Here is a 57671-nt window from a genome sequence, read left to right as displayed (position 1 = left end):
GGCGGCGGCGACGTCCGCGGCGCGGACCGGACCGCCTTCGGCGATCGGGAGCCGCGCCGAATTCGCCAGCTCCCACACCGGGGGCAGCCATTTCTGGTGGCCGGGACGGCCGCCGGGGAGCGATGTCGAATGCGCGGCGAACGGGTTGGCGAGGCCGTAACCGTCGCGCAGCCGCATGTCGAGCGGGATCAGCAGGCCGAGCGCGCCCATGCTGTCCGCCGCGACGGTCACGTACGGCCGGTCCGTCGGGTACGCGTACCAGCGTCTGGTCGTGTAGTCCTGGATCAGCACCGCCGGACCTTCCACACCCCGGACGGCCGCCAGCGCCGACGGCATCAGCGGGTGGCCGGCGTAGTCCTCCGCCAGGATCGGATGCTCGTGCCCGGTCGACCGCGACCAGAACGCTCGCTCGTCCGTGACGCCCACAGCGCGCGGAGAAGCCGAATACGCCGGGCGAAGCGATGCGGCGGCCACGAACGCCCAGATCCCGACGGCGACCAGAAGCGCCACGGTCACCCTCGTCACCGGCACGGCCAGCACCGGCAGGAGCAGGCAGAACAGCGCCGGGAGCAGCATGCGCCCGTGCATGAAATCCCCGCCGACCCGGATCACGTACACCGCGAGCAACACCGCTCCGGCCACCGGAACCGCGGTGAGCACCACGAAGGTTCTGTCCATAGTGGACGAAACCGTGACGACCGCGGCCGCGAGCAGCAGCAGCGGGAGCCACAGCCAGTACGGCTGGACGAGATCGGCAAGGTAGGCCCATCCACGGGCCCAGTTCGCTTCCGACGCCTCCTTGACCAGCGCGGTGTTCGGCGTCAGCAGACCGTAGTAGCCCATCCGGAACACCTGATACGCCAACGGGAGCGCGGCCGCCACGGCCATCAGGCCCATCGCGTGGCGACGTCCCGGCCGCGCGAGGACGAGCAACGCCACCAAGGTGACAGCGCTGAAGAGGGCGAGATCGGGCCGCACCAACGGCCCCAGCCCGGCGACCAGCGCGACCGGCCAGGTACGCAGATCGTCCATTGTGGACGTACGGCGGACAAGCAGCCACCAGGTACCGCCCAGCCACAAGGTGATCAGCCCGGTCTCGAGCCCGGACGTCGCGAAGTCGCGGAACGGCGGCAGCGCGCAGACCACCAGCGCCCCGGCGGGGGCGAGTCCGTGGAACGCCAGCGGCTGATAGAGCCGCCGGGCGCCGTCCAGGCCGAAGAACAACCCAGCGACCGAGAAGACCAGCCCGGTGACCACGGAGACCCACTCCAGCGGCACCCCAGGGAGCAGCCCGAGGACGCTCAGAACAGCCGTCCACAAAGGACTCGTGTTGGTCTCGACCCGCTCGCCGACGTTGAACACCGGACCGTTGCCCGCGAGGATCTGCCGGACCGTCCGCAGCACGATCAGCCCGTCGTCGCTCATCCAGCGACGGCGCCAGGCCAGGTCGGCGTAGACCATCAGGACCAGGCCGAACCCGAACCAAGTCCAGGTCGACGGCCTCAGGTACCAGGCGCGCGAAGGCCAGCCGGGCGTGTTCTCACCCGTCGTCGTGTTCGTCTGCGTCATGGCCCCGCCCGCCTCGGTTGCGTGCGCAGGAGATCAGGTCCGCGGCCCGCGAGTCAAACCGCACGGCCGGACAGGCAGGACTGTGGCCACTTCCTCCCTTCCATGGCCAGCCGCGCGGTGACCTCGAAGCCCGCCTGCGCCAGCAGATCCGCGATCCGGCCGGGATCCAGCAGGTAGGCGTCGTAGGTGACCGGGTGGCCGTACGCCGTCTCCGGGCTCAGCCGCTCGTCTCCGACATGGAACCCGAGCAGTACTCGCCCACCAGGCACGAGGGTGCGACGGAACTCCGCGAACACCGCCGGGAGCTCCTCCGGCGGCAGGTGGAAGATCGACCACCAGGCGACGAGACCGCCCAGCTCGCCGTCCGGGAAGTCCAGGGCGGTCATCGAGCCGACCGAAAACCGCTGTTCAGGGTAATGACGACGGGCTATCTCGACCATTTTCGGCGACAAGTCGACACCGGTGACGTCGAGGCCGAGCGCCGCCAGGTGAGCGGTGACGTGGCCAGGACCGCAGCCGACGTCGGCGACCGGGCCGCGCACCTGCTCGGCGAACGCGACGAGCATCGCGCGGCTGATCGGCTCCTGGTCGAAGAGCGGTCCGATCCGCGCCGCGTAGTCCTCGGCGACGGTGTCGTAGGACGCGCGGGTGGCGTCGAGGTGGGAGGTCACGGTGGGCGACGTTAGCGGCACCCACCGACAATTCACGGCTCGATCAGCCCGGCGTCCCTGGTCAGGTCCTCCGGCGCGTTCGGCGAGGCCACCGGCGTGCAGCCGGTCGCGGGGTCCGCCGCCGAGTCGGTGCCGTCGTGGTGCGCGACTCCGGACCGGGTCAGCCGGCGCGAGCCGACGTCGAAGCACACCTGGTACGAGCCCGGAAGCACCCGTTCGAAGGCGTACCGCCCGTCCGGCCCGGTCACGGTCGAGGCCGTCTCCTTGCCGGAAGCGTCCTTCAACGTCACCTTCACATCCGGGACGCCGAGCTCGTCGCGGCGCTGGAGGCCGTCCTTGTCCTTGTCCAGCCACACGAAGTCGCCCAGCCTGCTCAGCGGCGCGACGAGACCCGCGGCGAGCGTCAGGTCGATCCGTTTGCGAGGGCCGACGGTGGTGGTCGCGGTGCAACCGGTCGCCGGGTCGGCGTCCGAATCCTTCGCGTCGTCGCCCGCGTCCTTCGCCGTGTACGTGAAGGGAAGCCCGGCGATGTCGAAGCAGACCTGGTAGATGCCGTCTTTCAGCTTGGTGAAGCGGTACTTGCCGTCGGCGCCGGTGGTGAGCGTCCCCAGCGCCGTGCCCGACGCGTCCTTCAAAGTCACCTTCACGCCCTGAACGCCCGGCTCCCCGGGGTCCTGCAGGCCGTTCCGGTCGACGTCGTCCCAGGCGAATTCGCCGATCTCGTCGATCGCGGGCGGCGGGGTGACCTTGATGGTCGTGGTCGCGGTCTTCTTCGGCAAGGTTCCGCTGGAGACGGTCACGGTGCTGACGTGGCCGTTGTCCGCTTCGGTGATGTTCTTGTGGTCGCAGGCGACGGTCGCGGACTTGCCGGCTTCGAGGGTCGCGATCGGGGTGGGGTTCACGTCGCAGTACGGGTCTTCGACCTTGATGCCGGTCAGCGTCGTGGTGCCGTCGTTGGTGACCGTGAAGCGGTAGTTCGCGGTGGTGCCCGCCTCGAGGGTGGCCGTGGCGCCCCAGGCGCCGCTCGCCGGGTCCCGCACCTCCGCCTTCGCCGAGAACGAGTCGACCCGCAGGTGGACGCAGTCCCACATGACCCAGTTGCGGTCGGTGGCGGCGAAGAACTTCACCGAACCGGCCGACGGCGGGGCGATCGACGGCGGGAAATCCTGCCGGGCCAGTTTGCCGTCGGCCTCGACGGCGTGCACGACCTTGAGCTTGTTCTCCAGGACGACCTTGCCGGACCCGTCGTAGAACCGCAGTCCGGTCTCCTGGACGGCGTCCGCGCGCCGGAGGTTGCCGTCGTTCGTGCCGGTCCAGTCGGTCAGCGTGTAGACGGCGCCGGGCACGAACTTCATCGCCGCGTAGGCGGTGCTGACCATCTTGTCCGGCGTCGAGATCAGGGCGTATTTGCCGCCGTCGGGCTGGTAGCCGCTGGCCGTCGACAGCCGGGGTTGCTTGCTCCTCGGCGTGCCGGGAGGTACCGGGGCGGCGGGGTTGAACGTGTAGCCGGCGGGCGGGCTGCCCTGCTCGAGGCTCGGGTTCGGCGCGGCGCCGCCGGTGCAACCGGACGGGACGGTCGCGGCCTGTGCGGACGGGGGAAGGATGCCCGCCACGAGTGCGCCTGCCGTCATGAACACCAGTGCCCTTTTCACAGGGCTGAAGCTAATGAGCGCGGCAGAGTTCCGTAATCACCGAACGGTGTCGTCCGGCGCCCCGATCAGGCAGAACAAGTCTCGCCGAGAGTGATCGGGGCGCCGGAGGCCACTACTTGACGCCGATACGGCCGACCTGGCCCCAGCGACCCTTCTTCCACACCGACACGATCGACGGCCGCGGCTGCGACGTGCCGCCGTCCGGCCAGTGCGACACCGGGCTGCCGGAGTTCGGCGCGTCCTCACCGGGGTGCTGGACCGCGACGAGCACCAGATGATCGGTCACGACCGGACCACAGGCCTCACCGCCGTTCGGCACGGTGAGGAACTGCTTGACCTGACCGCGCTGAGGCCCGGTGACCGGCACCGAGAACAAGCCGTCGTTCGAGCCGAGCGCGTTGCCGTCGGTGGAGATCCACAGGTTGCCGTGCCGGTCGAACGCGACGTTGTCCGGGCAGGAGATCGGGCTGACCTGGTCCTTCGGGAAGCCGCCGAAGTAGGTGTCCGCCGTCTTCGGGTCACCGCAGACGAGCAGCAGCCGCCAGGAGAACTTCGTCGACGCGGCGTCGCCGCCGTTCTCTTCCCACTCGAGGATGTGCCCGTTGCGGTTGTTCGGCCGCGGGTTCGCCTCGTCGACGTTCGCCTTGCCCGCGGGGCCGCGCTGGCTGTTGTTGGTCAGCGCGGCGTAGATCCGGCCGTTGACCGGGTTCGGCTCGATGTCCTCGGGCCGGTCCATCTTGGTCGGCTGGACCTTGTCCGCCGCCTCGCGGGTGAAGACGTAGACCTCTTCGGCGGTGAAACCATCCACAAAGGACTTGTTGCCGGAGGCCAGCGGGATCCATTCGCCGACGCCGTCGAATTCGCCGTCCGAGGGAAGTTTCCCGGTACCGTCGATCTCGGAAGCCGGGCTGTCGCCGGTGAAGCGGGCGACGTAGAGGGTGCCGTCGTCGAGCAGCGCCGAGTTGTGGCGACGCGCGTGCGCGCTCTTGCCCGGCTTGTACTTGCCCTTGGAGACGAACTTGTAGATGTACTCGAACCGCTCGTCGTCACCGGAGTAGACGGCGACCCGGCCGTCCTTGGTGATCTTGACGTTCGCGGCCTCGTGCTTGAACCGGCCGAGCGCGGTGTGCTTGATCGGCGTCGAGTTCGGGTCGTTCGGGTCGATTTCGACGACCCAGCCGAACCGGTTGGCCTCGTTGGGCTCCTGCGCGAGGTCCCAGCGCTTGTCGAACCGCTCCCACTTGCGGGTGCTTTCGGTGCCGGAGAAGCCGTACCGCTTCAGGCGTGCGGCCGCGACGGGGTCGGTGACCTTGGCCGCGTTGGCGAAGTACTGGTTGACGTTCTCCTCGCCGGAAAGCACGGTGCCCCACGGGGTCACGCCGCCGGCGCAGTTGTTCTGCGTGCCGAAGACCTTGCGGCCGGTCGGGTCCGCGGACGTCTTGAGGTACTTCGAACCGGCGGCCGGGCCGCGCACCTCGAACGAGGTGTTCAGCGTGATGCGGCGGTTGAACGGACTCGGCGTCACACGCAGGGCGCCACCGATCGGGTCGCGGAAGGCCTGGACGACCGAAAGGCCGTGCGCCGCCCACGCGATCTTGACCTGCTCCTCGGTCGGGTTCTTCGGGTCGTACTGGTCGACCGGGAACATGTGGACCTCGGTGGTGTACTCGTGGTTCACCACCATGAGGTTGCGGATACCCAGCGGGTCCTGCGGGATCAGGCCGACGAAGTCGCAGTTGTAGCCGAACTGCTTCGCCTGCGCGGCCGCGGTCTGCTTGTGGAAGTCGAACTTCGGCGCGCCCCACTCGACGGCGTCGCCCCAGCGGATGACGACGCGCTGCTCGTAACCCTCGGGGATGGTGACCGCGTCGAGCGTGTTCGGCGGCACCGCTTCGAAGTCGGTGCCCGGCACCGGACGTCCGGGGCGGCCCGGCTTGCCGTGGCCCGCGGCGGCAGCACTGGATACGTCAGCCGGGGTCTCGGCGGCGGCCGTGCCGGACAGCGCGGCGAAACCACCGGCGGCCGCGGCCATCACGGCGCCGGCCTTCAGCGCGCCACGACGGGACAGCATGTTCTTGACGACGTCGCCGAAGTATTCGTTGTCCGACGTGTTCGGCTCGGGGTGGGCGCACGCGTTGCCGCAGCGGTACTCGCAGGTGACCGCGGAGCGGCCACCGGGGTGGGAGGTGATCAACGGCAGCAGCCGCTGAGGCTCGAAGGACACAGGGCCTCCATGGTCGCGGTGGGTACACGTAGTCCAGTCGGGGGAACGCCGTGACGTTAAGCGACCAAAACGATCCGGCTCTGGCCAGAAGATGAACAGCGCGCGAACGAGCGATGGCGCGCTGCCGGACCCGGCGGCGCGCCATCGACCAAAAGTACTGCTAGATCGTTGCTTTTCGACTAAGAACCGATGTCGGCCAGGCCGTGCCTGCCCGGTTTCCACACCGCCACCACCGAGGGACGGGGCTGGCTTTCGCCGCCGTCCGGCCAATGGGAGGCCGGTTTGTCGGCGTTCGCGCCGTCCACTTCACCCGGATGCTGGACACAGACCGTGACGATCTTCCGCTCGACGATCGGGCCGCAGGTCTCCGCGCCGCGGGGCACGGTGAGGAACAGCTTCAGCTCGCCGCGGTTGCGGCCTTCCAGCGGCACCGAGTAGAGGCCGTCGTTGATGCCGAGGGCGCCCGCCGAGTCGGTGGAGATCCAGAGGTTGCCGTGCCGGTCGAAGGCCACGTTGTCAGGGCTGGAGATCGGCGAGACCTGGTCCTTGGGGAAGCCCGCGAAGTAGGTGTCCGGTGAGGCCGGATCACCGCACACCAGGAACAACCGCCAGCTGAAGGTCAGCGCGAGCGCGTCCCCGCGACGCTCTTCGAGCTCCAGCACCTGGCCGTGCTTGTTGTTCAGCCGCGGGTTGGGCTCGGTGGCGCCTTCCTTGCCGGGGTTGCCGCGCTCTACGTTGTTGCTGAGCGCGCAGTAGATCCGGCCGGTGTACGGATGGGCCTGGATGTCCTCCGGGCGGTCCATCTTGGTGGCGCCCACCTTGTCGGCCGCCTCGCGGGTGAAGACGTACACCTCTTCGGCGGTCATTCCGTCCACAAAGGACTTGTTTCCCGACGCCAACGGGATCCACTCGCCGCCGCCGTCGAATTCACCGTCGCTCGGCAGTTTCCCGGTGCCGTCGATCTCGGCGGGCGGGCTGTCGCCGGTGAACCGGCCGACGTAGAGCGTGCCGTCGTCGAGGAGGGTCATGTTGTGCCGCCGGGCATGCGCGCTGTCGCCCGGCTTCATGCGGCCCTTCGAGATGAATTTGTAGATGTACTCGAAGCGCTCGTCGTCACCGGAGTAGGCGACCACGCGGCCGTCCTTGGCGACGCGGATGTTCGCCGTCTCGTGCTTGAACCGGCCCAGATGCGTGTGCTTGACCGGGGTACTGTCCGGATCGTTCGGGTCCAGCTCGATCACCCAGCCGAAGCGGTGGGCCTCGTTCGGTTCCCTGGCGATGTCCCAGCGCGCGTCGAACCGTTCCCACTTGCGGGTGGTCGCGGTGCCCTTGATGCCGTACCGCGCGTAGCGCTTGCGCTTCACCGGATCGGCCACCGTGTCCGCGTTGCCGAAGTACTGGTTGATGTTCTCCTCGCCGGACAGGATCGTGCCCCACGGCGTGACGCCGCCCGCGCAGTTGTTCATCGTGCCCAGCACGACCGTGCCGGTGGGGTCCGCGGCGGTCTTGAGCAGGTCGCTGCCGGCCGCCGGACCCGTCACCTTGAACGGCGTGTGCAGCGTGATCCGCCGGTTGTAGCGGGACATCTTCGGCCGCAGGTGCCCGGTGTCGCGGCCGCGCGTCACCTGGACGACGGTCAACCCGTGGGCCGCCCAGGCGATCTTGACCTGTTCCTCGGTCGGGTTGTCCCGGTCGTAACCGCGGAACATGAACTCTTCCGAGGTGTACTCGTGGTTCGTGACCAGGAGCGAGGAGAGGCCCCAGTGGTCGAGCGGCAGCAGCGCGGCGAAGTCGCAGTTGTAGCCGAACTGCTTCGCCTGCGCCTCGGCGGTCTGATGGTCGAAGTCGAACTCCGGCGCGCCGGGCAGCACCGCGTCACCCCAGCGGATCACGATGCCCTGTTCGTAGCCCACGGGCACCACGACGGCGTCGAGAGTGTTCGGCTGGACCCGCTGGTAGTCGGTGCCGGGCGGTGGTTTCGGACGGCCCGCCGGTGCCGCGGAGGCGGGCGCGGCGAGCGCGAGCGGCGTCCCGGCGGCCAGCGCGACGACTGCGGTCGCCTTCAACGCGCCGCGGCGGCTCACCGCGCCGAGCACGTCGGCGAAGGTGGGGTTGTCCGACGTGTTCGGCGCGTCGTGGAAGCACGCGTCGCCACAGCGGTAGGTACAGGTCACTGACGCCCGGCTTGGTGAGTGGCCGGCCAGCAACGGAAGGAACTTCACGCGGACCTCCGGTCAGGCAGTTCGGGAGGTCGACGCTAAGGCACCGGACCGACGAGAGGAAACCCCTCGTTGGTCCGGTGTTCACCCTTTGTTCCGATTCACATCTCTTCGCCCACGAGGACCGCCCCGGCCGGAATCGTGTGCGGGTCGGCGGACTTCTCGCGGATCGTCAGCAGGGCGCCGGCCAGCACGCACAGGATCGCGGCGATCACGAACGGCGCCTGCTTGGCGCCGAACCACTCGGCCAGGTGACCTACGACGGTCGCGGCGACCGCGCCGCCGAGCCAGCGGCAGAAGTTGTACCCGGCGCTCGCGACCGGACGCGGGGCGCCGCTGATCGACATCGCCGTCCCGGTGAACAGCGTGTTGAGCAGGCCGGACACCAGACCGGACAGGATGATGCCGACGACCAGCACCGGCTTGCTCGGGATCGCCATGACCAGCAGCAACACGGCGTAACCGAAGACGGCGACCACGGTCGCGTGCCGCTCACCGAGCCTCGCGGCGAGTTTCGGCGCCAGCACCACGCCCGCGACGGCGACCGAAAGACCCCAGCCGCAGAAGATCAGGCCGACGGCGACGGCGCTCCACTCCAGCACGAACGGCGACCAGGCCAGCACCACGAAGAACGCGGCGGTGTAGAGCGCGGAACCGATCGACGTACGCAGCAGGCCACCGTGCTTGAGCGCGCGGAACGGGTCGAGCAGGCGGATCTTGGGCCGCTTTTCCTTCGCGTCACCGGTCAGGAAGATCGAGCACAGCACGAGACCGCACAGCATCAGCAGCGAGGTGCCGAGGAACGGGCCGCGCCACGAGATGCTGCCGAGCAGGGCGCCCAGCAGCGGGCCGACCGCGAGACCGACGCCGAGCGCGGCTTCGTACAGCAGGATCGCGCCCGCCTGGCCGCCGGTCGCGGCGCCGACGATGACCGAAAGCGCGGTCGCGATGAAGAAGGCGTTGCCGAGACCCCAGACCGCGCGCAGCCCGATGAGCTGCTCGATCGAGCCGGACGCGGCGCACAACGCGGTGGCGACGACGACCAGCGTCAGCCCGACGACCACGGTCCGCTTGGCCCCGAACCGGGCACTCATCGCGCCGGTCACCAGCATCGCGACCGCCTGGACGCCGAGGTAGCTGGAGAACAGCAGCGTCACTTCGGACGGCGTCGCCTTCAGGCCCTCCGCGATCGACAGCAGGATCGGGTCGACGAGCCCGATGCCCATGAACGCGATGACCGCGGCGAACGCGGTGATCCATACCTGTTTGGGCTGCCCGTGTTTTTCCCACCCCCCTGCCCTCCGGGCCCGCCCCCCGTTGACGGCGTCCAACAGGCTCGAGTGGTGCTCAGCGCTCATCGCGGATCAGTTCCTCCTTCTTGTCTTCGTGCAGCAACCTGGTGAGGGCGGGGAGCGCGGCTTCGATCGCGGCGCGGTCGGTCTCGTCGAGTTCGAGGAGCCGTTCGCGGAGGAACTCCTCCCTCGCGACGATCAATCGCCGATGGAAGCGCTGTCCCACCTCGGTGACCTCGACGAGCACCGCCCGGCCGTCGGCGGGATCGGGACGGCGGCTGACCAGGCCCAGCCGTTCGAGACGGCGGACGACGTGAGGGTGAGCCGCACCTGCGGGGTCTCCCGGCGGACGAGGTAGTACAGCCGGAAGACCAGCGGGCGGAGCCGATGGGCGAGGTCGGCGACTTTCGCGGTCACTTAGCCATGCTAACTAAAATTACTGAGCATTGCTAAGTAATCTGCCGCACAGACTTGCCGGACAGCGCCTAGGGTTGAGGGCGTGGAAGCGGTGATCTTCGATCTCGACGGTGTCCTGGTGGATTCGGAAAAGATGTGGGACGAGGTCCGCCGGGCGGTCGTCCACGAGTTCCACGGCACCTGGCGGGAGGAATCGACCAGGGCCATGCAGGGGATGAGCACCCCGGAATGGGCGGCTTACCTGGCGCACGACCTCGGCGTCCAGCTCCGGCCCGGCGACGTCGCGCAGGTGGTGATCGACCGGATGGCGCGGCGGTACGCGGAGAAGCCGCCGATCATCCCTGGCGCGCCGGAGGTCGTGCGCGAGGTCGCGAAGCACTGGCCGGTGGCGATCGCGAGCTCGTCGCCGCCGCTGCTGATCAAGGCGTTCCTCGACATCACGCGGCTGCCGGTGCCGACGGCGGTTTCGTCGGAGCAGGTCGGCGCCGGGAAGCCGGCGCCCGATGTGTACTTGAAGGCGGCCGAGCTGCTGGGCGCGGAGCCGAAGAACTGCGCGGCCGTGGAAGACACGACCAACGGGCTGCGCGCGGCGCTGGCCGCGGGGATGACGGTGTACGCGGTGCCGAATCCGCACTTCCCGCCGGATCCGGCGGTACTGGAGCAGACCACGGTGGTCGGCAAGATCACCGACCTGCCGGCGGCGCTGCAGGAGGGCTGAACAACCGCGTGATCGTCCAAGGGACTCTCACCGAGAGGACCGTGCCCGGTTCAAGTGATTCGCGCGGATTGAGGGCGGATCGTGAGTGCTGACGAGGGGTTAGAGCCGACCGTGTCTTAGGCACCTACGTGGGTTTCCGGCTGCGGTGTCCGTGAAGGCCTCCTTGCCTACCCTGAGGGTTGGCAAGGAGGCCTTCACGGACTCGGCAATCGCCACGTACGTCCCACAGGCATCAGCAGTCACGAAGTGCCCAGCTCGCACACCCGGGATACGGTCGAAGGCTCCCTTCACCGCGTCACATGCGGTGAAGGGAGCTTTCAGCCCACGTCAGGGGAGGGTCACGCCTCGCCGGCGATGAACTTCTCGACCTCGTCGCGCGCGGTGGCGTCGTCGTACTGCTCCGGCGGCGACTTCATGAAGTACGAGGAAGCCGAGAGGATCGGGCCGCCGATGCCACGATCCTTCGCGATCTTCGCGGCGCGCACGGCGTCGATGATGATGCCCGCCGAGTTCGGCGAGTCCCACACCTCGAGCTTGTACTCCAGGTTCAGCGGTACGTCGCCGAAGGCACGGCCTTCGAGCCGGACGTAGGCCCACTTGCGGTCGTCGAGCCACTGCACGTAGTCGGACGGCCCGATGTGGACGTTGCCCTTGCCGAGCTCGCGGTCGACCTGCGAGGTGACCGACTGGGTCTTCGAGATCTTCTTCGACTCGAGCCGCTCCAGCTCCTTCATGTTCAGGAAGTCCATGTTCCCGCCCACGTTGAGCTGCATCGTCCGGTCGAGCTGGACGCCGCGGTCTTCGAACAGCTTCGCCAGCACGCGGTGCGTGATGGTGGCGCCGACCTGGGACTTGATGTCGTCACCGACGATCGGGACACCGGCCGCGCGGAACTTCTCCGCCCACTCGGGGTCGGAGGCGATGAACACCGGCAGCGCGTTGACGAACGCCACACCGGCGTCGATGCAGGCCTGCGCGTAGAACTTGTCGGCTTCTTCGGAGCCCACCGGCAGGTACGAGACGAGCACGTCGACCTCGGCCTCGCGCAGCGCGGCGACGACGTCGACCGGGGTCTCGTCGGACTCCTCGATGGTCTCGCGGTAGAAGCGGCCGAGTCCGTCGTAGGTGTGCCCGCGCTGCACGGTGACACCCAGCGGCGGCACGTCGGCGATCTTGATCGTGTTGTTCTCCGAGGCGAAGATCGCCTCGGACAGGTCACGGCTGACCTTCTTGGCGTCCACGTCGAACGCGGCGACGAACTCGATGTCGCGGACGTGGTACTCGCCGAACACGACGTGCATCAAACCGGGCACGCGAGTGCTGGGATCTGCGTCACGGTAGTACTGAACGCCCTGGACCAGCGAGGCCGCACAGTTGCCGACGCCCACGATGGCCACCCGAACGCGGCGGTTCTCGCCCATGCCGGTTTCTCCTTCATTAGTCCAACAGTTGTAGGTAATGCGCAGCGCGCTCGGAGAGCGCCTCAGGTCTCCGGTCCGCGCTGCTCGGCCTGTTCGTGCGCGATCAGCTCGTTGAGCCAGCGCACCTCCCGCTCACTGGACTCCAGCCCGAGCCGGTGCAGCTCACGGGTGTAGCGGTCGATCTTCTCCTCGGCCCGCGCCATTGCCGTCCGAAGTCCTTCACGGCGTTCCTCGACCCGACGACGGCGGCCTTCCAGGATTCGCATCCTGACGTCGGCCGGTGTCCTCGAAAAGAACGCCAGGTGGACGCCGAAGCCTTCGTCGTCCCACGTCTGCGGCCCTGCGTCGCCGAGCAGTTCGGCGAACCGTTCCTTGCCCTCGGCGGTGAGCTTGTACACACGCTTGCCCCGGCGTGCCCACGCCCGATCTTCCACCTCTTCGAGCTCCTCGACGAGGTAACCGGCGCGAAGCAGCCGACGCAGGGTCGGGTACAGCGAGCCGTACGAGAACGTCCGGAACATCCCGAGCGTCTCGTGCAAACGTTTGCGCAGCACGTAACCGTGCATGGGGGTCTCGTGCAGCAGCCCCAAGATCGCGAGCTCGAGCACACCGCACCCCCTTCCGGGAACAAACCGCGACCGGTCGCGTTGGCCACCGTGACCGGCTCGGTCAACCTACCGGCCCACTATATCGCGCCGATACATCGAAGTGGTGTAGCTAACCCCGAACGAGTACCCGGAAAACCCACCGAAATTCATCGGACAGTTATCGAATCTTCGGCGTGTCCGACCGCATACGGACCGTCCCGCCGACAACGGGGCGTGGACCACACAGCAAGAGCCCGTACTCTGTTGGCGTGCGAAACCAGCGGCAGGTCGTGGACTACGCCTTACAGCGGCGCGCGCTGCTCAAGGGCGTCCACTCCGGACGGGTCGGCACATACGACGTCTGCGACGCGGGCCCGTACCTCCTCCGTGCCGCGAAATTCCACGGCCGACCAGGTGATCAAGACTGCCCGGTCTGCCATCGGGAGGAACTGACCCTGGTGTCGTGGGTGTACGGCGACGAGCTCAAGCACGCCGCCGGATCGGCCAAGACGCCGGACGAACTGGTACGGATGGACGGGCACTTCGCGGAGTTCACCGTCTACGAGGTCGAGGTCTGCGGGAGCTGTCACTGGAACCACCTGGTGCGGTCCTACGTCCTCGGAACAGGAGATCCGGGAACCACCCGGCCACGGACCCGGTCGCAGAGGACAGCGGGTCAGTGACAGGTATCGAAAACGCAGTTGACCACAGAGCGGCGTCCCCCGAAGCGCCGGTCTGGGAGGCCCATTCGTGAACGACGACCGCAATCGCTCCTGGCCTGGCCAGGAGCCTGATGCACCTCGCCGTGCCCAATGGCCGGGCGAAACCGACGATCCCGGCTGGCCGAGCGAAGAACCGCCGCGCCGCCCCCAGCGCCGGACTCCCCCGAACGGCATCCCCCGCTCGGCGAACCCGCGTCCTCCCCACCCCCGCGCCGCCAACCCGCAGTGGCCGGGCGGCGACGCCGGCGGCCCCGAGTGGCCCTCCGGTGATGAACCCCGCGAACCGCGCCGTCCCGCGGCCCCGCGCCGTCCCAACGGCATGCCCCCGCGCAGGCAGGGACCCCCGCCGCCCGGTGGCCGTGCCGCCGGTGACCAGCGTGCCCGCAACGGCGCCGCCGGGCACCGCCCGCCGCCGCCTCCGCCCGGCGACCGCCGTCCTCCCGCCCCGGCCGATCAGGCCACCGCGATGGTCCGGCCGGTCGAGCCGGAACCGTACGAGCGCGAGCCGGAACTCATCACCCACCACGCGCACAACGGCACCGAAGACCCGTACGGCTACGACCCGTACGACGACCGCTATGACGATCGTCACCCGAGCGCCGCGTTCGGCGCCGAGGGCGAAGACGCGTACGACGAGTCCGCCGAAGACGAGCAGGACGACAAGAAGAAGGTCCTCACGCCGAAGCAGCGCAAGAAGCGGCGCTGGCGCATCGTCCGCCGGGTCCTCTACGCGATGTTCGGCCTGTTCGTCGTGGTGCCCGCGATCGCGTTCGTCATCACCTACTTCCTGGTGGACGTCCCGTCGCAGGAAAGCGTCGCGAGCCTGCAGAGCCAGCCGATCACGCTGATGTACGCCGACGGCAGCCCGATGGGCAAGATCGCGCCCGCCAGCGGCGGAAGCCGGTACCTGCTGAAGCCCGGGGAAGTCCCGGACGTGGTCAAGAAGGCCGTGTACGCGGCCGAGGACTCGTCGTTCGAGACCAACTCCGGTTTCGACGTCGGCGGCATCCTGCGCGCGGTCTACAACAACGTCACCGGCGGCCAGGGCGGCGGTTCGACGATCTCCCAGCAGTACATCAAGAAGGCCACGGCCAACGAGGCGCCGACGCTCACCCGTAAATGGACCGAGCTGGCCAAATCCTTCAAGATGAACAACCAGATGTCCAAAGAGGAGATCATCACCGCCTACCTCAACACCATCTACTTCGGCCGCGGCGCGAACGGCATCGAAGCGGCCGCGCAGGCCTACTTCAAGAAGCCGGCCAAGGAGCTCAGCGCGTCCGAGGCGGCCCTGCTCGCCGGCCTGATCCAGGGGCCCAGCCGGTCGGAGAACGAGCCGTACGCGCAGCGTCGCTGGAACTTCGTGATGGACCAGCTGGTGGCGAACAAGTGGCTCGACCCCGGTCAGCGCGCCACCGCCGAGTTCCCGAAGCCCATCCCGAAGGCGCAGGCGAAGGCCGACAACGCCGGGACGATGAGCCTGCACATCCGCAACCGGGTGATCGACGAACTCGAAGCCCGCGGCTACGACCAGGACCGGCTGCACCAGGGCGGCTTCAAGATCACCACGACGATCGACCCCAAGGCGCAGAAGATGGCCGAGGAGTCCGTCGCCGAGGGGATGAAGGGCCAGACGGACGAGAACATCCTGAACGCGCTGGTCGCGATAGACCCCAAGACCGGCGGCGTGGTCGCCTACTGGGGCGGCCCGGACTGGACGAAGAACGACAAAGGCCAGGACGTCCAGGCCATCGACTGGGCGAACGTCCCGCACAACCCCGGTTCGGCGTTCAAGGCCTTCGACCTCGCCGCGTTCCTCAAGATGGGCAAGGGCCTCGGCGAAACCTTCGACGGCACCAACAACCGGAAGTTCGACGGCCGCACGGTCCGGAACGCGGGCGAGAGCGCCAGCTGCGGTCCTCAGTGCACGGTCGCCGAGGCGATGAAGGTCTCCGCGAACACCGTGTTCTACGACATGGTCCGCAACGAGACGAAGATCGACCCGGTGGCGAAGGCCGCGAAGGAAGCCGGCGTGATGGTGGAGGCCGAAGGCGGCAAGGCGAAGCTGAGCCCCGACATCAACATCGCGCTCGGCGGTGGTGGCACGGTCACCACCGCGGAGGACATGGCGGCCGGTTTCGCCACGTTCGCCGGTGAAGGCGTCCGGCAGAAGCAGCACTTCGTCGCCAAGCTGACCAACTCGCAGGACGAGGTCGAGTTCGACGAGACGACGCCCAAGGGCACGCCCGCGTTCAGTGACGACGCCGACAAGAGCAAGCAGATCGCGGGCAACGTCACGGACGCGCTCGAAGAGGTCATCCCGTACTCGAAGCTCAAGTGCCCGAAGGGTCACGAGTGCGCGGGCAAGACCGGAACGCAGCAGTACGACTTCAAGGACAGCGACCCGGCGAGCTACCGCGACCGCAACGCGCAGACCTGGATGGTGGGCTACACGCCGAGCATCTCGACGTCGGTGTGGGTCGGCGGCGACGGCAACAAGCCGCTGCACGACAAGAACGGCAAGGCGGTCTACGGCCGGACCATCGCCGGTCCGATCTGGGAAGACTTCATGGCCCGGTACATGACCGGCAAGCCGTCGGAGAAGTTCGACAGCGTCAAGCCGATCGGCAAGGACGCGCGCTACGTGCCGACGACGACGGCGCAGAAACCGCCGCCGACGACGACGACACCCGAGACGCCGACGACCACCCCGACACCGACGACGCCCACCGAGCCGACCGAGACGACGCCGACGAAACCCACCAAGCCGACGAAGCCGAGCTGGACGAGGCCGGGCCCGGGGACTTCGGATCCGTTGTTCCCGAACGCCGAAGATCCGTGACGATCGGGCTGAACAGGTGCTGAAAGGTGTGCCGGGCGAGTGCCCGGCACACCTTTTTTCTTGGCGGCGATGAACCTGAACCGCTCCGATACGTCTTAACTGGAAGGAGACCTGCGACCGCAGGACCGCGCTCACCACGAAAGGTTCGGAGGACGTCCCAGTGAACGACGATCCCCACGGCGGATGGCCAGGTCAGGACCCTGACCCCGCACGTCGTCCGCAACGCCCGGCCGGACCGCCCCGCCGCCCCGCCGGCCCGCCCCCCGGGTACGGGCAGCGGCCGGGTCCCGGATCGCAGGGCCCGGGGCAGGCACCGTGGCAACGGCAGGGCACGCCTCAGCAGCCGCCACCGCGGCGTCCGCAGCGGCCACCGGTCGCGCCGCAGCACGAGCCGGACCTCATCACGCACCACGAGCACAACGGCACCACCGACCGCGGCTACGACGAGCCGTACGACGATGAGCCGTACCGCCCGGAGACCGACGAGAACGGGAAGCCGATCCTCACCCCCGCGCAGCGCAAGAAGCGCAGGTGGAGACGGATCCGGCGGGTTCTGCTCGCGTTGTTCTGCCTCTTCGTCGTCATCCCGGCGATCGCGTTCGTGATCACCTATTTCGCCGTCGACGTGCCGTCGCCGCAGTCCGTCGCGGCCACACAGGGCCAGGCGGTGACGTACTACTACGCCGACAACACCGAGATGGGCAAGGACGTCCCCAAGGGCGGCAACCGGCAGATCCTGACGCCGGAGCAGATCCCGGACATCGTCAAGAAGGCCGTCATCGCCACCGAGGACGCCTCCTTCGAGACCAACTCCGGTTTCGACATCGGCGGCATCCTGCGCGCGGTCTACAACCAGGTGACCGCGGGCAAGGGCGGTGGTTCGACCATCTCCCAGCAGTACATCAAGGTCGCCAGCGGGGACGACGAGTCGACCCTCACCCGTAAGTGGACCGAGCTCGCCAAGTCCTTCAAGATGAACCAGACGTACGAGAAGAAGGACATCATCTCGGCGTACCTGAACATCATCTACTTCGGACGTGGCGCGTACGGGATCGAGTCGGCCGCGCAGGCGTTCTTCGCCAAGCCCGCCGGTGAGCTCAACGCGTCCGAGGCGGCGCTGCTCGCGGGCCTCATCCAGCAGCCGGGCCGCTCGGAGAACCCGAAGGTCGCGAACGAACGCTGGAACGTCGCGCTGAACCGGATGGTGCAGAACGGTTTCCTCCCCGCCGCGGAGCGGGCGAACATGCAGTTCCCGACTCCGGTACCGCAGGAGGACAAGGAGCAGGCGGGTGTCGTCAACAGCTTCATCCGTGACAAGGTCAAGGAAGAGCTCGCCGCGAACGGCATCACCGACGACGTCTACTACACGGGCGGCTACAAGATCTACACGACCATCGACCCGAAGGCGCAAGCCGCCGCCGAGAAGGCGATCGCCGACGGAATGAAGGGCCAGACCGACGAGAACCTGCTCAACGCGCTCGTCGCCATCGACCCGAAGACCGGCGGCGTGAAGGCGTACTACGGCGGGCCGTCCATCGTGAAGGGACCCAACGGCCAGGACCTCAAGGGCCGTGACTGGGCGAACACGCCGCAGAACCCCGGGTCCTCCATGAAGCCGTTCGACCTCACCGCGTACATGCAGCTCGGCAAGGGCGGCATCAACTCGACGTTCGACGGATCCAACAACCGGCAGTTCGGGAAGCAGACGATCCGGAACGCCGGCCCCGGCAGCACCTGTTCGCAGCAGTGCACGGTGGCCGAGGCGATGCAGCGGTCGGCCAACACGGTGTTCTACGACATGGTCGTGAACGTGACCAAGCCGGGGCCGGTGGCACAGGCAGCCAAGGACGCCGGGGTCAAACCCGCCCCCGAGGGCGCCTCCGAGCTGTTCGCCGACAACAACATCGCGCTCGGCGGTGGCAAGACGGTCATCAGCCCGGAGGACATGGCCGCCGCGTACGCGACCTTCGCGGCCGAAGGCCAGCGGCGGGACAAGCACTTCGTCGTCAAGGTGACCAACTCGCAGGACGAAGCCGCGTACTCCGCTCCCGAAGAGGCGAAACCGGCGTTCGCCGACGACGCCGCCAAGAGCAAGCAGATCGCCGGGAACGTCACCGAGTCGCTCAAGGGTGTCATCCCGTTCTCGAAGCTCAAGTGTCCCAACAACCACGAGTGCGCGGGCAAGACCGGAACCCAGCAGCACACCTACCGTCCTGGCGAACCCGCGTCGGCGAAGGACGCCAACTCGCAGACCTGGATGGTCGGCTACACGCCGTCGATCTCGGCCGCGGTGTGGGTCGGCGGCGACGGCGACAAGGCGCTGAAGGGCAAGAACGGCAAGTCGATCTTCGGTTCGACGATCGCCGGCCCGATCTGGCAGAAGTTCCTTTCCCTGTACCTGAACGGGAAGCCGGGGGAGCGCTTCGAGAAGGTCAAGATCATCGGCGGGGACGACAGCAACACCGTCCCGTCGACGCAGACCCCGCCGGGCGAGGACGAAGGCTCGACCGAGACCGGCACGCCGTCGACGGGCCCGTCGACCGGGTCTTCGTCTTCGCGGAACGAGGATGACGAAGAGACGTCCAGCTCGAAGAACCCGCCGACCTCCAGCCAGAACAACGAAGAGGGCAGCAACGGGAGTCCCGGCCGGGGCGGCAGAGGCGATACCGAATAGCTAGAGGGTGACGACGCGCCGTTCGGCACCCGCGAGGTGAGCGGCTTCGATGACCCGGAGCGCCTCGACGGCGGAGGCGGGATCGACCGGAAAGTCGCCCTTGCCGAGCAGCGCGTCGCGCACCTGCGCGTAGAAGTCCTCGTACCGGCCGACCTCGGTGGGCACCGTTTCGACGTCGTCGTTCACGCCGAGCACGCCCGCGTCCGACGGCGGCTCGACCGCCCAGCCGGGGTCGCCGGGCCGCAATCCGTCCTTGATCTGCGGCTCCTGGACGTCGAGGCCGTACTTCGTGAAGGTCGCCTTGTCGCCGAGCACGCGGAATCGCGGGTTCCGGGTGCCCGCGAGCGCGGACGCCCACAAGTGCGAACGCACCCCGTTGGTGTGCCGGAGGGCGACGAAGGCGTCGTCGTCGACGGACACCCCGGCGCGGCGCCTGTCGACCTCCGCGTAGACCTCGGCGACCGGGCCGAACAGCTGCAGCGCCTGGTCGACGATGTGCGCGCCGAGGTCGTAGAGGAGGCCGCCCGCCTCGGCGGGGTCGCCGAACTCGCGCCAGTTGTCCCGCGGCTTCGGCACCCAGCGGTCATAGCGTGATTCGAAGCGGAAGACGTCGCCGAGCCTGCCGGTCTCGAGGACTTTCCGGACGGTGAGGAAATCCGAGTCGAAACGGCGGTTCTGGAACACCGTGAGTCCGACTCCCTTGGCCTTCGCCGCTTCGACGACCTTCGCCGCTTCGGCCGCTGTCGGCGCGAAGGGCTTGTCGACGACGACGGGCAAGCCCGCCTCGATCGCCCGAAGCGCGAGAGGAACGTGCGTTCGGTTCGGCGTGCTGACGACGACCAAGTCCAGCTCGCCGGCCTTCGCGAACAACGCGTCCGCGTCCGGCAGCACGTCGGCGGCCGGATAGTCGGCGCTCGCCTGTCCGGCCCGGTCCGGATTCGAGGTGACGACGGCGGCCGGGGTCAGCCCCGGTGTCGCGTCGACCAGCGGCGCGTGGAAGACGCGTCCGCCGGTGCCGTATCCGAAGATCCCCACTCGCAAGTCAGCCATGACCCCATTAAACAACAGTGTTGCGTAATTAGCCAGCCATGGCAGGATGCGCGCTATGCCGGAGACCGGGGTCAATCTGCGCGGCCTGCGCCAGCACAATCGGACACTGCTGCTCACGCACATCCTGCGCGCGGGCGGCCTCAGCCGCGTCGAACTCGCCGAACGCACCCGGCTCACCCAGCAGGCCGTCTCGAAGATCGTCCCCGAACTCCTCGAAGCCGGCCTGCTGGACGAGGAACGCCAGCCCGCGTCCGGAGTCGGCAAGCCGCGCACCCTGCTGCGCGTCCGCGCGGACGCCCGTTACGCGCTCGGCGCCCAGCTCGACCGGGACTCGTTCCGCGTGCTCAGGACCGACCTGACCGGGAAGATCATCGCGTCGCGCGGCGGGCCCCTGTCGCCCGGATTCACCCCTGACCAGGCCGTTTCCGCCCTCGGCGAAGCGACCGAAGCACTACTCGACGGCGTCGAGCGCGAACGTGTCCTCGGCCTCGGCGTCGGCAGCGTCGGCCCTCTCGACCACCGCGAAGGAGTCGTCCGGGACGCCACGAACATGCCGGGCTGGCACCACGTCCCCCTGCGCGACCTGCTCGCGAAACGCACCGGGCTGCCCGTGCGGCTCGACAAGAACACCAACGCCGCCGCCTTCGCCCAGCACTGGCCGGAGGGCGACCAGGCCGCGACCGCCGTCGTGCTCGTCGGCACCGGGATCGGCGTCGGCCTGCTGATCGACGGCAGGCTGTATCGCGGGCCGCGGACCAACGCGGGCGAATTCGGGCACACCACGCTCGCCTTCGACGGACCGCGGTGCGCATGCGGCCGGCGCGGCTGCGTCGAAGTGCTGCACAACGCGGCGGCGACCACGGAAGAGGCGGCGGGCCTGCTGGGGATCGGTCTCGCCGACCTCGTCCAGGTCCTCGACCTCGAACGTGTCGTGCTGACCGGGCGTTCGGTCCGCGCGGAGCCCGAGGTCTACCGCGACACCGTCGCGGCGCGGCTGCGGGAACTGCTGCCTTTGCCGCACTGGCAACGGATCAAGGTCGATCTCGACGAGATGGGCGACGACGTCGTCGCGTTCGGCGCGGCGGCGGAGGTGCTGGCCGGGTTCTACGACAGCGGCGACATCACCGGGTGGTCACCCGGATAGGCGCTAACATCCGCCAGGTGTCCGACCAGACGACCCAGCCCGAGGCTCCGCTCTCCCTCACCCCCGGCGAGCGGGTCATCCCGAGCTGGAACGAACCGCTCGTGGCCGCGGCCACGAGACCGATCGGCGGCCCGCTCGGCGAGCACGCGGCCGTGGGGCGGCACTGGTTCTGGTCGCCGCAACGGGTCGGGCTGCTGCTGGCCTGCCTCGCGCTGGTGCTCTCGTGGTTCGGCAAGGCGTCGTGCATCCAGCAGTACACCGACGATTCCGGGACCCACCAGCTCGACTGGCGGGCGGGCCGCCCGTTCGTCGCGATGTGCTACTCGGACATCATCCCGCTCTACAGTTCCGAGCGCCTGAACGATCCGGACACCTTCCCGTACGTGACTTCGTGGACCGAAAACGCGGGAACGGCGAAGGAGACCACTCGGTACATGGAGTACCCGGTCGCGACCGGGTTGTTCCAGTGGATCAACGCGAAGCTCACCGAAGCGTGGCTTTCGGTCGCGGAATCGGGCTGGCTGCCCGGCGCGCTCCCGGTGGCCGTGTACTTCGACATCTCGGCGCTCTGGCTCGCGCTGGCCTGGCTCGTCACGGTGTGGGCGACCGGCCGATCGCTGAAACGCCGTCCGTGGGACGCCGTGCTGGTCGCGATCTCGCCGCTGGTGCTGGTGCACGTCTTCACCAACTTCGACGCCATCGCGACCGCGTTCACCGCGACCGCGCTGCTCGCGTGGGCCCGGCGCCGTCCCGAGGTGGCGGGCTTCCTGCTCGGGCTCGGCGCGGCGGCGAAGCTGTATCCGCTGCTGCTGCTCATCCCGTTGTTCTTCCTGTGCCTGCGCGCGGGCAAGGTCAAACACTGGGCGCTCACCGCCGGGCTCGCCGCGGCGACGTTCGTGGTGGTCAACGTCCCGTTCGCGCTCGCCGCGCCGACCGGCTGGTGGGAGTTCTTCCGGCTCAACACGGCGCGCCCGATGGATCCCGACTCGCTCTACAACGTGGTCTCCCACCTTTCCGGCTGGGCCGGTTTCGACGGGAAACTCGCCACGGGGCAGACACCGGTCGTGCTCAACGCCGTCGTCGCGGTGCTGTTCCTCGCCGCCTGCGCCGGCATCGGGTACGTCGCGATGAAGGCGCCGCGCCGTCCACGGCTGGGCCAGCTGGCCTTCCTCGTGGTGGCCGCGTTCCTGCTGACCAACAAGGTGTGGAGCCCGCAGTATTCGCTGTGGCTGGTCCCGCTGGCGGTGCTCGCGATCCCGCGCTGGCGACTGCTGCTCGGCTGGATGGTCCTCGACGCGCTGGTCTGGGCGCCGCGGATGATGTACTACCTCGGCGTCGACAACAAAGGGCTGCCCGAAGACTGGTTCCTCGGCACCGTCGTCGTCCGCGACCTCGCGGTGGTCGGCCTCTGCGCGCTGGTGATCCGGGAGATCCACCAGCCGCGCAAAGACCCCGTCCGCGCCGCCGGGGACGACGATCCGATCGGCGGTTTCCTCGACGGCGCACCCGATTCGCGCACCGTCAAACGCGCTTCAACACCTCAGGCCCAGGACGTTCCAGCCTGACGTGCTTGCCGAAGTCCTCGGCCCCGAAGTCGTCGATCTGCACGACGACGGCTTCGGGCGACGTTTCGATCAGACGGCAGCTGAACCAGTCGTCGCCTTGCTTGACCGACCAGCGCTCGGCGAGGACGGCCAGCCCCTCGGCCTCCAGCAACGCGACGGAGTCGTCGAAGGCGGCGGGCCCGCCGAGCGGGTAGCCGAAAACGGTCAGTGCCTGCCAACGGGTTTCCGGCGCGGGGACGACGTAGCCGACATGCTCGCCGTCCTCCGCCCGGTACACGGTCCGATTCTTCATGCGGCACAGGTTCGACCCTCCCGTGGCGTGAGGGTCAAGCCGATTCAGCGCACGACGTAGCCGCCCGTGCTCGTCGCGAAGAACGGCACCGGCCCGGTGCAGGGCAGGACGTCCTGTTCGAAACCGCCGTACGCCCAGCTCCAGCCGATCCGGTCGTGGCCGCGCGGCACGTCCCGCACCGAGAAGCCGACGCGGAGGCCGACCACGTTCACCGGGAAACCGGGAATGTCGGCGCGTTCGATCACGCCGGTCAAGACGGCGAGGTCGCCTTCACGCGAGACGCAGTCGACCTTGCCCTCGAAATCGGCGACGAGCTTCCCGTCCTCGGTCAGATGGTTCACGTGGAACCGGCCCGACGATTTCCCCGGTTCCCCGTACGCGGCGAAATCGAATCGGACCGGGTCAGCCCCGTATCCGGGGAACGTCAGCGGTCCGCCCGCCGATCCGATCACGACCGAACCGGACGACGGAGCCGCCGTCGCCTGCGTCGCCCCCAGCGTTCCCGCCGCGACGGCGAGCACGGCGACCGCGGCGATCTTCGACCTGATGTTCATGGCTTCCCTCCAGCACCGGGTGTTTCCCGGTCGAGGTCGAGCCTTTCGCGATCGGCGTGCCCGGCCCTCCCGCCGGAGAGGGAACGGTCTCCCGCGCGAGTACGGCGCGAGACCGGACCTCAGGCGGAGGCGACGCGCTCCCGGACGTAGGCGATGTCCGCGGCCTGCCCGTCGGGCGGGGTCTCGACGACCACCGGGGCACCCGCCTCGGCCGCGACCGCGACCAGCACTTCGGGATCGATCGTGCCGTCACCGCCGACGACGTTGGCGTGCCGGTCCCGGGTGGAACCGAACTCGTCGCGCGAGTTGTTGAGGTGCACCAGGTCGATCCGGCCGGTGATGGCCTTGACCTTCTTGACCGCCTCGGTCAGGTCCCAGCCCGCCGCGTACGCGTGGCAGGTGTCGAAACAGAACCCCGCGCCGAATTCGCCGACCTTGTCCCAGAGCCGGGCGATCGTCTCGAGGTCGCGCGTCATCGCGTTGTCACCGCCCGCGGTGTTCTCGATCAGGATCGGCACGGCGAAACCGCCCTTTTCCTGTTCACGCTCGAAAAGCTTGCGCCAGTTGACGAGGCCTTCTTCGACGTCCTCCGCCGCACCGACGTGGCCGCCGTGCACGACGAGCCCTTTCGCGCCGATCGCGGCGGCACCGTTCGCGTGCTGCGTGACGTTCTTCCGCGACGGGATGCGGATGCGGTTGTTCATCGACGCCACATTGATCAGGTACGGCGAATGGATGAACACCTCGACCGGCGATTCCTTGATCGCCTCACCGTGCGGGTGGGGTTTGGGAGCTTTCCAGCCCTGCGGGTCGGAAAGGAAGAATTGGAGGACTTCGGCTTCGCGCTCGGCGACCGCGGCCAGCGGGTCGTCGTCGCGGACATGCGCACCGATTTTCATGGTGGCAACTTACCCTCGCGGGTTTTTCGCCGTCGCGAACCGGATGGTCACGCTCGTGGGGTAGCGTGAGCGCGTTCCGTTAAACCGCGTGGGTCCTGAGGGGCGGAGGACGAACTCGATGGGGAAGACTGCCGGGCGGATCACGGCTTGGGGATTCGCGCTTTCGGTCACGGCCGGATTAGCGTTCCCGATGACCGCGACGGCCGCCGAGGAACCGAATCCGACCCTTTCCGGCGACTGCGCCGCCACGCTGCAGAACGGGAAGTCCGCCGAGGGACTCGTTCTCGACGCCGGCGCTCCGCTGAATTCGCCCGAGGCGCTGACGGTCGGCCTGGACTCGAAGGCCAAGACCGCCGAAGGACGAAAGCCGCTGCTTTCGCTGCCGGTCGGCGATCTGGTCAAGACCACCGGCCTCACCGACAACGCGGTGGGCGACCTCGCCGCGCAGGGCGTCTGCAAGCCCGCGCAGGGCACGGTGAACGCGGTCGGGAACCTGACGCAGGGCGTCGCGGACGAGCTGCCGATTCCAGACCCCGAACCCGAACCCGAGCCGCCTACCCCGGAGCCCACACCCCCGACGCCGGGGCCGGGTCAGCCCGGCGGTCCGGGCAGCGAACTCCCGGTGCGGACCGGTCCGGGTTCCTCCACCGGTATCGGCGGCGACTCGATCGCCGGCGTGATCAGCAACGCGGCGCTGCTCCCCGGCAGCTTCGTCCAGGCGCCGGTGATCACCGAGATCATCCCCGGCGAGGTGCCGCCGCCGACCGTCGACGAGAAGGACGCCGGCAACGCGCAGGCCATCCAGGCGCCGGTCGCCCCGGCCAGGCTGCCGCTGCTGCTCGCGGTGCTGGCGCTGGCCGTCGTCGCCGCCGCTCTGGTCCGTGCTTGGCTCCGGGGTAAGCCCGCCTGATTCACCCTCCGTGACGCCCGCTTCCACTCGAATGCCTGACTTCTTCGAGTGAGCGGGCGTTACTCGTCTCCATTAGCGTCGTTGTGCAGGTAGGTGACCCCGACGACGGAGGAGTCGAAGGCATGCGCGAACGGACACGGAGGGCGACCGCCCTGGGTGCGTCGGCCTTCATTCTCGCGGGCTCGGCCGCCCTCGCCATGCCCGGCACGGCCGCCGCCGCCGAGACCAAGACCGCGACCTGCGGGGGATCGGTGACCGCCAAGACCGGCGACACGATCCTCGGCAAGACCCCGTTGCTCGGCATTCCGCTCAACCTCGGCCAGGCCGGTCCGGTCTCGGGGGTGCTCACGGGCACGATCGACGCGCTGCTCGGCACCCTCTGCAAGGTGACGGTGACCGTGGTGAACACCGTCGTCGCGCCGGTCCCGGTCGTCGGCGAACCCGCGGCGGAGGCGCTGAACGGCGCCGTCACCGGCACCCACGAAGCCCTGACCGGCGGTGGCAAGCCCGCTCCCGGAACCCAGCCCCAGCCAGGGAAACCCGCTCCCGGCACGCCCGGCAGCGGCGGCCCGCAGACGGGCGGACCGGGTGCTCCCGCGCAGGGCGGCGGCCCGGCGGGCGGCATCCCGGCGGCGAACAGCCCGCTGCTGCCCGGCACCTTCACCCCGAACTTCGGCAACCTGCCGTGGGGCATCAGCACGGGCTACGCCCCGATGCGCGACTACAGCTCCATCCCGATGGCGACGGCCGGTCTCTTCAGCCCGTCGCCCGGCCTCCGGTACGGCGGTCAGATCCCGGGTTACGCGCCCCAGTTCGGCATCGCGACCGAGAACCAGGCCGGGAACCCGGACGTCCAGAACGCGGGACAGGCCGAAGCGCTACCGAACGTGAGCGACGGATTCACTCAAGACGGGAAACTGCCGCTGCTGATCGCCGTTTTGGCACTCTCCGGAGTCAGCGCGGGCCTTGTCCGCACCTGGGTCCTCCGCCGAATGGCCGCTTCAAGTTAGTCCTACCGCCTAGTATCTTTCGGGTCACTCCCTCGTTATCCCCGTTGCAGTGATTCCTCATGCACTGCCACACGCCCCCACCGACCCGGAGGATCGCCCCCGTGCGGAAGACCACCATCTGGCAGACCACCCGCAAGGCGCTCACCGTCACCGCACTCGCGACCATGGTCACCGGGGGCGCGCTCCTGACCGCGGGCACCGCCTCGGCGGCGACCACGCTGGCGAACGCGTGCAGCGGGACCGTCAACGGCGGGATGGGCGACACCGTCGCGATCACCGGCACCTCGGTCAAGGAACTGGTGCGGGCGGGCGCGCGGGAAGCCGGCACGCTGGCCCTCTACGACGTCGCCGCGAACGACATCGCCAAGGTCAACACCATCAACGTCGGCGCGGTCCCGAACGCCGCGGGCGGTTCGGTCGACGGCAAGGCGATCGGCGCGGCCGTGCGCCAGGCGGTCAAGGACACCAAGTCCTGGGGCCTCGGGCTGAACCCCGAAAAGACGCTGAACTCCATCGAGCACAAGGTCGCCGGCAGCTGCGGCCTGACGACGGTCGCGACGAACTACGTCGCCCCCGCCCTGCCGACTCCGGGCACCACGGCCCCGCAGCAGGGCGGCACCGGCGGCGGCACCAACGGCCTCCCGTCCTCGCCGAGCCTGCTGCCCGGCGGCAGCAACGGCACCGGCTACGCCCCGCCGCGCGACTACGGCAACCTGCCGGTCGCGCAGCCGGGTGTCGCGGTGGCGCCGGGCGTGCGCTACCCGGCCAACAGCCCGCTCCCCGGCGAGGGCGCCCCGCAGTACGGCACCGACGGCCAGGCCGGGCAAGGTGGCCCCGACGTCCGCAACGCGGGCAACGCCGAAGCGCTCGCGACGGACGGCATGCCCGGCGGCGACGTCCAGCTGCCGATGCTGCTCGCGGTGCTCGTGCTCGCCGGCGTGACCGCCGCGCTGGTCCGCACCTGGGTCCTGCGCCGCGTCGCCTGACCGCCAGGTACCCTTACCTGGACAAACCCTCCTGCCACGGACAGTCCGTGGCCGCGAGCCCATAGGAGGTGAGTGGTTGTGTCACGCCATTACGAGGTAATGGTCATCCTGGACCCCACGCTCGACGAGCGTACGGTGGCCCCGACCCTGGACAACTTCCTCAACGTGATCCGCACTTCGGGCGGAAGCGTCGAGAAGGTCGACGTCTGGGGCCGTCGCCGGCTGTCCTACGAGATCAAGAAGCACGCCGAGGGCATCTACGCGCTCCTCGACCTGAACTCGACTTCGGAAGCGGTCAAGGAGCTGGACCGTCAGCTCTCGCTGCAGGAGACCGTGCTCCGCACCAAGGTCATGCGCCGCGAGATCAAGCGCGCCGCGACCGCCGCCGCCAAGGCCTGAGCCGAAGGACTTTCCCGATGGCTGGAGACACCGTCATCACGGTGATCGGCAACCTCACGTCCGACCCGGAGCTTCGCTTCACCCCTTCCGGTGCGGCGGTCGCGAACTTCACGGTCGCGTCCACCCCGCGCACGCTGGACCGTCAGTCCGGTGAGTGGAAGGACGGCGAGGCCCTGTTCCTGCGCTGCAACATCTGGCGTCAGGCGGCCGAGAACGTCGCCGAGTCGCTGACGCGTGGCGCGCGTGTCGTCGTGCAGGGGCGCCTCAAGCAGCGGTCTTTCGAGACCAAGGAAGGCGAGAAGCGCACCGTCGTCGAGCTCGAGGTCGATGAGATCGGCCCGTCGCTGCGTTACGCCACCGCCAAGGTGAACAAGGTCAGCCGTGGCACCGGTGGCGGTGGAGGCGGCGGCTTCGGTGGCGGCGGCGGTGGCGGCCAGTCCGGCCCGCCCGCCGACGACCCGTGGGGTTCCGCCCCGCCCGCCGGTGGCGGCGGTGGCGGTGGCTTCTCCGACGAGCCGCCCTTCTGATCAGGCGCTCCGCCGCGGGCGAAAGCTCCGCGAGACGCCTCGAGACAACCACTACGTAGAAATCCAGGAGAAATACCGTGGCCAAGCCACCCATCCGCAAGCCCAAGAAGAAGGTCTGCGTGTTCTGCAAGGCCGAGAAGAAGGGCCGCCCGGAGAACATCGACTACAAGGACACCAACCTGCTTCGGAAGTACATCTCCGACCGCGGGAAGATCCGTGCCCGTCGCGTGACCGGCAACTGCAGCCAGCACCAGCGTGACATCGCCATCGCGGTCAAGAACTCCCGCGAGATGGCGCTGCTGCCCTACACCTCGACCGCACGCTAAGGAGGCACGTCAATGGCGAAGATCATTCTCACCACCGACGTCGCCAACCTCGGTGGGCCCGGCGACATCGTCGAGGTCAAGGACGGCTACGCACGCAACTACCTGCTCCCCCGCGGCTACGCCATCGTGGCCACCAAGGGCGCGGAGAAGAACGTGCGCACGATCAAGCGGGCGCAGGAGAGCCGTCGCATCCGCGACCTCGACCACGCCAAGGAGATCAAGGCGACCCTGGAAGGCCTCGGCGCCATCCAGCTGAGCGGCAAGGCGGCCGAGGGCTCGAAGAAGCTCTTCGGTTCGATCACCACCGCCGAGATCGTGGACGCGATCAAGGCCGCGGGTGGCCCGCTGCTCGACAAGCGCGTCATCGAGCTGAAGGACCACATCAAGACCGTGGGCAAGCACTCGGTCGGCGCCCGTCTGCACCCCGACGTCCGCGTCGACGTGCGGCTCGAGGTCAAGGCCAAGTAACACCGCTTCGGCAAAGGGCGGGACGTCTCCAGCGCGGAGACGTCCCGCCCTTTGCTTTACGCGGAACCCCACTGGGCCGGGTCACGTCTTAGGATTGACTCGACGTCGAGGCACGGGGACGCAAAAGGGGATCTGGAACCAATGGCTTACGACAGCAACGCCGAGGAGAACCGGCAGCAGAAGGTCACGGTGTCCGCGCCGGCCAATCCCGACAAACCGGCGGCGTCGGGCGGGGGTGGCGGCGGGTTCACCTTCGACAAGGACAAGATCGACGGCATCATCAAGAAGTGGACGGATCTGCAGGCCGAGCTCAAGAAGGATTACCGCGACGCGAACCTGATGGCGAACGTCAAGGCACCGGGCAAGGAGTTCGCGAGCGGTGACTGGGAGAAGCTGGCGAACCCGTCGGGCAAGGCGTTCCTGGAGCAGAACCAGAAGATGCAGGACTACGTCAAGAACTACATCGACCAGCTGACCGCCGCGAAGCAGAAGATCGCCACCAACGAGGCCGAAACGCAGGCTTCGCTCAACAAGCACAAGGCCGTGTGATGCGACGTTCCCTCGTTCTCCTCCTGGCCGCGGGCGCGCTGGTCGCCGGCTGTTCGGGCACCAAGAACGGCACGGCCTCGTCCGAGCCGTCCTTCACGACCGGGGCCGATTCCTCCAGTGCGTCGAGCGGCTCGTCCGGCTCCGCACCCAAGGTGTCGAATCCTCTGAAGACCTCGGCGATCGAGAGCGACGCCTGCTCCGCGCTTTCCGCCGCGAAGCGATCCGAGCTCGGGCTCGGCGAAGGTGAGCGTGGGACCACGAGCGTGGGGCAAGGCTGCACGCTCTTCGCCGCCGACGACCGGCTGAACCAGATCGACATCAGCCCGGTGCTCGCGAACAAGAACGGCCTGAGCGACGTCTACGACACGAAGGCCAACAACGAGTACTTCGAGCCGACCGAGGTCGGCGGCTACCCGGCGGTGTACGCCGCTTCGCTCGACGCCCGCAACAAGGGCAAGTGCGGCCTCTTCGTCGGCGTGACCGATCAGCTGGCCGTGAACATCCTGGTGCAGTACGACAACGGACCGGGCGCGAGCGAGCCGTGCCCCGTCGCGCTCAAAGTGGGGGAAGCGATGATCGAGACGTTGAAGGAGGGCTGACGCGTGTTCCTGCTGCCGATCATCGCCGGGTACTCGGCCTACAACCTGGCGACCACGAGATCCGGCGACTTCGAAGCGTCGGGCGGTGATCGCAAGATCGACTGCTACCACATCTGGGAGAAGATCGTCACCGGTCCGGGCACCGGGTCGATCCAGGAGGGCCAGGCCGCGGCGACCCGGCTCAAGGCCGGTTACCAGGAACGGCTGACCACCATCGACAACCTGTCGAAGGAGATGGACGCCGCCTGGACCGGTAAGAGCGCCGAAGCCGCGCAACAGTCCGGCGCGCATCCGCTGCGGGCATGGATGGAGGACTCCGGCAAGAAGCTGGTGGACTCCGACAAGTACCTCGGCGAGCAGAACACCGCTTTCACCACGGTGAAGGCGAAGGTGCAGCAGGTCCCGAAGGACCCGCCGAAGAACAACCTGCTCAACTCCATCACCCCGTGGACCACCGATACCGACCGCGCGATCCGGGACTACAACGACAAGGGTCAAGCGAACGTCGACGCGTTCAACGAGTACTTCAAGGCCAGTTCCGAGAACGGCAAGAAGCTGCCCACCTACAGCAAGATGGAGGGGCAGAACACGAACGTCGACGTCAACGGCGGCGGCAAAGGGGACAAGGACGGCAACGGCAACGGTCAGGGCGACCGGAACGGGCACAACGGCATGCCGGGCATCTCGACGCCGCCCGGTTCGATGCCGCCCGGCGGGATGCCGAGCGTCCCCGGTTCGAACATGCCGGGTATCGGCACACCGGGCTCGAACCTGCCAGGGTCGAACCTGCCGGGCAGCAACCTGCCGGGCTCGAATTTCCCCGGGTCGAACCTGCCGGGCTCGAACCTGCCCGGCGGGCAGTACAACCCGAACATCCCCGGCAGCAACTACAAGCCGCCGTCCTGGGACGACGGGACGAACGCCTCCGGCTACACCCCGCCGAAGATCCCCGGTGCGAGCGGCTTCGGCCCGGGTGGTGGCGGAGGAGGCGCCGGCTTCGGCGGCACCGACATCCCGGGTGCGGGCGGCTTCGGCCCGGACGGCGGCTTCGGCCCCGGGTTCGGTCCCGGTGGCGGGAGCGGCGCGGCCTTGCCCGGCAACGCGGGTGCGATGGGCGGCGCCGGCATGGGTGGCGGCGCGGCCGGTTCCGGTGCCGGAGCGGGCCGTGGTGCCGGCGGAATGATGGGCGGCATGGGCGGTATGGGAGCCGGTGGCGCCAGGGGCAAGGGCGGCGAAGACGAGGAGCGCAGCTCCAAATTCCTCGTCGGTGACGATCCCAACGAGATCTTCGGAACCGACGAACTCACCGCACCGCCGGTGATCGGCGAGTAGTCGTCACGAGCGGGCCGGGCGCGTGCCAAGATTGGGGCGCGCCCGGCTTGTCTTGTTCCGGGCTGGACGAACAAGAACGACTAGGGGGCAGTTCCGGTGCTGGACAAGCAGGTCACGATCACGACCGGCACCCTCATCACGCTGATCCGCCGCCGCGGCGGCGAACCGCACACGATCCTGTCGGAAACGCCGACCTGGTACGACGAGGACGCGCAGCGGGCCGAGGACGAGCGGACCAACGAGGAGCTGGCGAGCCAGGGCCTCTTCGGCGCGCGGGGGTTGCACCCCGGGTTCAAGGCGACGCTCGAAGCGATCGCCAGGCCGTCGCTGGAGTACTACGGCTGGATCGACGGCGGATTCGAGGGCAAGGCGCTGAGCTTCACCCTGCTCGCGGGGAGCGCCGGCGGAGAGGGCTTCGTCCTCGCCCGGCACAGCGAGCACGATGGCATCGCGCTCGCGTCGGTGCGGCCGGAAGAACTGCTCACCGAGTTCCTCGACCAGATCCCGAAGCTCGCGCCGGGACGCGGACGGCCGATCGCCGTCCCGAAGAGCCAGGTCGAGGCGCCGCGCTCGTCGTCGACGGCGCAGGACGAGGGCTTCGAGGTGCTTCGCAGCGGACGGCAGAGCGCCGGCAGCCAGGAGGCCGACGAGCTTCGCCGCATCCTCGCGTTACGCCGTTTGGGGAGCGGAAGCCTCTACGTCGCGGCCCGCGGCCGGAGCGGCGCGCGGCAGCGGATCGAACGCCCGGTGAACTACATCGATACGTCCGAGGGCCGGTGGCTGACCGAAGAGGTACCGGGGAGTGGCGAACCGAGGATCGCCTTCACACCCGCCGACCAGCAGATTCTCGGAGAACGACTACGGAGCGCACAGGGCAGGTTGTTCGCGTCCTGAATTCCGCGCCCGTGAGCCGGGCGGATGGCCCCTCTGCTCACCGTGGCATTCATCCACAGGGCACCCCTGTGCGCCCGCGTGCGACACGCCGAACGACGAGTTTTGCCCGACACGCCGTGGCGAGTTGAATAAAGTTCTCCACAGTGTCTCCACAGGCCCTGACCAGCACTTTTGTCAGACCATCCCACCGTTGCCCACAAGTTGTACACAGGCTTCGGGCCACCTGTGAAGGGTTGCCCCCAGTCATCCCCAGGTTATCCACAGGGCGGTCCCCAGGCGAAATTGCGCTCGTCCTTTCGGGGGGCCTACCGTGCCCGCCGGGCCGGTACGCACCGTGGTGGTCGTCCGGCCGAGAAGGGGAGCACAAGGGAGCGCCGGACGCCGCGGGAGGGGCCGGCGGGCACGGGCGGACCGACCGGGGAAATTCTGGCATAATCGAACGCGTGTTCGATGTCTTGAGGAGGTGGCAGCAGCGGTGGCGCTGACCGACGACCGCAATCCGATGTACGCGGAGTCCGACCCGGGTCCCGGCGACCCCGGTCCGCGTGGCGGCGAGTACGACCGCCAGCCCCCGCAGGACATCGCGGCCGAGCAGTCCGTGCTCGGCGGCATGCTGCTGTCGAAGGACGCCGTCGCCGACGTCATCGAAGCCCTCGGTCCCGACGACTTCTACCGCCCCGCGCACCAGGCGATCTACGACGTCATCCTCGACCTCTACGGCCGCGGCGAACCGGCCGACCCGATCACCGTCTCCGCCGAACTGGAGCGTCGAGGCGAGCTGGGCCGCGTCGGCGGCGCCCCCTATCTGCACACCCTGATCGCGACGGTGCCGACGGCGGCGAACGCCGGGTACTACGCCGAGATCGTCTCCGAGAAGGCGGTGCTGCGGCGCCTGGTCGAGGCGGGCACGCGGATCGTGCAGTACGGCTACGGCGCGGCCGCGGCCGACGGCGCGAACATCGACGAGGTCGTCGACCGCGCGCAGGCCGCGATCTACGACGTCACCGAGCGGCGCACCAGCGAGGACTACGTCGCGCTGGAAGAGCTGCTCCAGCCGACCATGGACGAGATCGACGCGATCGCGTCGCGCGGCGGGCAGTCGCAGGGCATCCCGACCGGGTTCGCGGACTTCGACGATCTGACCAACGGCCTGCACCCCGGCCAGATGATCATCGTCGCGGCGCGGCCCGGTGTCGGGAAGGCACTCGCGCTGGACACTCCACTGGCCACACCCGACGGCTGGACGACCATGGGCGAGGTCCAGCCCGGGGACCGGCTGCTCGGTGCGAACGGGCGCCCCACGACCGTGGTCGCGGCGACCGAGGTCATGACGGGCCGCCCCTGCTACGAAGTCGAGTTCTCGGACGGCACGGTGATCCTCGCGGACGCCGAACACCAATGGCTGACCGACACCAGGTCGTCCCGCCGTTCGTGTCGGTCAGCGCCCGCGGTGCGGACGACGGAAGAGCTGGCGGCCACGCTGCACTGCGAGACGGCGGATCGGCGTGTCAACCACTCGATCGTGACCACGGCCCCGCTGCAGCTGCCCGAACGTGATCTCCCTCTGCATCCCTACGCGCTCGGAGCCTGGCTGGGCGACGGCCACTCGGCCAGCGCACGCTTCACCACGGCGGACCCGGAGATCATCTGCTACCTGGAGGGGGAAGCCGGGCTCCTGGTGGAACGCCACGGGGAGCTGTCGTACACCCTGCGGCTGGTTCCGCCGGATCCGGTGGAATACCGGCGTTGCGAGGTATGCGGCGAACCGTTCCTTCCCCAGACCTCGCAAGTACGGGCGTGTGGCCGTTCGTGCGGCGGCAAAGTGCGTTTCCAGAGTCCTCCGGTGCCGTCGCCGACGTGCCCCGACTGCGGGCGTCCGTCGTCGGGCATGCGGCTTTGCCAAGCCTGCCGCAACGAACACGGCAGTGTGCAGGCGGTTCTCCGCACGATGGGCGTACTCGGCGACAAGCACATCCCAGTGGACTACCTGCGAGCGTCGGTCGAACAACGCCGCGCGCTGCTGGCCGGGCTGCTGGACACCGACGGCACCGTCAACCATTCCGGCGCGGTGCAGTTCACCGTGACCAACAGGGTGCTCGCCGAGCAGACCCGGGAACTGATCGTCAGTCTCGGCTACCGCTGCTCGCTGACGACCAAGAAGGTCAAGGGTCGCAGTGAGTCCTCCTCGACGGCGTACACCCTCGGCTTCACCACCCAGGACCGGGTGTTCTGGCTGCAGCGTAAGCACCTGCTGCAGAAGGAACGGCTCACCAACGTCCGCGTCCGACCCCACCTTCGCTACATCGTGGACGTCCGTCCCATGCCGTCCGTCCCGGTGCGGTGCGTGGAAGTCGACGCGCCGGACCATCTGTATCTGGCCGGGCGTTCGATGGTCCCCACCCACAACTCGACGCTGGGACTGGATTTCGCGCGTTCGGCGTCCATCAAACACGGTCTGACCAGCGTCATCTTCTCGCTGGAAATGAGCAGGACCGAGATCGTCATGCGCATGCTCTCGGCCGAGGCCAGGATCCGCCTGGCGGATATGCGCGGTGGCAAGATGTCCGACGACGACTGGACGCGGCTCGCGCGCCGGATGAGCGAAGTCTCCGAGGCGCCGCTGTTCGTCGACGACTCGCCGAACATGACGATGATGGAGATCCGCGCGAAGGCCCGGCGGCTCAAGCAGCGCAACGACCTCAAGCTCGTCGTCCTCGACTATCTCCAGCTGATGACCTCGGGTAAACGCGTCGAGTCGCGGCAGCAGGAGGTCTCGGAGTTCTCGCGGCAGATGAAGCTGCTGGCCAAGGAGATCGAGGTCCCGGTGATCGCGATCAGCCAGCTGAACCGTGGTCCCGAGCAGCGGACGGACAAACGTCCGATGCTGTCCGACCTTCGTGAGTCCGGCTCGCTGGAGCAGGACGCGGACCTCGTCATCCTGGTCAACCGCCCCGACGCCTGGGAGCGGGATGACCCGCGCGCCGGCGAGGCGGACCTGATCATCGCGAAGCACCGTGCCGGGCCGACGGCGACGATCACCGTCGCGCACCAGCTGCACTACAGCCGCTTCGTCGACCTGTCACACGACTAGCGGCGGGAAAGACAAGGGCCCCCACGCGAACGCAGGGGCCCTTCGGACCTGGCCCGGCTCGAACGGGCGGCCTCCCCCTCCGACTGCGGACGCACCCTTACCGGGTAGGCGCGCCTAGGGCAGGTTCGCCTCAAGGCTAGGCGATGGAACACCGCGAGTCAGAGCAGGAATTCGAAGACGTCCTTGGTGAAGCGGCGATCGCTCATCACGGTGTGGTGCCGTCGTCCCGGATAGACCTTGAGATCGCCGCGGCGGGTCTTGTCGGCTATTCGCTCGGCGAGTTCGAGCGGGTAGAGAGGATCCTGCGAACCGGCGATCACCAGGGTGGGCGCGGTGATCTCGCCGAGCCGGTCTTCGATGTCGAACGCGTCCTCGGCCCGCAGCATGGCCACCATGCCGTCCGGGTCCGCCGGGCGGCCGGAGGCCAGGCCCAGCAGCCCGGCCAGCAGAGCCCGTCCTGGCCGGGAGTCCGCGACGGTGGGCGCCAGCGCCATGGCCGCGGCCCGGTGCCGCCCGGCGGCCAGCAGATCCGCGTACCGGCGCTGGACGCGACGGCCTTCCGCGCCGAGCCGGGTGCCCGCGGCGCCGACCACCAGCCGTCGCACCAGGCCGGGATGGTCGGCGGCGAACTGCAGCGCGAGGCAACCGGCCGTGGACAGGCCGAGCACGTCCACCGGACGGTCGAACCGCTGCCGCAGCTCCTCGGCGTGGTGGGCGGCGAGCTCGGCCATGGTGACGCCGGGCCGGAGCCCCGGCCGACGGCCGACCGTCAGCACGGTGAACCGCTCGGCCAGCGGTTTGAGAGACCGCACCTCCGCCCAGCGGGCGAACCCGGTGGGGTTCGCCGAGTCCGGCAGCACCGTCCGGAAGACCACGAGCGGGCTTCCCGTCCCGAACTCGAGGTACGGGGCACCACCTGCCAGCACACCTTCGCGCATGGTCACTCCTTGGTCAGTCCCGCCGCGACGATGTCGATCAGCCGGTCGAGCGCGGCGGGATAGCGCTGCTCGCCGATGTCCTGCCGGTGCATGGGCAGGACCAGCACAGCCCGGAGCACGCCGATCAACTCGTCGTCGTCGGTGTCGACGAGCCGCCCTTTCGCTCTGGCCGCCTCCAGGAATCCGGACAGCGGCAGCACCTGCTCCGTCCGTGCCCTCTCGCCGGGGCCCATCCGCCTGGCCACCGCCCGCATCTCCTCGGGATGGGTGATCAGCCGGTGGTAGAGCGGGTTCTCCTCGAGGATCCGCACGGTGGCGCGCAGGAAACCGCCGAGGGCGGCACGCGCGCTGTCGGCCTCGTTCACCACCGCGGCCAGCCGTTCGTGCAGTATCGGGGCCTGCCGCAGCATCAGCTCCAGGTACAACGCCTCCTTGGAGTCGAAGAAGGCGTAGAAGCTGCTTTTGGCGATCCCGGCGGGGCCGACGAGGTCGTCCAAGGAGGTCTTGCGCAGGCCCTGTGCGGCGAAGAGGTCGCGTGCGGCGGCCAGGAGCCGTTCGGTGATCCGGGCGCGATCCTCGGCGCTGAACGGGGTCGGCAATCCTGCTCCTGTTCGGCTATGAACGAAGTGGCTTTTCGTTCATAGCACCTTAGCCTCAGGCCGGTTGGAAGAACGCGAGCATTTTCCGGGCGGCGTCCGGCGCGGTCAGGAGTTCGTGGACCCGGGCGGACATCCGGGCGGCGGTTTCGGCGCGGTCGAACATCTCGCGTTCGTAGTCTTCGACGGCGGCGGCGAAGTCGCCCGGATGCGCGGCCAGCGCGAGGCCGAGCAGGGCGCCGTCGAGCAGGGCCATGTTGGCGCCTTCCCCCACCGGCGGCATCAGGTGCGCGGCGTCGCCGACCAGGGTGACGTCCGGTGCCGACGGCCAGGTCAGGCCGACCGGGAGAGCCGCGATCGACCGTGGCACCACCGCGTCGTCACAGGCCGCGATCAGCGCGGTGAACCGCGCGTCCCAGCCGTCGAGTTCCCCGATCAGCCATGCCCGGGCGGCGACCGGATCGTCGAGCGGCATCCCGCAGGTGGCGAACCAGTTCTCGCCGGTGCCGTGGAAGCTGAGGCCGACGCGCACGGTGCCGTCGCCGTTGCGCTGGGCCGCCAGGGACTTGCCGTCGCCGAGCGCCCAGTAGGTGCCGCGGCCGACCATCGCGGCGAGGTCGGGATGGGTGCGGTCGATGTCGGGAATGCGGAGCTCGACGAAGTTGTGGCCGAGATGCGCCGGACGGGCGTCGGTGAGCAGCGGGCGGACCCGGGAATGCGCGCCGTCGGCGCCGACCAGCAGGTCGTACGTCGCGGTGCGCCCATCGGCGAAGTTCACGACGCCGTCTTCGGCGGATCCGAAGGCGTGTCCCCAGCGCACCGTGTGTTCGGGGAGGGAGTCCAGCAGCAGATCACGCAGGTCGGCGCGGTCGACCTCGGGGCGCTCGAATGGCGCGTCGTCGGGCGTGTCCTCCTGCAGCAACAGGGTGCCGTCCGGCTCCAGGAGCCGCATGTCCTGGCCCTCGTTGCGGGCGATCGCGGAGAACCGGTCGAACAGGCCGGCTTCGCGCAGCGCGCGCTGGCCGGTGTCGGCGTGGATGTCGAGCATGCCGCCTTGACCGCGGGCGTCGCGCGACGATTCACGCTCGTACACGACGGCGTCGATGCCGTTGACGTGCAGAACACGGGCGAGAGCCAGGCCGCCGAGGCCCGCTCCGACGATGGCGAGGGTCATGATCCACTCCTTCGATACACCGTATTGACCAATACACTGTATCGATCGATGCGGTGTATTGTCTCCGCATGGTGGTGTGGGAGCGGCCGGAGCCGCCGAGTCGTCCGGCTCTGGCCCCGCTGAGCCGGGAGCTGATCGTGCGGGCCGCGATCCGGCTCGCCGACGCGGACGGCCTGGACGCGGTGTCGCTGCGCAAGGTCGCCACCGCGCTGGACGTCGGCCCGATGCGGCTGTACGGCTACATCGAGAGCAAGGAAGAGCTGCTCGACCTGATGGTCGACGCCGTCCACGCCGAGATCCGGCCCACCGGGGAAGGCTGGCGGGAGGTACTCCGATCACTCGCCGACGCCATGCGGCAGGCGGTTCACCGGCACGAATGGCTCGCCGACCTGCTCGGCGGCAGGCCCCAGCTCGGCCCGCACGCGCTGGCCACTTCGGAGGCGGTGATGGCGGCGCTGGGCGACGTCGGCATCGACTCCGCGATGCCGGTGGTCTCGGCGGTCAACGCGTACACGATCGGCGCGGTGCGCCGGGAGATCGCCGAGCGTCGAGCGGAACGGGCCACCGGGCTGGACGAGAAGCGCTGGCAGGCCACGCTCGGCCCCTATCTGACCCGGGCCTTCGCCACCGGCAAGCTCCCCGCGCTGGCCACGGTGGTGCGCGACGCCGTCCACCTGGACGCCGACGAGACCTTCCGGATCGGCCTCGACTTCCTTCTCGACGGCATCGAGGCCCGGCTCTCAAGCTGACGCGCGTTCAAGCGCCGCCCGGCCGGCCGGTTCCCAGGTCGGTTTGCCGCCGGGCAGGCCGAGCCTGCCGGTGCGGCCGATGCCGATCAGGTTCAGCGCGCGCAGAACCGCCCAGCCGCGAGCCCGCACGACCGTGGCCTCGTCGACGGTCCCGTACGCGTCGAAGAACCGGCCCACCGTGCCCTCGGGCAAGAGGATCCAGGCCGCCGACAGGTCGGTCGCGGGATCGCCGGCGCACATGTCGCCGAAATCGATCACCCCGGAGAGCGTTCCTTCCCGCACGATCACGTTCGCGGGATGCAGATCGCCGTGCAGCCAGATCGGTGGCCCGTGCCACGCGGGCGCCGCGACCGCCTTCTCCCAAATCTCCCTGGCGCTCCCGGCGCCCGCCTCACCGGCGATGACCTCCAGCGATTCGGTGAACCCCTCCCGCAACGCGGCGAGCGGGACGCCGCGCGTCGCGCTTTCCGGCGCCTCCGCGGGCGCCTCCTGATGCAGCGCACTGAGGAAACCCGCGAGGATTTCGGCCGCGTCCGGACGGGTGATCGGCGTTCGATCCGCTGGCTGGCCCTCGACCCAGCGGGTGATCGTCCACGGGTGCCCGAACAGGGCCGAAGGTTCGCCGACGCGCACCGGCACGGGAATCGGCAGCGGCAGGCGTTCGGCCAGCGAGGGCAGCCACTTCTGCTCGTTCCGCAGCAGACCGGGAGCACGCGCGCTGCGCGGCAGTCGCACGGCCAGCTCCGGCCCGAGTCGCCACTGCCGGCTGTCCCAGCCACCGTCGACGTCGCGGAGTTCCAGTTCCGCGAGATCCGGATGCTGTTCCCGCAGCAAAGCCCGTACCGAATCCTGTTCGCACCCGAAATCGTCCATGATCGAGGCTCCCATGTCAGCGCCGTGACCGTCCCGTGTCAGCGCGGCCCGCGAACGTGGTCACCATGAACAAGACACTGAAGACCTTCCGCCGCATCGGCCTCACCGCACTGGCCGCCGCACTGCTGACGGGGGTCGCCGTGCCGACGGCCTCCGCCGGGCAGGACCGTCCGGAACTGCGACAGGCCGTCCAGGAATTCGTCGACGCCGGGTTCGGCGGCATACAGCTTCGCGTCCGCGACGAGCGAGGCGAGTGGACCGGCAGCGCCGGGGTGCGCGAGCTGGGCGGGACCGCGAAACCGCCGACCAACGGCCATTTCCGCGTCGGCAGCACGTCGAAGAGCTTCACCGCGACCCTGGTGCTGCAGCTCGTGGCCGAGGGCAGGATCGGGCTCGACACCCCCGTCGCCGGTCTCCTTCCCGGGCTCGGGCTGGACTCGCGGATCACTGTGCGGATGCTGCTGCAGCACACCAGCGGGCTGTTCAACCACACCGGCCAGTACCACCCGGACGGGACGGTCACGCCGGGAATCCCGTGGGCGGGCAAGGAATGGGTGGACAAGCGATTCCACACCTACCGGCCGGAGGAACTGGTCCGGCTGGCGGTGTCCAAGCCCCCGGTCTTCGAGCCGGGCGCGGGCTGGAGCTACTCCAACACCAACACCGTGGTCGCCAGGCTGATGGTCGAGAAGCTCTCCGGCCGTCCCTTCGCCGACGAGCTGGACCGGCGGATCCTGCGGCCGCTCAAGCTGCGTGACACCTTGTCGCCGGGCGCGTGGGCCGGAATGCCCAAGCCGTACGCCCACGCCTACTACCGCTACGAAGACGCCGGGCAGTGGAAGACGATCGACGTCACCCACCAGAACCCGTCCTGGATCTCCAGCGCCGGCGACATGATCTCGACGACCAAGGATCTCCAGACGTACTTCTCCGCACTGCAGAGCGGAAAGCTCCTCCCGGCGTGGCTGATGGCCGAGATGCGCGAGACACACCCCGGCAGCCAGAGCCTCTACGGCTTCTACGGTCTCGGGCAGTACTCGCAGGACTTGGGCCCGGGCTGCGTCGGCACCGTTCTCAACCACAACGGTGGTCTCAACGGCTACGGGTCTCTGATGTACAGCACGCCCGACGGCAGCCAAACGCTGACCGCGTCGATCACCGGGGGCGACGCCGAGAACGACCCGGCGCAGGCCTTCCCGGCGGCGCTGAACAAGCTCGTCCGGACGGTGTTCTGCGGCAAGTGAGCGAGACCGGTCAGCGCGCCCGCTCGGCCAGCCGGGCCGCCAGCGCGCCGACCAGGTCGCGGAGTTCGGCCGGCCGCTCGATGACGAACGGCCGGTCGAGCGCGGCGAGCCGCGAGGGGATCCAGTCGAGCCGTTGGGCCCGGATCCGGGCGCGGACCCGGTCGCCGTCCGTTTCGAGGGTCGCCACGGACGGCGGGAAGACGGCGCGGATCTCCTCGGGCGGCGCCTGGATCCGCACGGAGACGTCGTGCCGGTACGGTGTCTCGGCCAACGCCGTCAGCACCCGCTCGGCCGGGTCGAAGTCGTCGGGGGCCTCGAAGGTTCCCGGCCGCGGCTCCGCCGACTTGATCCGGTCGACACGGAAGGTCCGCACCTCGCCGCCTGCCGAGTCGAACCCGGTCAGGTACCAGCGTCCGGAATGCGCCACGACGCCGTACGGATGGACGACGCGTTCGCTGGCACCGCCGTGCCCGGCGACATACGCGAGCCCGACCGGATGCCGGTCCCGGACCGCCTCCGCGACGGTGAGCAGGACCTCGGCCTCGGCCGACAAGGCTTTCCTTGCCGGTGCGGTGAAGTCGGCGGTCTCCAGCAGCGCGTCCAGCCGTCGGCCCAGTGGTTCGGGAAGGACCCGGCGGACTTTCGCGACCGCGCTCTCGACGGCCGCGACCGACGTGGTGATCAGCCCGGCACGCCGCCCCGCGACCAGGCCGAGCAGGACGGCCAGCGCCTCTTCGTCGGTGAGCATCAGCGGCGGCATGCGGTAGCCGGGGGCCAGCCGGTAGCCGCCGTACCGGCCGCGCACCGAGCGGACCGGGATGTCCAGGTCGACGAGGTGTTCGGCATAGCGGCGGACGGTGTGTTCGTCCACGTCGAGCCGTCCCGCGAGCTCGGCGACGGTGCGCGTCCCGCCGCCCTGGAGGATCTCCAGCAACGCGAGCACGCGGGCGATGGGCCTGGTCACAGCCGGGAGAATACCGGGCGGCTCCTGCCCGGTATCGCTTCTAACGTGGCCGGTGTCCCGCTTTCCGGCCCCGAAAGGATCCACCGTGCAGTTCGTTTCCGTCCGTGTGATCACCCAGGACGTCGCCCGTCTCGCCGGGTTCTACGAGAAGGCGACCGGACTCGCCGCGCGATGGCGTTCCGAGCAGTTCGCCGAACTCGTCGGGCCGTCGTGCACCTTGGCGATCGGCAGCGCCGAGACCATGACGCTGTTCGGCGCGGGCGCCGCGGTGCCCGAGTCGAACCGCACCGCGATCCTCGAGTTCCGCGTCGAGGACGTCGACCGGGAATACGAGCGGCTGGCAGGCCTGGCCGAAATCGTGCAGGAGCCGACCACGATGCCGTGGGGGAACCGGTCGCTGCTGTTCCGCGACCCCGACGGCAACCTGGTCAACTACTTCACGCCGAGTGCCCCGTAGTTCCGGACGAACGCGGTCAGCAGCCGCGCGAACTCGCGGCGGTCGTCGTCCGTCCAGTCCGCCATCGCCTCGGCGAACACCGAACGGCGGAATTCGTGCATACGCGTCACTTCGGCGCGGCCGGTCCCGGTGAGCACGAGGACGGCACGGCGGCCGTCGCGCTGATCGGCTTCGCGGCGGAGAAAACCGTCCTCGACCGCGCGGGCGACGAGACGGCTCGCTCGCGGCTGGTCGATGGTCAGCGCCGCCGCGAGACTGGTGACGGTTCCCGGCTCGCCGCTCTCCTCGGCCGCCTCGACGGCGTCGAGAAGTCCCTGAATCGCCTGGTCCGGCATCGTTTCTGCGCGGTCGCGAGCGAGTTTCGACAGCGATCGCCTCGCCTGGCTCCGCCGGATGGCGATCATCGCGCGTTCCACGTCGGCCACGGCGTCCGTCATTGCTCAACCTCACCAAGTGCATGTACTTTTGCATATAGTTGCCGCCTGCATGAAGGAGTATCCATGAAACCCATCGGCTTCTGGTTCGCCCACCTTCACCAGGCGCTCGAATCCTCCCTGGAGCGGCTCCTCGACAGTGAAGGACTGACCCGTCGCCACTGGCAGGTCCTGAATACCGTCGGCAGCGAAGCACTGCAGCCGTTTGGAGACCTCCGGAAAACCATCTCCGACCTGCGCGTTCGCGGCTGGATCGACGAGGGCGGCCTGACCGAAGCCGGCCGGGCGGCACATCTCCGGCTGAAAGCCAAGGTCGGCGCGTTCCGTTCGCGCGTAACCGAAGGCATCAGCAATGACGACTACCGGACGACGGTCGCCGTCCTGGAACGGATGGCGGCCAACCTCGCGCGGGAATAAGGCGGAGCCGGGCGACGTCGTCTATCCTGGTAGTTGAAAGTTCAAACACCTGGAGCTGACATGACGCCGGTGCTCTATCTCAGCCACGGCGCGCCGCCGCTCGCCGACGACGCCACCTGGACCCGCCAGCTCGCCGGCTGGTCGGCGGACCTCGAGAAACCGAAGGCGATCCTCGTCGTCTCGGCGCACTGGGAAGAGGCACCGCTGACCCTCGGCGCCACCACCACGGTGCCGCTGGTCTACGACTTCTGGGGCTTCCCGGATCGCTACTACCAGGTGAAATACGCCGCGCCCGGCGCTCCCGAGCTGGCGGACAAGGTGCGTAAACTCCTGCGCTCGTCCCAGACGCCGATCCACGACGCGCCCGACCGCGGCCTCGATCACGGCGCGTACGTCCCGCTCGTGGAGATGTACCCCGACGCCGACATCCCGGTGCTGCAGGTGTCGATGCCGTCGCTGGACCCGCGGGGGCTGTTCGACCTCGGCCGGAAGCTCGCGCCGCTGCGCGACGAAGGCGTGCTGCTCATCGGCAGCGGCTTCTTCACCCACAACCTGAGCGCGATGAGCCAGACCGACGGCACCGACGGGACGCCGCCGTCGTGGTCGAGCGAATTCGACCACTGGGGTGCGGAAACTCTGCGCGAGGGCGACCTCGACGCGCTGCTGGACTTCCAGCGCAAGGCGCCCGCCGTGGCCATCGCGCACCCCAGGATCGAACACTTCGCACCGCTGTTCGTCTCGCTCGGCGCGAGTTCTTCGGAAGGAAAAGGCGAGACCGTCATTGACGGCTACTGGCACGGCCTCGCCAAGCGTTCCCTCCAGTTCGGCTAGCGGGATCGAAGGACGCCGGCGCCCGCCACCAGGCCGAGCGCCAGCAGCGTGACCACCGCGAACGACACCGTCAGCGACGTCAGGTCGGCGATCCCGCCGATCAGCGACGGCGCCACGAGACCCGACGAATAGGTGATGGTCGCGACGCCCGCGATCGACTGGCTCGGCGTCGGCCCGCTGCGTCCGGCCGCCGCGAAGGCGAGCGGCACGACGACGGAGACGCCGAGCCCGATCAGCGCGAAACCGGCCATCGCCATCACCGGATGCGCGGCGAAGACGACCAGCAACCCGCCCGCGGTCGCGAAGGCGCCACCCGCGCGGACGGTGTTGACAGAGCCGAAACGCCGCACCAGCGCGTCGCCCGAGAGGCGGGCGACCGCCATCGTGCAGGTGAACGCGGTGGTCGACGCCGCCGCGATCCCCGGCGAGGTGCCGAGGACGTCGCGCAGGTAGACGGCGGACCAGTCGAGGCTCGCCCCTTCGGCGAAGACGGCGCAGAACGCGACAGCGCCGATGATCACGGCCGACTTCGGCGGGAGCGCGAACCTCGGGGGCGGATTCTCGTCCGGCGCGCTGCGGACGTCGAAGACGCCCTGGCAGATGAGCGCGCCGGCGACGGTGAGCACGGCCGACGCGATCGCGAAGTGGATCCGGGCGTCCAGCCCGGCATGCGCGGCGAGCGTGCCCGCGGCGGAGCCGACGAGCGCCCCCGTGGTCCACATGCCGTGCAGTCCCGACATGACCGACTTGCCCATCCTCTCCTCGACGTCGACGCCGAGGGCGTTCATCAGCACGTCGGAGGTACCCGCCGCGGTGCCCATGACGAACAACGCGAGGCACAGGGTGAAGAGGTTCCCCGCGAGGGAGGGGAGGATCAGCGCCAGCGTCCAGTACGCGAGCAGCAGGCGGAGCCCGAGCCTGCTGCCGAGCCGGTGCCCGATCCGCGCGGCGAGCGGCATGGTGAGCGAAGCCCCGATGGCGGGGAAGGCGAGCGCGAGGCCGAGCTGGCCCGCGCTGATCCCCGCGTGCTCCTGGATCCACGGGATCCGGGTGGCGAAACTGCCGGTCACCGCGCCGTGCACGGCGAAGACGGCGGCGGTGGCGATCCGCGCCTGCCGCACCCGCCGCGTCGGCCCGCCGACGGTTTCCACTGTGTTGGTCACTGGGCCCCCAAGGTCCATGAGACGACTCGACGGGCGTCAGCGTAAACTATCAGGAAGGAAACCTGATAATTAATTCTGGGAGGATCTGCCGGTGAGTGTCATCCGGATGCCGTCCGCCTCCCCGAGCACGGCACGTGCCATCAACGACCGCCTCGCCCTCGACCTCCTCCACCGCGAAGGCTCACTGACGGCCGCCCAGCTCAAGACGTTGACCGGGCTTTCCCGGCCGACGGTCGCGGACCTCGTCGAACGCCTCCAGGACGCCGGGCTGATCGAGATCGTCGGCGAGGCGGGCGCGGAACGCCGCGGCCCGAACGCGAAGCTGTACGGCATCGTCGCCGAACGCGCGTACCTCGCCGGCCTCGACGTCCGCACCCACGGCGTGGCCGTTTCGGTCGCGGACCTGCTGGGCCGGACCCGAGCGGAGTCCTCGCTGCCGTTCGACCTGGACGTCGACACCGACGTAGCCGTCGAGCGGGCGATCGCCCTGCTGGAGGCCACCACCGCCGAGGCGGGCGCGGCCGAGCTGCACACGATCGCCGTCGGCGCTCCCGGTCTCGTCGACCCGGCGACCGGCGGCCTGCGGCACGCCGGCGGATTGCCCGCGTGGCACGGGAAACTCGTCGACGAGCTCCGGCGTCGGCTCGGTGTCCCGGTGCTGCTGGAGAACGAGGTCAACCTCGCGGCCGCCGCCGAACAGCGGCTCGGCGCCGCCCGCGACCGGGACACGTTCGTCCTGCTGTGGCTGGGTTTCGGCGTCGGCGCGGCGGTCGTCCTCGACGGTTCGCTGCGGCGGGGCGCGTCGGGCGGCGCGGGGGAGATCGGGTTCCTGCCGATGCTGGGCCCCGGACGGCTGCCGACGGCGACCGACTGCGACGGCGGCTTCCACACCCTCGCGGGCAGCGCCGCGATCTGCGAACTCGCCCGCGCGCACGGCATCCCGGCTTCGTCGGCCGACAACGCCGAAGCGGCCGAGGCGGCCGTCGGATACGCGATCGACTCGAACGCCGACGAATTCCTGAAGATCGTCGCGGAGCGGATCGCGATCGGTGCCGCCGCGGTCACCGCGGTCCTGGACCCGGGCTGTCTCGTGCTGGGCGGGGAGATCGGGCGCGCCGGCGGCGACGCGCTGGCGGCCAGGGTGAGCCGTCGGCTCTCGGAGATCTCACCGCTGCGGACCGAGGTGCGGGCGGGCACCGTCGGCGGGAGCGCGGTACTGGAGGGTGCGGTGCTGACCGCGGTGGGCGCCGCCCAGGACGTGCTCTTCACCCCGGGCGGCTGAAGCGAACACAAAGCGGGCCCGGGAGTGTCTCCCGGGCCCGCTTCGGTTCATTCAGTGGCGCTAGCCGACTGGCAGGTTCACATGGTGTGGAACTTCTTGCCGGTCAGGGTGCCGAGGAAACGCTGGAACATGCTCAGCGGCGACGAGTCGACGCCCGCCAGAGCCGGGACCTGCGCGGTCGGCATCGCCGGGGTGTTGTTCACGACCGGCAGGGTGCCCGTCGTGGGCAGCTGCACCGGCAGGGCGCCCGCGGTCGGCAGCGCACCCGCGGTGGGCAGGTTGCCGGCGGTGGGCAGGTTGCCCGCGGTGGGCAGCCCGTTCAGCGCCGGGAGGGCCGGCAGCTGGGCGAGCTTGGGGGCGTCCGCACGAGCGGCGTCACCGGGCAGACCCGGGGTCTTCGGCAGGGCCGGGACACCGGGCAGGGCCGGGGTGCCGGGCAGCTCGGGCAGGTCCGACTTCGGCAGCTGCGTCGGGATGGCTCCCAGCTGCTTCAGCGCGGTCAGTCCGGCCACCTGCACCGGGAGGGTCGCCACCTGGGGACCGTCGGCACGGGCGCCACCGATCGCCGGGGTGGTCGGCAGAGCGCCGGCACCGTTCATCGACGGCAGGGCCGGAGCACCGAAGGGCAGCGCGGGCAGCGCGTCGATCGGCATCTCCGAACCGACCGAGTCGGTGAAGGCGCGGGAGAACTCCTCACCGTTGATCTCGGTGAAGTCCTCCGAGTTCTCGTCCGCGATCGCGAGGACCGGGATCTCGAACTCGTTCAGCGGCACCACGAAGACGAGCGGGTGGTGGAAGTTGAAGCCCGAGAGGGCCTCTCCGCTGCCGTCGGTGATGCTGTCGCCCCCGGCCTGGCCGGTGATCATGCTGGTCGCCTCGGTCTCGGACACGCCGCCGACCGCCGCGATGGCGTTGCCGAACACCTCGGGGTCGGCCGCGGCCGGGATGTCGAGGATGTTGCCCGAGAGCGATCCGTCGAGACCCGAGGTCTCCACGTCCCCACCCGAGATGGCGTCGACGGTGTTGGCGCCCTCGGCGTCGGCCAGCCCGGCGACCGCGACCGCGTCGTGGGTGACCGGCACGATCGGCAGCGCCTGCGCGCCGATGATGTTGCCCGAAACCGCGCCCTCGTCACCGGTGGTGGTGGCGTCGCCGCCCGCCTCCGAAAGGACGTCGCTGACGCTCTCGCCCTCGGCGATGCCCGCACCGGCGATGCCGTGCCCGGTCACCGGGACCGCGCCACCGATCGGCGTCTGGACGATGTTGCCCGCCAGCGCGCCTTCTTCACCGTTGGCGGTGGCGTCGCCGCCCGCGCTCGAGTCGGTGAGGTTCGTGCCCTTGCCCGAGGCGATCCCGCCGAGCACCGCGGCGAAGTTATGCGCCTGGACCGGCAGGGAGACCGGGCCGTAGACCAGGTTGCCCGAGCCCGCGCCACCGTCACCGGTCGCGTGGACGTCGCCACCCGCGTTGGAGGTGGTGTCGCCGTCGGCGCCACCGTGGCCCTGGCCGATGAACGCGCCACCGATCCCGAACGCCTGCACCGGCAGCGAAACCGGCACGGTGCCCAGGTTGGAGCTGAGGAAGCCGTTGTCGTCGGCGGTGTTCCCGCCGCCGCCGCCGGAGACGACCTTGGTCTCCTCGGCCGAAGCGGTGCTCTGACCGATGAACGAGCCACCGACGCCGAAGACCTCGGCCGGAACCGCGGCCGGGACCTGGACGATGTTGCCCGAGCCGGACGAGTCGTTGCCCGTGGTGCCGTCGTACGCACCCGCGGTCACGGTCTTCGTCTCGGACGCGTCGGCGGTCGCCTGTCCGATGTGCGAGCCGGCGACGCCGAACACCTCGGGGGCCAGCGCGGCCTGGGTGTTGACGACGTTGCCCGCCAGGGTGGAGTTGTCACCCGTGGTGTGGGTGCCGTTCCCGGCGTTCGCGTCGACGGTGTTCTCGCACGAGGCGACGTTGGCGCTGCCGATGTAGGTGCCCGCGATGCAGGTCACCTCGACGGGAGCGGCCACGGCCGGGTCGACGATGTTGCCGCCACCGGCGGAGCCTTCGCCCTCGCTGCTGATGAACCCACCGGCGTCGACGGTGCTGGACTGGCTGGTCCCGCCTTCCGTGCCGGTGTTCGCGAGGCCGATCCAGCTGGCGGCCACGCCGCCGACGTTCGCGACGTCCGCGGTCTGCGGCACGATCGCGTTACCCGCGACGGCCGAGTCCTCGCCGGAGGTCTGCACGTAGCTGGGGACGTTGCTCCAGCCCGGGGTGGTGTCACCGGCGGTGGCGTCCGCGGAGGAGCTGCTGTTGGAGTTCGCGAGCGAACCCCACGCGGCGGCCGCGTTGTCGTTGAACTTCACCGGGAGGGCGATCGGCACCGCGCCGACGTTGCCGCCGAGGGCGGAGTCGTCACCGTCGGTCTCGATCCAGCCGCCGGAGGTGGCCTCGGTCTCGGCCTCGTAGCCGGAGCTGTTGGCGTTGCCGATGATCCAGGAGGCGGCGTTGCCGGTGACCTGGACCGGGGTGGCGAACTGGCCGGCCACCACGTTGCCGGACAGGGCGGAGCCCTCGCCGTCGGTGGTGATGTTGCCGGTCTCGGTGGTGCTCTGGCTGGCGGAACCGCCGACCACGCGGCCGGTGCCGCCGGCGAGCCCGCCGCCGTTGCCGGCGATCTGCACGGGCAGCGCCCAGTCGAGGGACACGACGTTCCCGGCGAGGCTGGAGTCCGCACCGGTGGTCTCGACGTCCTGGTTGTGCGACCAGGTCTGGTCGTGGGTGCCACCCTCGACCTCGGCGTCGCCGATCACGCCGATGGCGTTGTCGACGATCTGGATCGGGACGACGACGTCACCGACGACCTTGTTGCCCTTGAGGATGTCGTCCGTGGTGGTGAACCCACCACCGGTCAGCCCACCGCTGACCTGACGGGCCGAGTCCTTGGCGGCCAGCGGAGCGGGAACGGCGTTCTTGCCGGAAAGGCTCGGGAGCCCTCCGCCGATGCCGTCGGTGCTGCCGCCGGGCGACGAAGCCGAGTCCAGCGCGTCCGAGACGGGCTTGGTGACGGCCTTGGTGCTGATCTCGCCCTTGTAACCGGGGAGGTCGGCCTGGCCGAGGGGCGTGCCAACGGCGTTGTTGTCGATCTCGACCGGAACGGTGACGTTCGCGTCGAGCGGGGAGGCCGGGGTGTCGGGGTTGACGTGTTCGTCAGCCGAGGCGATGCCGGTGCCCAGCATCAACAACCCACCCGTGACCAACGCGGTCTGGAGTCCGCGCTTTGCCCAGGATTGCATGGGGTTTTTCTCCTTCATTTCGGGTTCCCTTTCGGGTTCAGGGGGTGCCGTTCGAAAGGCACCAGAGGGGGGTGGAGCGATTGCGGGCGCGACAAAGCGCACCGCCGTTTCGCGGGGATCAGGAGCGGACGCGAAGCCATGCCCGGAATCGGGAGGCGTGAGGCGCGTCGGCTACCCCGCGGAGGGAGGTGTTCAGTCGGGAGTGACGCCGGGCTGCGAGCCCGGGGTGAGCGGCATGTACCGCGTGCCTGCCAGCGCGTAGCCGGTCAGGGAACGCTCGACGGCGGCGGCGACCCAGGCGGGAACGCCGTGGGTCAGGCCGTCGAGGTGACCACCGGGGGCGGAGCCGCCGGGGACAGTCGGGAAGGAAGGCGCGGCGGGAAGCGGCGCCGGGGTGATCGGACGCGGGAAGTCACCGCGGTGACCGTCACGTGCCGGGGCGTCCTCGACCTGATCGAAGGCGCCGTGCTGCTGCACGAGGGCCGGCATCGGGAGGACGGTTTCGAGGGAAGCGGGGAACTGGGTCGTCGCCAGCTGCGCGAAGTCGGTGACCTGCGCACCGACGCCGATGGTGTCCAACGGGGACTCGGGGTTCACCGGGGTTCCGCCGACCGGGAGCTCCGGGACGAGGTCGCCGTGTCCGTTCGGGTCGAGGAGGTCCCAGACCCCGCGGCCGAAGTCGGGCGACGGGGTGAACGTCTCGTCCAGCACCTGGCGGGTGTCCTGGGGCTCGCGCACGATGTGCTCGACCGCGCCGAGGGTCCGCTTGACCGGGGTGATCACCGAGTTGTCCGCGAAGTCGGTGACCGCGTCGCTGACGCGCGTCGAGACCTCGTGCCGGTCGGCGCGGATGTCGCCGCAGTGGTGCTTCGCGGAAGCGGACTCGTTCTCGGCGGGCATCGACCACGTGGTGGCGTCCTGCTGGCTGTCGCCGCACATCGCACCGGCGACGTCACCCGCGAACTTCGACGCGCCTTGGGAAACGTCGGTCAAACCCGCCGCGGTGGCGTCGGTGACCGGGGTGACGCTGGTTTCGGGAGTGGAGACCACCGGGGTGATGTCCGCGGAAGCGGAAGAGCCCGAAACGACCCACGCGACGGCGGAACCGGCGACGGCGCCGCCGAGCACGAACAGCGCACGCGAAGCGAGACGGCCGAAGCGCGCCGCGCCCCGCCCCTCGTTCTTCGCCGCGTTCGTCACTCGGTCTCCTGTCACGTCGGTATGCCGTTCGTGGTTGCGGGACCGAGGTAAGCAAAGTGCGGAAGGCCCGCGCGACTTTGAACCACCTTGATGGCACGATCGTGTGAAGAACACACGGTGTAGCCCAAAATCACGATGTGTGATCACGGCTGGCGGAGCGCGGTTACTCCAGAGTTGATCCGCAGGTGGTGTGTCAAGCGTCGCATCGGGCGAATTCGCCCCGTGCGCGTCGCCCGGAATGGTCGGGAAACGTCGCCTCGGACCGATACGGTGAGCGCGTGAGCGAGCCCCAGCGCAAACAGCCGGAATTCGACCCGGCGAACCCGTTCCTCTCCGAGTCGACCGAAGACGTCACCAACCTGGTGCCCCGCGGCCTGCGGATCGGTGCGGCGTTGTCGTGGCGTTTCATCGTGGTGATCGCCGCGCTCTACGTCATCGTGTTCCTCATCGGCTATCTGTCGGTGGTCGTGATCCCGTTGTCGATCGCGCTGCTGCTCGCGGCGCTGCTCGCGCCGGCGGTCTCCAAGCTGACGATGTTGAGATTCCCTCGCGGGCTCGCGGCCGGGATAGTGCTGATCGCCGGGCTCGCGGTCCTCGGCGGGTTGCTGACGTTCGTCGTCGCGCAGTTCTCCTCCGGCCTGCCCGAACTGCAGAAGCAGCTGACGGAGAGCCTCAACCAGATCAAGGTCTGGCTCATCGACGGGCCGCTGCACCTGCGCCAGGAGCAGATCCAGGAGTTCATCAACCAGGCGATCAGCTTCCTGCAGAACAACCAGGCGTCGATCACCACGACCGCGCTCACCACCGCGGGCACGGTCGGCGAGATCGTCACCGGCTTCATCCTGACGCTGTTCATCCTCATCTTCTTCCTCTCCGGCGGCGACCAGATCTGGAAGTTCCTGGTCCGCGGTGTGCCGGGCCGCGTGCGGAACCGGGTCGACGTCGCCGGGCGGCGCGGCTTCGCGTCGCTGGTCAGCTACGTGCGCGCGACGGCGGCGGTGGCCGTGGTCGACGCGGTCGGCATCGGCATCGGGCTGGCGATCGTCGGCGTGCCGCTGGTGATCCCGCTGGCGACGCTGGTGTTCCTCGGCGCCTTCATCCCGATCATCGGCGCCGTGATCGCGGGCGCGGTCGCGGTGCTGATCGCGCTGGTGACGAAGGGCATCGTCGGCGCGCTGGTCGTGCTGGCCATCGTCATCGGCGTCATGCAGCTGGAAAGCCACGTGCTGCAGCCGATCCTGCTCGGCCGCGCGGTGAAACTGCACCCGCTCGCCGTGGTGCTCGCGATCACCGCCGGTCTCGTCGCCGCCGGGATCGCCGGCGCGCTGCTCTCGGTGCCGCTGCTCGCGGTGCTCAACGCGGGGATCCGGTCGCTGCTGCATGAACACGATCCCGATCCGGCCGAGATCGACGTCCTGCGGGATCAGGCGGCGCAACCGAATGATCCCGGGGAAGAGTCCGAAGCCAAGTCATGACCGAGACCCCGCTCTGGCGCGCCGTCTCGGCGCTCGGCACGCGGGACCCGGCCACTCCGCTGTGGCGCGGGGTGATCGTGCTTCGCGTGACGACGCTGCTCTTCGCGCTCGGCTCGTTCGTCGTCCATTACGACGGCTACGCGAACAAGTGGCTGGCGTGGACGTCGTTCGGCTTGATGACGGTGTGGACGATCGTCAGCAGCGTGTTCTACGCGCGGCCGTCGAGCCGCTGGCCGTGGCTGGTCGGCGTCGATCTCGCGCTCACCGTCGCCCTCATGTTCACGTCGGCGTGGATCCTGACCACCGCGCAGTTCGACGCCAACATCCCGCTCATCACGACGGTGTGGGCGGCGGTCCCGCCCGCGGTCGCCGGCACGCGGTTCGGCGCGGTCGGCGGGGTGCTCGCCGGGCTGGTGGTCTCGGTGGTCACCGGGCTGGTGCGCTGGCGGTTCGACGTCGACGTCGCCAGGGACGGCTTCCTGCTGACCGCGAGCGGGTTCGTGATCGGGCTGGCCGCCACGATGGCTCGCCGGTCGGCGGACGCGCTGACCAGGGCGTTGCGGATGGAAGCCGCGACGGCCGAACGCGAGCGGCTCGCCCGCTCGATCCACGACAGCGTCCTCCAGGTCCTCGCCAGGGTGCGCAAACGCGGCGCCGAATTCGGCGGGGAGGCCGCCGAGCTGGCGAAACTGGCCGGTGAGCAGGAGATCGCACTGCGCGCGCTGGTCACCACCGAGCCGACGCATCCGAGCGAGAACGGGACCACCGACCTCCGTGCCGCGCTGCAGCTGCTCGCGACGCCGTCGGTGCAGGTCTCGACGCCCGCGGGCGAGGTCCAGCTGCCCGAGCACGTGACCTCGGAGCTGGTGGCCGTGGCGCGCGAGGCGCTGTCGAACGTCGAGAAACACGCGGGGGAAGACGCGCACGCCTGGGTGCTGCTGGAGGACCTCGGCACCGAGGTCGTCGTCAGCGTTCGCGACGACGGGCCGGGAATCGCGCCCGGCATTTTGGAACGCGCGGCGGCCGAGGGACATCTAGGTATCGCGGAGTCCATCAAGGGGCGCGTGCGGGATCTGGGCGGAAGTGTCGCCCTGGACACCGCGCCCGGCCAGGGCACGGAATGGGAAGTCAAGGTGCCAGTCGCGGCGAGGGGAAAGCGATGACCGGTGAGGCTCAGGTCTCGGTGATGGTGGTCGACGATCATCCGATGTGGCGGGACGGGGTCGCGCGCGACCTGGCCGAACACGGTTTCGACGTGCGGGCCACCGCGCCGGACGCGCCCGCCGCGGTGCGGATCGCGCGCACGGTCCAGCCCGACGTCGTCCTGATGGACCTCAATCTCGGCGAGACTTCGGGGGTCGACGCCACCCGCGAGATCACCTCGGAACTGCCGTCGACCAAGGTCCTGGTGCTCTCCGCGAGCGGCGAGCACAGCGACGTCCTCGAGGCGGTCAAGGCCGGGGCGTCCGGCTACCTGGTGAAATCGGCTTCGGCGAGCGAGCTCGTGGACGCGGTCAAGCGGACCGCCGCGGGCGACCCGGTGTTCACCGCCGGACTCGCCGGGCTCGTCCTCGGCGAGTACCGCCGCATGGCCGACGCGCCGGACGACGGGCCCGCGCCGCCGCGGCTGACCGAACGCGAGACCGACGTCCTGCGCCTGGTCGCGAAGGGGATGACGGCGCGGCAGATCGCCGAGAAGCTCGTGCTGTCGCATCGGACGGTGGAGAACCATGTCCAGTCGACGCTGCGGAAACTCCAGCTGCACAACCGTGTCGAACTGGCCCGGTACGCCATCGAGCACGGGCTGGACGCTGAATAGTCACCCCTGGCCGATCGTCACCACCGACCGGTTCCGCTCGGCGGGCAACGCGGTCTTGACGACCGTCCACTGTGGCCGGTCGAGCCGCCAGCTCGCGACGACGTCCGTGGCGAGCACCAGGCTGTCGTCTTCGGTCCATTCGACCGCGACCCGCTTGAGCTCGGTGGCGATCGGTGTCGAGGGCGCGTGTGTCCAGGTCAGCGTGTCGAGGGCGAGCACCCAGACGTCGGCGGTCTGCGTGGCCGTCCCGGCCCAGGCCGGGTCGCCGAACAGCACGGCGACCTTGTAGCCGTCGCGGCTCGGCACCGCTGGGCCCGGTTTGCCGTTGGTCACCGGCCGCTTGACCGGCGTGCGCTGGTTGTTCCGCAGGTCGAGCACGGAGAACTCGGTCAGCTCGGCCAGCAGCATCCGATCCTTGGTGATCGCCAGTACCCGGGGGAACTGGTGCACGGCGCGGCCGGTGGCGGGGTCGATCAGCACGTCCTCGGCGGTGGCCGTCCCGGTGTTCACCGTGATCAGCAGGCCCTGCGGCACCTCCGTGCGCACCGCCATCGTGCAGCTCGCCGGACGGCCGCGCCCGCGCTCGACGCCGAGCAAGGAGACGTATTGGAGGCGGCACAGGTCATTGCCGTCGTCGCGGATCAGCCAGACACCGCTCTCGTCGGCGGCCGGGGCGACACTGCGGGCCTTGCCGAGCTTCCACGGCTGGTTCTTGGGATCGCCGTAGACGAGCACCTCGGACGGCTCCAGGCACGACGGCCCGCAGCGGCCGGCCGACAGCACGACCGGGAACTTGCCGACCCGGACGACGTCGTTGACCCGGTCACCGGCCGGGGCGCCGGGCAGCGGGGTGGTGACGCCGGTGGCGGGATCGAGCATCGACGGCGGCGATGTCGCCATGACGAGCCGGAAACCGCTGTAGTCCACCGGGATGCCTTCGAGCTTCGACGGTGGCGGCGATGTCGGCCCGGGAGCCGGCGCCGGCTGCGAGGTGACGTCGGTGCATCCGGCCAGCAGCAGGACAGCCGCCAGCAGGGCGGCACAGGGGAGAAATACGGGTCTGTTCAGGGTATTTCCCCGATCTCGCGCGTGAGAATCGGTTCTACCATTCCTGGCATGGGCGAGGAAGAGCAGCCGGCGACCGAAACCAAGCCGTTGACCGGACGGGACATCCGGGTCTCCGACGCGGAACGGGAACACGTCGTCGAGGTCCTGCAGAAGGCGATCGGCCTCGGGATGCTGAACCTCGACGAGTTCACCGAACGGACCGACCGCGCACTCGCCTCGAAGACCCGCGGTGAGCTGAACGCGGTGCTCACGGATCTGCCCGGCCTGGTGCACCCCGAGGCGGGAATGGTGCCGCGGCAGCAGCAGAACCCGTGGGCACCGCCGAGGCAGCATGCCTACGCGCAGCCGTCCGGGCAGGTCATGGAGCTCAACGGCAAGTACTCGGCGTTGCAGCGCAACGGGAACTGGCTGGTCCCCGAGTCGATGGTGATCCGGAACAAGTACGGCGCCACGAAGCTGGACTTCTCCCAGGCCGAGATCCGGCATCCGGTGGTGCATATCGAACTGCAGGCCAAATGGGGTCCGGTGGAGATCACCATCCCGGAGAACGGCGCCGTCGACACCAACTCGATCACCGACATCAAGTTCGGCAACCTCGACGACCGGACGCGGTCGAACGGCCGCCCCGGCACGCCCCGGTTCGTCATCACCGGGCGCGTGCACGGGGGGTCGCTGATCATCAAGTACCCGCGGCGGGGTTTCTTCGGTTAGAGCCTGTTGGCGAAGCTGCGACGTGTCTCGCGAAAGGGACATAACGCGTGAACCCGCCCCGGCCGAAGGCCCCGCTATCGCGGTGGCAGGGCGCCTCTGTCGCGAACGTGAGAGGTAAGACCAGGTCGCGCCCTGCCGACGCGATCGCGGACGCGGGTTCACCAACAGACACTCAGGCGCCGACCGGACGCACGTGGCGGAGGTGCCGGAGTACGAAGTACGCGACCGCGGCCAGCACCAGCGCGGCCAGTCCGGACACCGCGTGCATCCCGCTGGCGAACGCGTCGTGCGCGGGGACGGCGTCGGCGAGCCGGGACCGGGTGACCGCGTTGCCCAGGGTCCCGACGGTCGCGATGCCCAGCGCGTAGCCGAATTCGTTGCCGGTCTGCGAAAGCGAGGCCGCCGAACCGGCCTTCTCCGGCGGCACGGAGCCGACGACCAGATCCGTGCCCAAGGTGACCAGCGGACCACCGCACAGGCAGGTGATGGCGAAGGCGATCGACGGCACCACCGGACCGGCGCCCGCCTCGACCTGCGTCAGCAGCAGGAATCCGGCGATCGCGCCCGCCAGGCCGGCGGCGATCAGCGTCGCGGGGCGAACACGGCGGGCGAGGACCGGCGCGGCCAGGAAGCTGACGGTCGACGCGAGCATGCCCGGCAGCAACGCCAGCGCGGCGCCGACCGGCGAAAGCTGCAGCACGATCTGGAAGAACTGCGCGACGAAGAGCATGGTCGTACCGCCCAGCATGGTGAACGCGCACATCCCGCCGATCGCCGTGGTGAACGCGCGGGCGCGGAACAGCGTCAGGTCGATCAGCGGGTCCTGGAGGATTCGCTGGCGCCGCACGAACACCACACCGAAGGCCAGGCCGATCAGCAGCGAGGCCACCGGGACCACGTGCACACCCTCGCGGGCGAGTTCCTTGATGCCGTAGACCGCGGGCAGGATCGTGACCAGCGAAAGCGCGACGCTCGCCAGATCGAGGCGGCCGGCGTTCTCGTTGCGGTACTCGGGCAGGAGCTTTGGGCCGACGACGAGCAGCAGGACCATCGCGGGCACGCCGAGCAGGAACACCGACCCCCACCAGAAGTGCTCCAGCAGCACGCCGCCGACCATCGGCCCGACGATCGCGCCGACGGTGAAGCAGCCCGCCCAGATGCCGATCGCGAGCGAACGCTGGCGGCTGTCGGAGAACAGGTTGCTGATCAGGGCGAGCGTCGACGGCGCCAGCGTCGCGCCGGCGATCCCGAGGAGCGCGCGGGCGGCGATGAGCATCAGCGCGGAGGTCGAGAACGCGGCCAGCACGGAGGCGAGCCCGAACGCCGTGGCGCCGATGAGCAGCAGTTTCCGGCGTCCGATGCGGTCGCCGAGGGTGCCCATGGTGACCA

General features: G+C 69.4%; 51 protein-coding genes and 1 pseudogene (2 of these 52 running past the window's edge). 28 read left to right on the top strand and 24 right to left on the bottom strand.

Translation table 11 applies throughout. The annotated features are described in order from the left end of the window. From AC069I_RS06715 to AC069I_RS06685, 7 genes and pseudogenes are all read right to left on the bottom strand, one after another. Nucleotides 1-1569: the 5' portion of an arabinofuranosyltransferase AftB family protein gene (locus AC069I_RS06715; RefSeq protein WP_478264970.1), read on the bottom strand. 159 nt of this gene lie to the left of the window's left edge; only the first 1569 of its 1728 coding nucleotides appear in the window; the start codon lies at nucleotides 1567-1569; its stop codon lies beyond the left edge, outside the window. Nucleotides 1570-1622: 53 nt separating this feature from the next. Continuing rightward, a complete protein-coding gene (locus AC069I_RS06710) occupies nucleotides 1623-2240 on the bottom strand; it encodes a class I SAM-dependent DNA methyltransferase (protein ID WP_478223989.1) in 618 nt (205 codons plus the stop codon). 32 nt (nucleotides 2241-2272) lie between these two features. Beyond that, nucleotides 2273-3892, bottom strand: a complete 1620-nt coding sequence (locus AC069I_RS06705; RefSeq protein ID WP_478223988.1) for a DUF7850 domain-containing protein — start codon at nucleotides 3890-3892, stop codon at nucleotides 2273-2275. A gap of 112 nt (nucleotides 3893-4004) precedes the next feature. Continuing rightward, on the bottom strand, nucleotides 4005-6116 hold the full coding sequence (locus AC069I_RS06700) for a PhoX family protein (RefSeq protein ID WP_478223987.1): 2112 nt from the start codon (nucleotides 6114-6116) through the stop codon (nucleotides 4005-4007). A 179-nt stretch (nucleotides 6117-6295) separates the two neighbouring features. After that, complete coding sequence (locus AC069I_RS06695; RefSeq protein ID WP_478264969.1) at nucleotides 6296-8338, bottom strand: PhoX family protein; 2043 nt, start codon at nucleotides 8336-8338, stop codon at nucleotides 6296-6298. A gap of 98 nt (nucleotides 8339-8436) precedes the next feature. Beyond that, on the bottom strand, nucleotides 8437-9693 hold the full coding sequence (locus AC069I_RS06690; RefSeq protein ID WP_478264968.1) for an MFS transporter: 1257 nt from the start codon (nucleotides 9691-9693) through the stop codon (nucleotides 8437-8439). Further along, nucleotides 9683-10044 (bottom strand): annotated as a pseudogene (locus tag AC069I_RS06685) (MarR family winged helix-turn-helix transcriptional regulator). Before AC069I_RS06685 ends, AC069I_RS06690 begins: the two are co-directional and overlap by 11 nt. 82 nt (nucleotides 10045-10126) lie before the next feature. Here AC069I_RS06685 and AC069I_RS06680 point away from each other — a divergent pair. Then, nucleotides 10127-10762 (top strand): HAD family hydrolase, encoded by a 636-nt coding sequence (locus tag AC069I_RS06680; protein ID WP_478223984.1) that lies wholly within the window; start codon nucleotides 10127-10129, stop codon nucleotides 10760-10762. A gap of 338 nt (nucleotides 10763-11100) precedes the next feature. Here AC069I_RS06680 and AC069I_RS06675 read toward each other — a convergent pair whose 3' ends face one another. Both AC069I_RS06675 and AC069I_RS06670 read right to left on the bottom strand, forming a co-directional pair. Beyond that, nucleotides 11101-12183 carry an inositol-3-phosphate synthase gene (locus tag AC069I_RS06675; protein ID WP_191255714.1) on the bottom strand — a complete coding sequence of 361 codons (1083 nt, stop codon included), beginning with the start codon at nucleotides 12181-12183 and terminating at the stop codon, nucleotides 11101-11103. 62 nt (nucleotides 12184-12245) lie between these two features. Continuing rightward, nucleotides 12246-12791: a PadR family transcriptional regulator gene (locus tag AC069I_RS06670; RefSeq protein ID WP_005168208.1), complete on the bottom strand. Its 546-nt coding sequence runs from the start codon at nucleotides 12789-12791 to the stop codon at nucleotides 12246-12248. A gap of 248 nt (nucleotides 12792-13039) precedes the next feature. On the opposite strand from AC069I_RS06670, the gene AC069I_RS06665 reads away from it, so the two are divergent. The 3 genes from AC069I_RS06665 to AC069I_RS06655 all read left to right on the top strand — a co-directional run bounded on the left by AC069I_RS06665 (nucleotide 13040) and on the right by AC069I_RS06655 (nucleotide 19008). After that, nucleotides 13040-13453 (top strand): DUF5318 domain-containing protein, encoded by a 414-nt coding sequence (locus AC069I_RS06665; protein WP_125679417.1) that lies wholly within the window; start codon nucleotides 13040-13042, stop codon nucleotides 13451-13453. 505 nt (nucleotides 13454-13958) lie between these two features. After that, nucleotides 13959-16334 carry a transglycosylase domain-containing protein gene (locus AC069I_RS06660; protein WP_478224448.1) on the top strand — a complete coding sequence of 792 codons (2376 nt, stop codon included), beginning with the start codon at nucleotides 13959-13961 and terminating at the stop codon, nucleotides 16332-16334. Nucleotides 16335-16494: 160 nt separating this feature from the next. Continuing rightward, entirely contained in the window at nucleotides 16495-19008 is a 2514-nt protein-coding gene (locus AC069I_RS06655) for a transglycosylase domain-containing protein (RefSeq protein ID WP_478264967.1), read from the top strand. On the opposite strand, the gene AC069I_RS06650 is transcribed toward AC069I_RS06655, so the two are convergent. Then, a complete protein-coding gene (locus tag AC069I_RS06650) occupies nucleotides 19009-20058 on the bottom strand; it encodes a Gfo/Idh/MocA family oxidoreductase (protein WP_478223982.1) in 1050 nt (349 codons plus the stop codon). Between the two features lie 55 nt (nucleotides 20059-20113). On the opposite strand from AC069I_RS06650, the gene AC069I_RS06645 reads away from it, so the two are divergent. After that, entirely contained in the window at nucleotides 20114-21202 is a 1089-nt protein-coding gene (locus AC069I_RS06645; protein WP_478264966.1) for an ROK family transcriptional regulator, read from the top strand. 17 nt (nucleotides 21203-21219) lie between these two features. Continuing rightward, a complete protein-coding gene (locus AC069I_RS06640; protein WP_478223980.1) occupies nucleotides 21220-22767 on the top strand; it encodes a glycosyltransferase family 87 protein in 1548 nt (515 codons plus the stop codon). Here the strand turns inward: AC069I_RS06640 and AC069I_RS06635 are convergent. From AC069I_RS06635 to AC069I_RS06625, 3 genes are all read right to left on the bottom strand, one after another. After that, complete coding sequence (locus AC069I_RS06635; RefSeq protein ID WP_478223979.1) at nucleotides 22724-23059, bottom strand: hypothetical protein; 336 nt, start codon at nucleotides 23057-23059, stop codon at nucleotides 22724-22726. The two genes, AC069I_RS06640 and AC069I_RS06635, sit on opposite strands and share 44 nt — an antisense overlap. A gap of 44 nt (nucleotides 23060-23103) precedes the next feature. After that, entirely contained in the window at nucleotides 23104-23613 is a 510-nt protein-coding gene (locus tag AC069I_RS06630; protein ID WP_478223978.1) for a hypothetical protein, read from the bottom strand. A gap of 119 nt (nucleotides 23614-23732) precedes the next feature. Beyond that, the gene (locus AC069I_RS06625; protein WP_478223977.1) at nucleotides 23733-24512 is read right to left on the bottom strand and encodes a deoxyribonuclease IV; all 780 of its coding nucleotides are present in this window, start codon (nucleotides 24510-24512) and stop codon (nucleotides 23733-23735) included. 118 nt (nucleotides 24513-24630) lie between these two features. Between AC069I_RS06625 and AC069I_RS06620 the strand changes: the two genes are divergently transcribed. From AC069I_RS06620 to dnaB, 12 genes are all read left to right on the top strand, one after another. Beyond that, on the top strand, nucleotides 24631-25422 hold the full coding sequence (locus AC069I_RS06620) for a hypothetical protein (RefSeq protein ID WP_478264965.1): 792 nt from the start codon (nucleotides 24631-24633) through the stop codon (nucleotides 25420-25422). A 122-nt stretch (nucleotides 25423-25544) separates the two neighbouring features. Continuing rightward, nucleotides 25545-26432: a hypothetical protein gene (locus AC069I_RS06615; RefSeq protein ID WP_478264964.1), complete on the top strand. Its 888-nt coding sequence runs from the start codon at nucleotides 25545-25547 to the stop codon at nucleotides 26430-26432. A 101-nt stretch (nucleotides 26433-26533) separates the two neighbouring features. Next, nucleotides 26534-27418, top strand: a complete 885-nt coding sequence (locus tag AC069I_RS06610) for a hypothetical protein (protein ID WP_478264963.1) — start codon at nucleotides 26534-26536, stop codon at nucleotides 27416-27418. A gap of 78 nt (nucleotides 27419-27496) precedes the next feature. After that, entirely contained in the window at nucleotides 27497-27817 is a 321-nt protein-coding gene (gene rpsF / locus AC069I_RS06605) for a 30S ribosomal protein S6 (protein WP_016338288.1), read from the top strand. Between the two features lie 17 nt (nucleotides 27818-27834). Beyond that, nucleotides 27835-28344: a single-stranded DNA-binding protein gene (locus AC069I_RS06600; protein ID WP_020632569.1), complete on the top strand. Its 510-nt coding sequence runs from the start codon at nucleotides 27835-27837 to the stop codon at nucleotides 28342-28344. A gap of 77 nt (nucleotides 28345-28421) precedes the next feature. Next, nucleotides 28422-28670 (top strand): 30S ribosomal protein S18, encoded by a 249-nt coding sequence (gene rpsR, locus AC069I_RS06595; protein ID WP_005168122.1) that lies wholly within the window; start codon nucleotides 28422-28424, stop codon nucleotides 28668-28670. Nucleotides 28671-28682: 12 nt separating this feature from the next. Next, on the top strand, nucleotides 28683-29138 hold the full coding sequence (gene rplI / locus AC069I_RS06590; RefSeq protein WP_005168124.1) for a 50S ribosomal protein L9: 456 nt from the start codon (nucleotides 28683-28685) through the stop codon (nucleotides 29136-29138). A 141-nt stretch (nucleotides 29139-29279) separates the two neighbouring features. Then, nucleotides 29280-29687, top strand: coding sequence for a hypothetical protein (locus tag AC069I_RS06585; protein WP_478223974.1), 408 nt, complete (start codon nucleotides 29280-29282; stop codon nucleotides 29685-29687). Next, nucleotides 29687-30286 (top strand): DUF3558 domain-containing protein, encoded by a 600-nt coding sequence (locus AC069I_RS06580; protein WP_478223973.1) that lies wholly within the window; start codon nucleotides 29687-29689, stop codon nucleotides 30284-30286. The genes AC069I_RS06585 and AC069I_RS06580 overlap by 1 nt, the downstream gene beginning before the upstream one ends. 3 nt (nucleotides 30287-30289) lie before the next feature. After that, a complete protein-coding gene (locus AC069I_RS06575; RefSeq protein WP_478264962.1) occupies nucleotides 30290-31618 on the top strand; it encodes a PPE domain-containing protein in 1329 nt (442 codons plus the stop codon). A gap of 96 nt (nucleotides 31619-31714) precedes the next feature. Further along, nucleotides 31715-32512: an ESX secretion-associated protein EspG gene (locus AC069I_RS06570; RefSeq protein ID WP_219146938.1), complete on the top strand. Its 798-nt coding sequence runs from the start codon at nucleotides 31715-31717 to the stop codon at nucleotides 32510-32512. A gap of 475 nt (nucleotides 32513-32987) precedes the next feature. Continuing rightward, nucleotides 32988-35603 (top strand): replicative DNA helicase, encoded by a 2616-nt coding sequence (dnaB, locus tag AC069I_RS06565; protein ID WP_478224447.1) that lies wholly within the window; start codon nucleotides 32988-32990, stop codon nucleotides 35601-35603. 158 nt (nucleotides 35604-35761) lie between these two features. Here dnaB and AC069I_RS06560 read toward each other — a convergent pair whose 3' ends face one another. Genes AC069I_RS06560 through AC069I_RS06550 form a run of 3 tightly spaced genes read right to left on the bottom strand, consistent with a single transcriptional unit; the run spans nucleotide 35762 to nucleotide 38311 of the window. Beyond that, nucleotides 35762-36541 (bottom strand): alpha/beta fold hydrolase, encoded by a 780-nt coding sequence (locus AC069I_RS06560; RefSeq protein ID WP_478223971.1) that lies wholly within the window; start codon nucleotides 36539-36541, stop codon nucleotides 35762-35764. Between the two features lie 2 nt (nucleotides 36542-36543). Further along, on the bottom strand, nucleotides 36544-37140 hold the full coding sequence (locus tag AC069I_RS06555) for a TetR/AcrR family transcriptional regulator (protein WP_478223970.1): 597 nt from the start codon (nucleotides 37138-37140) through the stop codon (nucleotides 36544-36546). A gap of 55 nt (nucleotides 37141-37195) precedes the next feature. Further along, the gene (locus tag AC069I_RS06550) at nucleotides 37196-38311 is read right to left on the bottom strand and encodes an FAD-dependent oxidoreductase (protein ID WP_478264961.1); all 1116 of its coding nucleotides are present in this window, start codon (nucleotides 38309-38311) and stop codon (nucleotides 37196-37198) included. A 68-nt stretch (nucleotides 38312-38379) separates the two neighbouring features. Between AC069I_RS06550 and AC069I_RS06545 the strand changes: the two genes are divergently transcribed. Then, entirely contained in the window at nucleotides 38380-39060 is a 681-nt protein-coding gene (locus tag AC069I_RS06545; protein ID WP_478223968.1) for a TetR/AcrR family transcriptional regulator, read from the top strand. On the opposite strand, the gene AC069I_RS06540 is transcribed toward AC069I_RS06545, so the two are convergent. Further along, complete coding sequence (locus AC069I_RS06540) at nucleotides 39052-39933, bottom strand: aminoglycoside phosphotransferase family protein (protein WP_478223967.1); 882 nt, start codon at nucleotides 39931-39933, stop codon at nucleotides 39052-39054. The two genes, AC069I_RS06545 and AC069I_RS06540, sit on opposite strands and share 9 nt — an antisense overlap. A 65-nt stretch (nucleotides 39934-39998) precedes the next feature. On the opposite strand from AC069I_RS06540, the gene AC069I_RS06535 reads away from it, so the two are divergent. Further along, nucleotides 39999-41177: a serine hydrolase domain-containing protein gene (locus tag AC069I_RS06535; RefSeq protein ID WP_478223966.1), complete on the top strand. Its 1179-nt coding sequence runs from the start codon at nucleotides 39999-40001 to the stop codon at nucleotides 41175-41177. A 10-nt stretch (nucleotides 41178-41187) separates the two neighbouring features. On the opposite strand, the gene AC069I_RS06530 is transcribed toward AC069I_RS06535, so the two are convergent. After that, the gene (locus AC069I_RS06530) at nucleotides 41188-42141 is read right to left on the bottom strand and encodes a helix-turn-helix transcriptional regulator (protein ID WP_478264960.1); all 954 of its coding nucleotides are present in this window, start codon (nucleotides 42139-42141) and stop codon (nucleotides 41188-41190) included. 85 nt (nucleotides 42142-42226) lie between these two features. Between AC069I_RS06530 and AC069I_RS06525 the strand changes: the two genes are divergently transcribed. After that, nucleotides 42227-42598 (top strand): VOC family protein, encoded by a 372-nt coding sequence (locus AC069I_RS06525; RefSeq protein WP_478223964.1) that lies wholly within the window; start codon nucleotides 42227-42229, stop codon nucleotides 42596-42598. Here AC069I_RS06525 and AC069I_RS06520 read toward each other — a convergent pair. Next, a complete protein-coding gene (locus tag AC069I_RS06520; protein ID WP_219146930.1) occupies nucleotides 42574-43035 on the bottom strand; it encodes a MarR family winged helix-turn-helix transcriptional regulator in 462 nt (153 codons plus the stop codon). The genes AC069I_RS06525 and AC069I_RS06520 overlap by 25 nt on opposite strands. Nucleotides 43036-43098: 63 nt before the next feature. On the opposite strand from AC069I_RS06520, the gene AC069I_RS06515 reads away from it, so the two are divergent. Next, nucleotides 43099-43449: a MarR family transcriptional regulator gene (locus AC069I_RS06515; RefSeq protein ID WP_478264959.1), complete on the top strand. Its 351-nt coding sequence runs from the start codon at nucleotides 43099-43101 to the stop codon at nucleotides 43447-43449. A gap of 60 nt (nucleotides 43450-43509) precedes the next feature. Continuing rightward, the gene (locus AC069I_RS06510; RefSeq protein ID WP_478264958.1) at nucleotides 43510-44280 is read left to right on the top strand and encodes a dioxygenase family protein; all 771 of its coding nucleotides are present in this window, start codon (nucleotides 43510-43512) and stop codon (nucleotides 44278-44280) included. Here AC069I_RS06510 and AC069I_RS06505 read toward each other — a convergent pair. Continuing rightward, nucleotides 44277-45443: an MFS transporter gene (locus tag AC069I_RS06505; protein ID WP_478223961.1), complete on the bottom strand. Its 1167-nt coding sequence runs from the start codon at nucleotides 45441-45443 to the stop codon at nucleotides 44277-44279. The two genes, AC069I_RS06510 and AC069I_RS06505, sit on opposite strands and share 4 nt — an antisense overlap. Nucleotides 45444-45534: 91 nt before the next feature. Here AC069I_RS06505 and AC069I_RS06500 point away from each other — a divergent pair, with 91 nt between their 5' ends. Beyond that, complete coding sequence (locus AC069I_RS06500; RefSeq protein WP_478223960.1) at nucleotides 45535-46725, top strand: ROK family transcriptional regulator; 1191 nt, start codon at nucleotides 45535-45537, stop codon at nucleotides 46723-46725. Between the two features lie 77 nt (nucleotides 46726-46802). Here AC069I_RS06500 and AC069I_RS06495 read toward each other — a convergent pair whose 3' ends face one another. Continuing rightward, a complete protein-coding gene (locus AC069I_RS06495; protein ID WP_478223959.1) occupies nucleotides 46803-50009 on the bottom strand; it encodes a beta strand repeat-containing protein in 3207 nt (1068 codons plus the stop codon). Between the two features lie 192 nt (nucleotides 50010-50201). Beyond that, on the bottom strand, nucleotides 50202-51209 hold the full coding sequence (locus AC069I_RS06490) for a hypothetical protein (RefSeq protein ID WP_478264957.1): 1008 nt from the start codon (nucleotides 51207-51209) through the stop codon (nucleotides 50202-50204). Between the two features lie 278 nt (nucleotides 51210-51487). On the opposite strand from AC069I_RS06490, the gene AC069I_RS06485 reads away from it, so the two are divergent. The 3 genes from AC069I_RS06485 to AC069I_RS06475 are packed head-to-tail and all read left to right on the top strand — an operon-like array spanning nucleotide 51488 to nucleotide 54503. Next, entirely contained in the window at nucleotides 51488-52684 is a 1197-nt protein-coding gene (locus tag AC069I_RS06485) for an AI-2E family transporter (RefSeq protein ID WP_478223957.1), read from the top strand. Beyond that, the gene (macS, locus tag AC069I_RS06480) at nucleotides 52681-53847 is read left to right on the top strand and encodes a MacS family sensor histidine kinase (protein WP_478264956.1); all 1167 of its coding nucleotides are present in this window, start codon (nucleotides 52681-52683) and stop codon (nucleotides 53845-53847) included. The genes AC069I_RS06485 and macS overlap by 4 nt, the downstream gene beginning before the upstream one ends. Beyond that, entirely contained in the window at nucleotides 53844-54503 is a 660-nt protein-coding gene (locus AC069I_RS06475; RefSeq protein ID WP_478223955.1) for a response regulator, read from the top strand. The genes macS and AC069I_RS06475 overlap by 4 nt, the downstream gene beginning before the upstream one ends. Here the strand turns inward: AC069I_RS06475 and AC069I_RS06470 are convergent, their stop codons facing one another. Beyond that, the gene (locus AC069I_RS06470) at nucleotides 54504-55430 is read right to left on the bottom strand and encodes a hypothetical protein (protein WP_478264955.1); all 927 of its coding nucleotides are present in this window, start codon (nucleotides 55428-55430) and stop codon (nucleotides 54504-54506) included. A gap of 189 nt (nucleotides 55431-55619) precedes the next feature. On the opposite strand from AC069I_RS06470, the gene AC069I_RS06465 reads away from it, so the two are divergent. Next, on the top strand, nucleotides 55620-56282 hold the full coding sequence (locus AC069I_RS06465) for a DUF1707 SHOCT-like domain-containing protein (RefSeq protein ID WP_340685765.1): 663 nt from the start codon (nucleotides 55620-55622) through the stop codon (nucleotides 56280-56282). Between the two features lie 172 nt (nucleotides 56283-56454). Here the strand turns inward: AC069I_RS06465 and AC069I_RS06460 are convergent, their stop codons facing one another. Beyond that, on the bottom strand, nucleotides 56455-57671 hold the 3' portion of the coding sequence (locus AC069I_RS06460; RefSeq protein ID WP_478223953.1) for an MFS transporter. Its footprint extends 202 nt past the window's final position; only the last 1217 of its 1419 coding nucleotides appear in the window; its start codon lies beyond the right edge, outside the window; its stop codon occupies nucleotides 56455-56457.

This window comes from Amycolatopsis sp. NPDC043885 (assembly GCF_056435685.1).
This window is presented reverse-complemented; position numbering and strand designations above follow the sequence as displayed.

Bases quoted from the DNA above. Each gene is read 5' to 3' on its own strand.
- AC069I_RS06690 (WP_478264968.1), bottom strand. From the start codon at position 9,693: ATGAGCGCTGAGCACCACTCGAGCCTGTTGGACGCCGTCAACGGGGGG.
- AC069I_RS06675 (WP_191255714.1), bottom strand. From the start codon at position 12,183: ATGGGCGAGAACCGCCGCGTTCGGGTGGCCATCGTGGGCGTCGGCAAC.
- AC069I_RS06660 (WP_478224448.1), top strand. From the start codon at position 13,959: ATGGTCCGGCCGGTCGAGCCGGAACCGTACGAGCGCGAGCCGGAACTC.
- AC069I_RS06650 (WP_478223982.1), bottom strand. From the start codon at position 20,058: ATGGCTGACTTGCGAGTGGGGATCTTCGGATACGGCACCGGCGGACGC.
- AC069I_RS06645 (WP_478264966.1), top strand. From the start codon at position 20,114: ATGCCGGAGACCGGGGTCAATCTGCGCGGCCTGCGCCAGCACAATCGG.
- AC069I_RS06635 (WP_478223979.1), bottom strand. From the start codon at position 23,059: ATGAAGAATCGGACCGTGTACCGGGCGGAGGACGGCGAGCATGTCGGC.
- AC069I_RS06630 (WP_478223978.1), bottom strand. From the start codon at position 23,613: ATGAACATCAGGTCGAAGATCGCCGCGGTCGCCGTGCTCGCCGTCGCG.
- AC069I_RS06625 (WP_478223977.1), bottom strand. From the start codon at position 24,512: ATGAAAATCGGTGCGCATGTCCGCGACGACGACCCGCTGGCCGCGGTC.
- AC069I_RS06620 (WP_478264965.1), top strand. From the start codon at position 24,631: ATGGGGAAGACTGCCGGGCGGATCACGGCTTGGGGATTCGCGCTTTCG.
- AC069I_RS06615 (WP_478264964.1), top strand. From the start codon at position 25,545: ATGCGCGAACGGACACGGAGGGCGACCGCCCTGGGTGCGTCGGCCTTC.
- AC069I_RS06600 (WP_020632569.1), top strand. From the start codon at position 27,835: ATGGCTGGAGACACCGTCATCACGGTGATCGGCAACCTCACGTCCGAC.
- rplI (WP_005168124.1), top strand. From the start codon at position 28,683: ATGGCGAAGATCATTCTCACCACCGACGTCGCCAACCTCGGTGGGCCC.
- AC069I_RS06585 (WP_478223974.1), top strand. From the start codon at position 29,280: ATGGCTTACGACAGCAACGCCGAGGAGAACCGGCAGCAGAAGGTCACG.
- AC069I_RS06580 (WP_478223973.1), top strand. From the start codon at position 29,687: ATGCGACGTTCCCTCGTTCTCCTCCTGGCCGCGGGCGCGCTGGTCGCC.
- AC069I_RS06560 (WP_478223971.1), bottom strand. From the start codon at position 36,541: ATGCGCGAAGGTGTGCTGGCAGGTGGTGCCCCGTACCTCGAGTTCGGG.
- AC069I_RS06550 (WP_478264961.1), bottom strand. From the start codon at position 38,311: ATGACCCTCGCCATCGTCGGAGCGGGCCTCGGCGGCCTGGCTCTCGCC.
- AC069I_RS06545 (WP_478223968.1), top strand. From the start codon at position 38,380: ATGGTGGTGTGGGAGCGGCCGGAGCCGCCGAGTCGTCCGGCTCTGGCC.
- AC069I_RS06540 (WP_478223967.1), bottom strand. From the start codon at position 39,933: ATGGACGATTTCGGGTGCGAACAGGATTCGGTACGGGCTTTGCTGCGG.
- AC069I_RS06535 (WP_478223966.1), top strand. From the start codon at position 39,999: ATGAACAAGACACTGAAGACCTTCCGCCGCATCGGCCTCACCGCACTG.
- AC069I_RS06520 (WP_219146930.1), bottom strand. From the start codon at position 43,035: ATGACGGACGCCGTGGCCGACGTGGAACGCGCGATGATCGCCATCCGG.
- AC069I_RS06515 (WP_478264959.1), top strand. From the start codon at position 43,099: ATGAAACCCATCGGCTTCTGGTTCGCCCACCTTCACCAGGCGCTCGAA.
- AC069I_RS06510 (WP_478264958.1), top strand. From the start codon at position 43,510: ATGACGCCGGTGCTCTATCTCAGCCACGGCGCGCCGCCGCTCGCCGAC.
- AC069I_RS06495 (WP_478223959.1), bottom strand. From the start codon at position 50,009: ATGCAATCCTGGGCAAAGCGCGGACTCCAGACCGCGTTGGTCACGGGT.
- macS (WP_478264956.1), top strand. From the start codon at position 52,681: ATGACCGAGACCCCGCTCTGGCGCGCCGTCTCGGCGCTCGGCACGCGG.
- AC069I_RS06475 (WP_478223955.1), top strand. From the start codon at position 53,844: ATGACCGGTGAGGCTCAGGTCTCGGTGATGGTGGTCGACGATCATCCG.
- AC069I_RS06465 (WP_340685765.1), top strand. From the start codon at position 55,620: ATGGGCGAGGAAGAGCAGCCGGCGACCGAAACCAAGCCGTTGACCGGA.